Raw genomic sequence first — 57,671 nt, 5'->3', positions numbered from 1 at the left:
TTGACTTTCCGGTGGAAGTTAGTCCTTTAGCAAAAGGACATCGCAGCAAACCTGGTTTTGTGGAAAGGTTTGAGTTGTTTATTGGTGGTACAGAATACTCGAATGGGTTTTCTGAGTTGAACGATCCGAAAGAACAAAGAAAGCGGTTTGAGGAACAGTTAGCACAGAAGAATGCTGGCGATGATGAAGCGCATCCGATGGATGAAGATTTCATTGAAGCTTTGTGTTTGGGAATGCCAAATTGTGCGGGAATGGGTATTGGTGTCGATCGCTTAGTTATGCTTTTAACTAACACCCAAAGCATTCGTGATGTGGTAATGTTCCCCACAATGCGTCCGATTAAAGATCAGCAAGTAAATAATACTGAAGAAAAGTAAATTCAGTAGTTGCACAACAATAAATCAATTGTAAAAACTTCTTCTCTTCTTTCTTCGTGTCCTTCGTGTCTTCGTGGTTCAAAAATTTAGTCTTTTTTTGAACCGCGAAGACGCGAAGGACGCAAAGATAAGAAAAGGAAGAGTTTACAAATCGAATATGATTGCTTGAGTTATAAAGACAATTTAATGATATGGTTGAGCGATCGCAACTCGATTTCTCCCGGAATTTTTAGCATCATATAATGCTCGATCAGCTGCTATAATTAGTTCTTGTTTAGTCTGACCATGTACACCATAAACAGCAACCCCCAAACTGATAGTATATGTAATAATAGTATGATGTACAATTACCTTTTCATTTTGGATAGCACTTCTTAATCGTTCTGCTAAAACAACAGCATTTTCAACATTATCTACTCTGGAAACAATGAGAAACTCTTCTCCTCCCCAGCGACCTAAAAGATCTTCTTGCCTTGTTATCGGAGTCAGGGTTTGGGTAAAATGCTTAAGAACCAGATCTCCGCTATCATGTCCGTAGTTGTCATTGATTGATTTAAAGCGATCGATATCCATCAAAATTAAAGTTATTTTCCGGTTTTCTCTTTGACAATAAGCAATTTCTCGATCGATTTGGTGTTCTATAGCACGGCGGTTTAAAGTATTAGTCAGAAAATCACATTCTGCTAAAATATTTAAGTCTTGATAAAGTTTTTGACAAACCATCCCGATGAATCCCACTGACATCAAAAAACTGTTGATAAAAGTGGCTATAAAATAAAAAACTTGAAATCCGTCAAGATTAAGATCGAATAAAGAATTTGAAAGTCGATCGCTCAGTGTAGCTATAATTCGAGCTAATGTAAGGCTACTCTGGAATAAAAAGATAATTGCGGTAAACCGACTGGAAATTATCAGTCTTTTATCTCTATTATTTATTAGTTGATAAGCTGAAAAGCCACTAATTATAAAACCAATCCAAGAAACATTAATTATTCGTAAAGAAAGAGAGTCTACGATATAAGTAAAATGAAAATGAATAACCCAAAAGACAATGTTTAACGCCAAAATTATGTAGCGGGGAAATTTTTGTTCGGTAAACACTGAGATGCCTTGCAAACCCAAAGAATACCCGCCAATTATTAATATATTAGCAAGAATAATCGAAATAAAATCCGAAAAGAATCCTCGAAAAACTATCAGAAAATACCCAAGAGAAGCTATTATATTTCCAAGTAACCAATGCTTAATTCCTTTATATCGATTAGCCAGTGCAAACAGCAAAATTAAAGGTATAATTTGCAAAATTAATAGAACTGCACCCAGAAGAAGAATAGTACGAATATCAAGATTCATTAGACTTTTTTCCTATATAAAGGAATTTAGAGCAATTTATTAGGGTTGGTCGATCGGATAATGTCGTCTTATCTAAAATTCTCTCACGGAATTTGTTTGTTGAAGTAGCCCGTAATTTTATGGTCAATAATCTGAATCAAAAAGTAAGTCTAATCACTCTGTTTCCAGTAAACTAAAAAACGGACGATTCGAGGTTGATGGAGAGTGAAAAGTGCCTACGCTCGGTGTTAATATCGACCATGTGGCGACGATTCGCCAAGCACGTCGGACTGTGGAACCAGATCCGGTAGCAGCGGCGGTTTTGGCGGAGTTAGCTGGTGCTGATGGGATTACTGTGCATTTGCGGGAAGACAGGCGACATATTCAAGATCGCGATGTGCGGTTGTTGCGCCAAACGGTTCGCACCCATTTAAATTTGGAAATGGCGGCGACTGATGAGATGGTGACGATCGCTCTCGATATCAAACCAGATTACGTTACCCTAGTCCCAGAACGCCGGGAAGAAGTGACTACCGAAGGCGGACTAGATATTGCGGGACAGGTCGATCGCCTGACTCTGGTAGTAGATAAATTGCAAAGCGCAGGGATTCCGGTAAGTTTGTTTATTGATGCGGATGAAGCCCAAATTGCGGCATCTGCTAAGGTAAAAGCTAAGTTTATTGAGTTGCATACGGGGAAATACGCCGAGGCGCATGATGAAGCGAGTCGGGAAAAGGAACTTCAGGTTTTAGTTAAAGGTTGCGAAATGGCTCTAGCTTCTAATTTAAGGGTAAACGCCGGACATGGACTTACTTACTGGAATGTTTACCCCGTTGCGGCAATTAAAGGTATGGAAGAACTCAATATTGGTCATACAATAATAAGTCGGGCGGTTTTAGTTGGTTTAGAACGAGCCGTCAGAGAAATGAAAGAAGCTATTCTCGGTCATTGGTCATAAAAACTCACAAATGACAAATGACAAATAACAAATGATGAAGGAAGATTGACAAATGGCAACTTATTACTACGTTTTGGCGAGTCAAAGATTTTTGTTGGAAGAAGAACCTTTAGACGAAGTGTTGCGGGAAAGAGTGAGAGACTACCACGAAAAAGAAAAAGAAATTGACTTTTGGTTAGTTAAACAACCCGCATTTTTAGAAGCTCCAGAAATGGCAGCGATTAAAGCTAAAATTCCGCAACCAGCTTGCGCGATCGTTTCCACCAATCAGCAATTTATTGTTTGGTTAAAATTGCGTTTGGAATATGTAGCTACGGGAGAATTCACAGCGCCATCTGATTCTATTCCCGATCCTTTAGCTTCTTTAGCAACTGTTGCTTAATTTCCTGTTAAATGACAATTTTAGGTTTTAAGTTTTGATTGGGAAAAGTTTCCTTTCCTTCAAAACTTATTACTGGATTACCAATTACTGAGCCATGAGTCAAACTGCGATTAAGGGAGCTTGCGCGACTTTAAGTTCCGCTTTAATAACAATTATCGGGTTAGGTGTGGGAGTGAACGGTGCTTTGGCTCAGCCGCGTGAGTTAGCTTGTGAGCCACCAGCGGCTGGTGAATATTTGTTATTTGTGATTACAGATACGCGCCAGAGTCAAAGCTTATTGCGGCAAAGTCTTCCTAGTAAAACTAAAACTACGGTTTGCTATTACTTAGATAATATAGTGACTCGTGTTAGTGGTTTTAATAGTTTGTCAGATGCCCAAGATTGGGTGCGATATATTAATGATATTACTGGGTTATCTGCTTTTGTAGTTGAACCAACAGCAGCGGCAGAATTTGTAATTGATAAGCCTCAAACTGCCTCTCGTCCTCCTGCGCCATCTCAGCAAAGGAACAGACAAGAAGAAAGAAAACCTCAACCGCGAAGGGAGAGTTTACCTGCTTTTAATCCGCGATTATTAGGCAGAGGTTATGCAGTATTAGTAGATTATGGAAATGACCCGAAAATTGCGACTCAATTAGAGCAACTTTTAGGTAAACAAGTTGGGTTAGTTTCTTTTGGACAAAGACCTTATCTTTTGGTTTTGTACAGTAGTAATGAGAGAAATGCTATTAATACTTTTCGGCTGTTGAGCGATCGCGGTTTTCTAGTAATGTTAGTAGATGGAAATCGAGTCACATTGCTCAGACGACAAGTGGAAAATCCACGGTGATGGAGCAGGGGTGCAAGGGAGAAAACTTTACCACAAAGTCTCTCTAAAAAGGCGAGGGTTTAAAGTATTTTGTACTTTTCTCATACTTACTAAATTATCTATACGATCATCTCTTCTGCCCCCCTGTCCCCTGCCCCCCTGCTCCTGTGGTTAATAAGCTGGTGCCGCTAACCAGGCAATAGTTATACCGAGAGCCGAACCCACAATTACTTGAAAGGGGGTATGTCCAAGTAATTCTTTGAGGCGGTCTTCGTTAAAGGTGGGATGTTCGCGAAATAGTTCATCAATGATTTGATTGAGGATACGGGCTTGTTTGCCAGCAGCTTGACGGACTCCAGCGGCATCGTACATAACGATGATGGCAAAAATGGCGGCGATCGCAAAATCAGGACTGCTCCATCCCATTTTCTGCCCGACACCTGTTGCCAAGGCTGTCACCAAGGCTGAGTGGGCGCTGGGCATACCGCCTGTTTCCACCAGAACCCGAATGTTAATTTTCCGGTTTTTCCCTAACTCGATGGCGAGTTTTGTAATTTGAGCAACTACACTAGCGATCAGAGCAACCAACAATACGCGGTTCTCTAGAATACTGTGGCAAAATTCCTGCATATCAATTTTGGCTTTTAGGTTAGATTTGGGATTATGTAGGATTCTGCTGTAGATTGTGTGGGCAGGTTTAAAGGTTAAGTCTTGTAGGAGACAAAATTGACTAAATGTTACCTGTTCTACAGACTTTTAGTGAGTGCGGGTGGTAATAAATTCTGCGATCGCTAACAGCGGTCGCGCACTTTCCCCAAAAGGTTCTAGTTCCGCCTTAGCAGCTGCTACTAATTGCTGAGCCTTGCTTTTAGATTCTTCCAAACCCCAGAGGCTAGGATAAGTTGCCTTTTGAGCTTGTAAATCTTTGCCTGCGGTTTTGCCTAATTCTTCTTGAGTAGCTGTAATATCCAGAACATCATCCACAATTTGAAACGCTAACCCAATATTTTCGGCATAACGAGACAACCTTTGCAAATCCGTTACCGATATCCCAGCAATAATCGCCCCGCAGACCACACAAGCTTCTAGCAGAGCGCCCGTTTTATGGGTGTGAATAAAATTCAGAGTTTCAATAGTAACATCTGACTTCCCTTCACATTCTAAGTCAACTACTTGACCGCCAACTAAGCCAGCGGCACTTACGGCACGACCTAAACGAGCAATCACCTGCACCAAACGTTCGGCGGGGACATTTTCTGTTTGAGCGACTATTTCAAAAGCATAAGCTAATAAGCCATCTCCTGCCAAAATCGCGATATCTTCCCCATAAACCTTGTGATTTGTCAATTTACCACGGCGATAATCGTCGTTATCCATTGCTGGTAAATCATCATGAATCAACGACATCGTGTGAATCATCTCCAAAGCACAAGCTGTTGGCATTGCCATTTCCATCGTCCCGCTAGCGAGTTCGCAGGTAGCCAAACAGAGAATAGGACGCAAGCGTTTACCTCCAGCGAGTAAGGAGTAACGCATCGCCTCATAAATTTTCTCAGGATAAGTGACAGGAAGAAAATGCTCTAACGCCGCTTCTACCAAAGCTTGTCGTTCCGCTAGGTATTTGCATAAGTCAAAGGGAGGAGATTGCCCCTGCGTCGAAAACTTGTCATCTGTAGCTACCATCCTTCGATTCCTTGATTGAGTCTACATCCGTAACAATTCTACAGGGGATGGGTGATTGGTTATTTGGGAATTTTTTTATTTGTTAGGGGGACTGGGTACTGGGTACTGGGTACTGGGTACTGGGAGGGTAGAAGAAAGTTTTAAGTTTTGAGTTAAAGAGTTCCCTTGTCCCCTAGTCCCCAATCACTTTTTCTGGCTGTAACTCCAGACGGTATTGGCTAATAATAAAGCGACGGTCATCGGACCAATGCCACCGGGGACGGGGGTGATGTATCCGGCGACGGTTTTGACGGCATCAAAGTTGACATCTCCGACTAGGCGGGAGTTTCCGGCTTCGTCGGTGACGCGGTTGATGCCGACATCTATTACAATGGCTCCAGGCTTGACCATATCGGCGGTGATTAAATCTCTGCGTCCGGCGGCGGCGACTAGGATATCGGCATCGCGGGTGATTTCGCTTAAGTTTTGGCTGCGAGAATGGGCGATCGTTACTGTGGCATCGGCAGCTAGTAACATTAATGCTAGTGGTTTACCGACTAAAATGCTGCGTCCGACGACTACGGCTTTTTTACCTCGGAGTGGAATCTGATATTCTTCCATCAGGCGCATGACTCCGGCGGGAGTGCAACTGCGTAATCCTGATTCACCTCTTACTAAACGTCCTAAGTTGACTGCGTGGAGTCCGTCTGCGTCTTTATCTGGGTCAATGTGGTGCAGTAAGGAGACGGAATCTAAGTGGTCGGGGAGGGGTAGTTGGACTAAAATGCCATCTACGCGATCGTCTTTGTTGAGTTCTTCAATTACTTTTGTTAGTTCTTCTTGGCTAGTTTCTGTGGGGAAATGTTTGCCAAAAGAAGTTATTCCGACTTTTTCACAAGAGCGTTCTTTGTTTCGGACATAAGCGGCGCTAGCTGGATTATCACCTACCATAAGTACTGCTAACCCTGGAGGGCGACCGATTTTCGGTGTTAATTCCTCTACTTGCTGTTTTAGCTCGGTTTGAATTTTTTGGGCTAAAGCTTTACCATCTAATATTTTCGCTTCCATAGTTAATTAATATCTGGAACGGTTGGATCTACTAGTTTCGCAAATACTGGTTAGTTTGATGGGGAATTTTAGAGTTATTTTTGATTTTACTGGGCTATCATCTGGCGCAAGTACAATTTTTGCTGTGGGAATTGACAGGTTGCTACTATGCTAAGGGGATAATCGAGTTGGTCGCTTTAGGGAACTGCGATGAAACAAGAGTTAATTCAAATGTTACAAGTTGGGACAATTACTCTTTTGGTGGGTGGTTTGTTCAGTTGTACTAAAGTTAACGAATCAGGAATGGGGATTTTATCTCCTAATGTTCCAGTAAGCAAAGTTAGTGAAATACAACAGCAAAGTAAAGTGAATTCTACTGTTTACTTAAAAGGTAATGTGGTTAAGTTAATTCCTTTTTTGGAAAAACGAGCTTATGAATTAAAAGATGGTACTGGCACTATTACTGTAGTGACTAAAGAGCAATTTCCCAAACAGGAAGCAGAAATTGCCATTCAAGGCAAGGTTTTGTATAAAAGTGTGCCTGCGGGTGGGCAAGATTTTGGTGAATTTTATATTGAGGAGCAAAAGAGACTTTGAATACTAAACTTGTTCATGTTGCTGTGGCAATTCTTTACCGGGATGGCAAATTTTTGATGCAATTACGAGACAATATTCCGACTATTGTTTATCCCGGTCATTGGGCTTTTTTTGGCGGACATTTGGAACCAAATGAACCTCCAGAAATAGCAGTGAAGCGAGAATTACAAGAGGAAATTGGTTATGTTCCTCCGGTTTTAAATCCGTTTCGTAATTATGAGGACGATCGGGCGGTGCGTCATGTTTTTCATGGCGAGTTAACTGTTGAATTAAAGGATTTGGTGTTAGGTGAAGGTTGGGATATGGGGTTGTTAAGTGTTGAGGATATTCGCCGGGGTAATTGTTATTCGGAAGTTGCGGGGTCGGTGCGTCCGTTGGGCGATCGACATCAGCGAATTTTGTTAGATTTTGTCGAGTCACAGACTAAAATGTAACTAGCTCTGGGGGTGGATAATGCTGAAACAATTAACTCTAGAAAATTGGAAAAGTTTTCGTCATGCAGTGTTACCGATCGATCCATTAACAATCTTAATTGGAACTAATGCCAGCGGAAAATCAAATGCTTTAGAAGCTTTGGAATTTCTGAAAAGAACCGTTTCTGGTAAAGGATTTGAAGCTGCTTTAGCTGGAGATATAACCCTTCCTCCAATTCGCGGAGGTATAGAATGGGCAACACTAAAACCCGAACCATACTTTAGATTACAAGTTCTCGTTCAAGGAGAAAATGAAACTACCGATTATCTTTACAATCTCATGTTAAAAACAGTTAATATTGTTGAGCTTTGGTCTGAATCTATTGTCAGAATAAGGCGAAAAAATAATCATGAATCTCAAGAAGAATTAGTTTTATTTGTAACTGAAGAGATTCCGGGTAATAGTCCTGGCATTTTTGTTGAAATTTACCATCCTGAACCAGAGAAAAAGGGCAAAATATATCAACAATTTAGACGTTCTAAATCTATATTAAGCCAAGTGAAAGCGGTTGATCTAGCAGAAGAAATTGTTCGGGGGATTAAACTTGTTTCCGAAGCACTAGAAAATGTTTTTATCCTCGATCCAATACCTACAAAAATGCGTGGTTACTCACCACTTTCTAATAGCCTGGAAATTGATGCTTCAAATATTGCTGGAGTGTTAGCAGCATTGCCAGAAGAACAAAGGCTAAAGATTGAGAATATTCTCTCTACCTACGTCAAGGATTTACCAGAAAAAGATATTCATAAAGTCTGGGTAGAAACAGTTGGCAGATTTAACAGTGATGCCATGTTATACTGTGAAGAATTATGGGCAAAAAATCAACCTCCAATGCTAATAGATGCTAGGGGAATGTCAGATGGAACGCTGAGATTTTTAGCAATTCTCACCGCACTTTTGGTACTTCCTGAAGGAAGTCAATTAGTAATCGAAGATGTCGATAACGGGTTACATCCTTCGCGTTCAGAATTACTAGTGAAAATGCTTAGAGAACTAGGCGAACAAAGACGAATTGATATACTAGCTACTACCCATAATCCAGCGTTACTCGATGCTTTAGGTGCAGAAATTGTTCCTTTTATAGTTGTGACACACCGAGATTCTGAGACAGGAGAAAGCGAACTTACGCTTTTGGAAAATGTGGAAAATTTCTCTAAATTATTTGCTTCTGCTTCCTTGGGTAAGTTAACAGTAAATGGTGCTATTGAAAGAAATCTTTCTCGGAAAAACTAAGTGAATATATGAGAAAGGTTTTGATTATCGATACATCTCTTTTTTGTGTTTGGTTGCAAATACCGGGAATGGAAGATTGTGGAACAGATAATGATAAATGGGATTTTCAAAGAGTTGATAATCGCATACAAGCAGAAATTCGTAAAGGGACAACTTTGGTACTTCCTTTAGCGACTTTAATCGAAACTGGTAATCACATCGCCCAAGCAAAAACAAAACGCCGTGAAATAGCACAAGCTTTAGCTACAATTATGAATTATGCAGCTGATGAAACAAGTCCTTGGGCGGCTTTCGGGCAACAGTTTGAGGTTTGGGGATCAGAAAAACTAAAAGAGTTAGCCGCAGAATGGCCTGATAAAGCAGCTGAAAAAACTTCTATTGGTGATGCTACTATCAAAAAAGTGGGCGATTTCTATGCTAGCAAAGGTTATCAGGTAGAGTTTTTGACTGCTGATGAACAGTTGAAAGCACAGGAACCACCACCCAGAACCCAAAAGAAAAGGAGGAGTGGAAATTAATGATTTAAAGGGCAAAAACAAGCTTTATAGCCAATTTATCAACTCCTGCTTCTCTTTCTCTGTGCTCTCTGCGTCTGTGCGCTTTTAAAATCATATATTCACTATGCCATACACCACATCTACCAACAAAAATAAAAAAGTTCAAGAAGAACAGATTCCTAATGCTGATTATCGAATTTTAGATCGCAACAAACTCAGCAAAATGTATCAGCATTATGTAGAAGTAAAGGATCAACATCCTCACTCATTATTATTGTATCGAGTCGGAGATTTCTTTGAAACTTTTTTTCAAGATGCGATTACTGTTGCTAGGGAATTAGAGTTAGTTTTAACTAGCAAACATGGGGGGGAAGTTGGTAGAGTACCGATGACAGGTGTACCTCACCATGCTTGGGAACGTTACACTACTCAATTAGTAGAAAAAGGTTATGCGGTTGTTATTTGCGATCAAGTCGAAGATTCTGCTGATGCTGTCGGTTTAGTTAAGCGAGAAGTGACGCGAGTTTTAACACCAGGAACCTTGTTAGAAGAGGGAATGTTAAATGCGCGACGCAATAATTATTTAGCAGCAGTTGTGATTGCTAATACGCATTGGGGTTTAGCTTATGCTGATATTTCTACTGGTGAATTCTTAACAGTTCAATCGAGTAATTTAGAGCATTTATCGCAGGAATTAATGCGTTTACAACCTGCGGAAGTGTTGATTCCAACTAATGCACCCGATCTAGGTAGTTTACTGCGTCCGGGGGAGAAATCGCAACATTTACCTGATGTTTTACCGCCAGCTTTTTGTTATGCTTTACGTCCGCAAATTCCCTTTACTTTGGGTGAGGCGAAACCACGACTTTTGCGGAAATTTAAATTGCGATCGCTAGAAGGTTTAGGTTGCGAACATCTCCCTTTAGCGGTGCGTGCTGCTGGTGGTTTATTGCAATATTTAGAAGATACCCAAAAGAATAATCAAGTTCCTTTGCAACCTTTACGTACTTATACTTTAGCAGATTTTCTAATTATCGATCATCAAACTCGCCGCAATTTGGAAATTACTCAAACGGTAAGAGATGGGACTTTTCATGGTTCTTTGTTGTGGGCGATCGATAAAACTTGCACTGCAATGGGTGGGCGTTCTTTGCGTCGTTGGTTATTGCAACCATTGTTAGATATTAAAGGAATTAGAGCCAGACAAGATACAATTCAAGAATTAGTTGAAAACGTTTCTTTACGCCATGAATTACGCCAATTATTACGACAAATCTACGATCTAGAAAGATTAATCGGACGTGCTGGATCGGGAACAGCTAGCGCCAGAGATTTAGTTGCTTTAGCTGACTCTTTGCAACGTTTACCAGAGTTAGCAAAATTAGTAGAAAATGCCCGTTCTCCTTATTTAAGGGCTTTACAAAAAGTATCACCAATTTTAGAACAATTAGCCCAAAGATTGCACAGTCATTTAGTTGAATCTCCGCCAATTCATATTACTGAAGGTGGGTTAATTCGCCCTGGAATAAATCCTCAATTAGATGGGATGCGTCAAGAGGCGGAAGACGATCAGAAATGGTTAGCGAATTTAGAAGCAACGGAAAGAACTAAAACAGGAATTTCTAATTTAAAGGTAGGTTATACCAAGTCTTTTGGTTATTATATTAGCATTTCTCGTGCGAAAGCTGACCAAGTTCCTGATAATTATATTCGCAAGCAAACTCTCACTAATGAAGAGAGATATATTACTCCTGAATTGAAGGAAAGAGAGAATCGAATTCTAACGGCGCGAGAAGATTTGAATCGGTTGGAATATGAGATTTTTGTTAGTTTGCGATCGGAAGTTGCCCAAGAAGCTGAGTTAATTCGGAATATTTCTCGTGCGGTTGCTGCTGCTGATGTTTTAAGCGGTTTAGCAGAGATAGCTGTGTCGCAAGATTATTGTCGTCCGAATATGATTGAAGGGCGGGAAGTTAATATTATTGATGGGCGACATCCGGTGGTAGAACAATCTTTGCCTTCGGGGTTTTTTGTACCCAATTCTACTAATTTAGGATGCGTGAATGACGAAGGAAAAATTACGGATAAGCAACCAGATTTAATTATTTTAACTGGGCCTAATGCGAGTGGGAAGAGTTGTTATTTGAGGCAGGTTGGTTTAATTCAGTTAATGGCGCAAGTGGGGAGTTTTGTGCCAGCTAAGGGGGCGAGTTTGGGAATTTGCGATCGCATTTTCACCCGTGTCGGTGCAGTAGACGATTTAGCAACAGGTCAGTCTACTTTTATGGTAGAAATGAACGAAACTGCGAATATTTTAAATCATGCTACGGCGAAATCTTTGGTTTTATTAGATGAAATTGGTAGAGGTACGGCAACTTTTGATGGACTTTCTATTGCTTGGGCGGTAGCAGAATATTTGGCAACGGAGATTAAGGCAAGAACAATTTTTGCAACTCATTATCATGAGTTAAATGAGTTAGCTTCCTTGTTAAATAATGTGGCAAATTATCAAGTAACGGTGAAAGAATTGCCGGATAAAATTGTTTTTTTACATCAAGTTCAACCAGGTGGCGCTGATAAATCTTATGGCATAGAAGCGGGACGTTTGGCGGGTTTACCTCCGGTGGTGATTCAACGGGCAAAACAGGTGATGGGACAAATTGAAAAGCATAGTAAAATTGCTGTGGGTTTAAGGGAAGGTGTACAGAATGAATGTAATTCTGCTAAGAAGAAGGCGAAGAAAAAATCTCTAGAAATTCCTTTTGCAGATGAGGAAACAGTTAATTTTGCAGAAGATTTTGAGCTTTGAGAGGGGACGGGTGCAAGATATGAAACCCAAAGGCGCGAAGAAACGCCCACAATAAATGAAAGAAATTCAGCCTGAAATGATTCAATTACTTTAAGAATTTGGATTTTGGCAACATTTTTTGAGTAATAAATGTCATGTTAGAGAGAAATTACTGTAAAGTATCATTCCATGATTGATTTATGAAACTTATCTCTATCTTACCCGCAACTTTACTTCTCTCTGGCACAGTGGGAACAGTTGTTTTCTCTTTGCCAACATCTCCACAAATTTTGACCCAAAGAACTAGAACAGATTCTCCAACAATGCAAAATCAACAACAGAAACCTACTGGCGGTTTGTTTGTTCAATCTCAAGATGGAAAGCCACAAGTTTTTCCTCTCAAACATACGGAGGTGAAGGCAAAAGTTAGTGGGAATCTGTCACGAGTTGAGGTAACTCAGACTTTTGAAAATCCTTTTTCCGATCCTTTGGAAGCGATTTATGTGTTTCCTTTGCCGGATGAAGCGGCGGTGGATGATATGGAAATTAAAATTGGCGATCGCATTATCAAAGGTAACATTAAAAAACGGGAAGAAGCTCAGGAAATTTACGATCGCGCCCGCCAAGAAGGAAGAACCGCTGGATTATTAGAACAAGAAAGAGATAATATCTTTACCCAATCTCTTGCTAACATCAAACCCGGTGAAAAAATTGATGTCACAATTCGTTATACCGACAGTTTAAAATTTGAAGGTGGAAACTACGAATTTGTGTTTCCAATGGTAGTTGGATCCAGATATATTCCCGGTAATTCGATCCCCCCAACCCCCCTTAATAAGGGGGGCGAAGAGAGGAACACCCCCCTTAATAAGGGGGGCGAAGAGAGGAACACCCCCCTTACTAAGGGGGGCGAAGAGAGGAACACCCCCCTTATTAAGGGGGGCGAAGAGAGGAACACCCCCCTTATTAAGGGGGGCGAAGAGAGGAACACCCCCCTTATTAAGGGGGGCGAAGGGGGGATCGATACTGATCGAGTTCCTGATGCTTCTCGCATTACTCCTCCTGTTTTGCCTCCGGGTACTCGTTCCGGTCATGATATTAATGTTACGGTGGAAATAGATGCGGGAGTGCCAATTTCTCAGGTTAATTCTACTTCCCATAAGATCGCTACTTCCCGGCAAAACAATATTGTCAAAGTGCAATTAAATAACGAGGATACTATTCCCAATAAAGACTTAATTTTGCGTTATCGGATTGCGGGAAATAACACTCAAGCAACTATTTTAACTCAATCTGATGAAAAAGGTGGGCATTTTGCGGTTTATTTAATTCCCGCTTTGCAATATCGCCGTGATGAAATTGTGCCTAAAGATGTGGTTTTTTTGATGGATACTTCTGGTTCTCAATCAGGGGAACCTTTGGCAAAATCAAAGGAGTTAATGCGCCGTTTTATTAATGGTTTAAATCCTAACGATACTTTCACGATTATCGATTTTGCTAATACCACTAAACAATTATCGCCTACACCTTTAGCGAATACAAAGGAAAATCGCGATCGCGCAATGGCATACATCGATGCTTTAGATGCCAGAGGCGGTACAGAATTACTAAATGGGATTCGTGCAGTACTCAATTTTCCCCCTGCGCCATCAGGAAGATTGCGAAGTGTGGTACTTTTAACTGATGGTTATATTGGGAATGAAAATGAAGTAATTGCGGAAGTTCAGCGAAGTTTAAAATCGGGAAATCGTCTTTATGGTTTTGGCGTTGGTAGTTCGGTAAATCGGTTTTTAATTAATCGTTTGGCAGAAGTAGGAAGGGGAACTTCTCAAGTGATTCGCCAAGATGAACCAACTCAAGAAGTGGCGGAAAAGTTCTTCCGGCAAATCAATAATCCAGTACTCACAAATATTCAGGTTAGTTGGGAAGGTGGCGGAGAAAAGGCGATTATTTACCCGTTAGCTGCACCGGATTTATTTGCTAATCAACCGTTAGTTTTGTTTGGGAAAAAGCCAGATAAAATTAATGGTAATTTGCAAATTATTGGGGTTGCTGCTGGTGGGAAACGTTATGGAAAAACGCTGCCAGTTAATTTTAATAGTACGGGAAATGTGGCGATCGCACAACTTTGGGCACGCGCCAGAATTAAGGATTTGATGAATCAAATGTTTGGTGGCGAAACTAAATCTGGTGTGGATGCGGTGACGGAAACTGCTTTAAATTATCGCTTGTTGTCGCAATACACCGCTTTTGTCGCCGTCAGCGAAGAAGTGCGTGTTAATCCTGATGGTACTCGTCAGCGGGTAGAAGTTCCGGTAGAATTGCCCCAAGGTGTCAGTTACGAGGGAATTTTTGGTCGAGAAGGAGGCGTTTCTTCTAGCAGTAACTTGCCTTTAGCTGCATCTCCTCGTCGTAGATTGGCGTTAACTGTATCTCCTCCTGGTCGGGCGAATAGATTCACTGGAAATGATTTCAGTGTTACCACTCGCTTACAAGGTGAGACAAGCCTCTCCGCACCACCACCTCCGCCACCACCTCCGCCAATTCGCGGACTTGATGAAAATGTTGCTCAAAATACTTCACGGATTGAGGTAATTAGTGCTGATGGATTGGATGCAAATGCGATCGCATCAATTACACAAAAATTGCAAAATGTCAATATTCCTAACAATATTAGTGGCGAAATAATCTTAGAATTATCGCTGCAAAATGGAAGGGTGAGGCGAATTATTTTGGACGATCTAGCTTCGACGGTGCAAGAGCAAAAGGCGATCGAGCAGATTAGGCGATCGCTCTTAACTTGGCAAGCTCCAGCATCTATTAATAATACCATTCGCCTACGTTTGCGAATTCGCAATTAAGAAATTTACCCAATTCATGCAAAGGTAGGCAATGCTTACCTTTGCATGAATTGGGAAATCCGACAAAAAGACAAAGAACTGAGAAGAATGGAAATTTAACTCACACTTCTTTTCTAATTGCGTAAATTCTTTCGGAAATGTCTATATAAGATTGTATTTAGATGAAGTGGAGTGAGTCAGAAATTAGATTTCAACTATCTACTTAAATACCTAACGCACTCTAAACATTAACTGCCAATTTATGTGTGATTTTTTACATAGGAATTATCAACATGGTTCAAGTGAATTTTAATGTTTGGGGTGAGAATTCGATCGATCTTTCCCGACAAATCGATCCTAACGCCCAAACTTATGTAATCGTACATGGCTGGAACAACACAGGTGGCAATGCTGCTAACAACTACCAGCCAACTGCTTGGATGACCGATCATGCTCAAACCCTTCGCCAGAGGGAGTCTAACGCTAATATAATTCTGGTGGATTGGGAAGATGGAGCGCGTAGCCGCTGGTATTTCCCCTCTGCTAACAACACCCAAAATGTTGGCAATCAACTAGCCGCTTATTTGAGAGATATTAGTGTAAATCCTGAGTATACAAGTGTGATTGGATACAGCCTGGGAGCGCACGTTACAGGATTTACTGGGTCTGCCTATCGTCAATTGACCGGACGCTCTATCTCGCAAATTATTGGATTAGATGCTGCTGGGCCTGCATTTGAGGGGAAGAGTGCAAGCGATCGCTTAGATCCAACTGACGCTAGTCGTGTGGTAAATTTGCATACCAGTGTGGTTTTTGGCTATGACGATCCTTTAGCTACTTTGGATCTCTACCCGAACAAAAATGACTGGTTTCAACCGGGACAGAGGAGTTTTATCGACAATCATAGTTATGCTCATATTCTGTTCAGCGAATTGCTTGAAGGTAACAGTTTTACCCAATCTAACGGTTTTTTACTTAACTTAAATACGGTAGTCAACGGGGAATTTGTTGGGGTTAATAATGTCAGCACGAAAAACAATAAAGCTGTTGTTGCTCTCAATTTGTCGGGTACTATAAACAACGATAATCTCGCAGGTGGTGCTGCTGATGACAACATTAGTGGTGACGCTGGAAATGACAAAATTACTGGTGGCGATGGCAATGATTCTCTATTTGGAGATAGCAATAACGATCTGATTAATGGCGGACGTGGTAATGATTTTGTCTTCGGTGGTACTGGTAGCGATCGCATTTTTGGCGATGATGGTGACGACATACTCACCGGAGTTAATGCAGTTTTAGACAAAGGTTTTGGCGAAATCGATCTTTTAACTGGTGGCGATGGGAGCGATCGTTTTGTACTCGGAGATACACAAGAATTCTTTTACAGTGATGGTGATGTAAACACTTCTGGTATCAACGATTATGCTTTAATTACTGACTTTAATCCTGAAGAAGATAGGATTCAATTGTCTGGTTCGATATCAAGTTATAGTTTAGGAGAATCACCTACGAATTTAGTAGCAGGTACAGCTATTTTTGGGAATGAAAGTAGTTTGGAACTGATTGCGATCGTCCAAAGTTCCATTAACCTTAATCTGAACGCTAGCTACTTCGTCACCGTCTAAAAAATCCTCAAATCTTATGAGGTATGTGTAAAAATTTTACATACCTCATTTATCTTTTATTTTCATTATTTGCCGACTATTTACTGGGAAAAATTGCACATAGTTCAGAGTCAGGAAATTCTGGTGGTAAAGATTGAGATACATTATTCACATTTATATGTTTAATTTTAAAATCCGGGGAACTTTCTTGAGCCATTGTCACCCAAAGCAAATATTCTAAATCATCTTTGCCTATAGATAAACCCACTGTTTGACATTGTTTTTGATTAGCTAAACGGGAAAACTCTTGATAGCGTTCCCGTTTTTCTTCATTACCTCTAAAGTAAAAATAATTCCGTTCTCCCCGAAGTATAGATTGGGAAATATCAACACTTGTCCAACTACTTGGTAAAGGAATTAAAGGATGATAAACAGTAGTTAAGCTGTAAATAATACTGCTGACTATTAGTAAATATATGATGATTTTTTGCATTGCTTTAGACAAAAAATCGCTAATGAAATAACCACTTATTGGAGCAGCAAGAATCAAAGCAGGTAACAGTAGTCTATTTCCCCAAATTTGCCATTTTAAGATTCCACTAAACATTAAAAACTGTAAAATGATTGCTCCCGCTAAAGATAGAATCTTCCAATGGTTTTTTTGGTGTTTAATAGCATCGATTATTAAAACAAAAATAGCTATAATTACCAAAATTAAGTGAATTGGATTACTAGCGAAATCTTCATTGGGAGTTCTCAATACTGTGCCAAATAAATGAATATCAAATATTGTTGCACCGTAAGTAATAGCTGGATTATTGACATCTATGCTTAAAATGTATTGGTGAAAACTTTCTATCAACTGCCAAAATTCTGTTATCGGCATATTTAAACCAATATTTCGGAGCATATTAGATACCAACGGTACTAATCCAATAATTTCATTTCTCGTGCCAAAATCATCACCTAATATGCTACCAAAGGTTAGATAATTGCGCCAATAAGTTGGTAGTGATAAACTCAAGCTGAGGATTAATATTGTTGCAGTAATGGTAGTCGATCGCCAAATAGCTTTCCAAGAAAATCTTCGACAAATGCGAATTCCCAAAACTATTAATAAAGCTGTACCAAAAATAATTGCTGTTGGTTTTGTCACCATAGCTAAGCCAAAAGCTGCGGCTAACCAAAATATATCTATTTTAGAATAATTATCGGTTCTAAAAATGAAGAATGTAAAGCAAACTAACCAAAAGGAAACTATTAAATCTGTTTGGGTGGTGGTAGATTGCAAAATCGCCATTGGGATACTAGCGCAAACTAAAGCAGTGATAATTTGACTTTTTATGGCGAAAGTTTTGGCAATTAAAGAAGTTCCTAAAATGCAGCCTAAAAAAGCTAACCATTGTACAAGGTTGGCAAAGCGATCGCTTCCCGCCAAAATTTGCAGCTGCATCACAATGTAATTTGCACCTGGAGGAAAAGAAATTTGCCGTAAATTATTAGTAGGATAATGAACAACGCTGCGATTTTGTATCCAGTGCATAACTCTTGGTAAATGATATGTCAGCGAGTCATAATTATTAGGTGGTGAAATTAAAGCAGTTAATAAAGAAATGCCAAGAATTAAAACGATCGCAATCAGAAGAATTCTATTTTTTAAACTTTGCTCAAAAAACTTTTGACAAAGCTGTTGCTTAATTTCTTTAATGTTAATAACACGGCGATTTTTCCGAATTAACAAAATTGCAATTAAGCAGTTAATTACGGCAAATAAACTCCAAGCAAGACTGACAAACTCAAATGTTATTGCTCTACTTAAACTTAAGTATTCTGTGAGAACAGTAATAAAAATTGCTTGGATAATTGTCGCTTTTAAGAAAGCAGTTCTAAAACAATCATTAGGAGCAACACCCATCTGCCAAAAAGCAGCGAGTGTTGCGACAAAAGAAATTGCCATTAGTAAGATTGGCATCATCTAATCAAACTGGTAATTGTCGAGAGTAACTGCATATTTTAGAATCGTTCGATCGACTCAAATTTTTTCTCAGCTTGAGCGCGTGCTGCTTCGCCACAAGTGCGAGGTGTGGGGAATATTTTCCCTGGATTTGCTAAACCTTTGGGATTAAAAACTTGCCGTACCCATTGCATAGTTTCTAAATCTGTTTCCGTAAACATTTCTGGCATATAGCATTTTTTATCTGCACCAATGCCATGTTCGCCGGAAAGACTACCGCCAACTTTTACGCAAAGTTTGAGAATATCTCCTCCCAATTCTTCGACTTTTTCTAATGCTCCAGGCACTGAATTATCATAAAGAACTAAGGGATGTAAATTGCCATCTCCGGCATGAAATACATTAGCGATTCGATAACCATATTTCTCGCTTAATGCTTCAATTTCGCGCAAAATGTAAGACAATTGAGTGCGAGGAATTACGCCATCTTGCACATAATAATCAGGACTGATATGACCTGCTGCGGCGAATGCTGCTTTGCGTCCTTTCCAAAATTTTAATCTTGTTTCAGGGTCATTTGCTGTAGTAGTGCTACGTGCGCCATTCTTTTGACAAATTTCAGCGATGCGTTTTTTATTAGTAGCAACTTCTACTTCTAATCCATCTATTTCTACTAATAAAATAGCTGTAGCATCGCGAGGATAACATCCAGTAGCGACGACATCTTCGACAGCATTAATGCTTAAGTTATCCATGATTTCCATGCCAGCAGGAATAATTCCGGCGCTGATAATATCAGATACAGTTGCACCACAAGCTTCTATGCTGGTAAAATCTGCCAAAAGCACACAAATTGATTCGGCTGTTTTGAGTATTCTTAAAGTAATTTCTGTGGCGATTCCAAGAGTACCTTCGGAACCAACAAATAAGCCTGTTAAATCATAACCTGGCATCTCTGGAACTAAACTTCCAGTGTCAATAATTGAACCGTCGGGAAGGACAAGTTTTAATCCTAAAACATGGTTAGTTGTAACTCCGTATTTCAGGCAATGAACACCTCCAGAATTTTCCGCAACATTACCACCAATGGAACAAATAATTTGGCTGGAAGGGTCGGGTGCGTAATAAAATCCTGCGCCACTAACTGCTTGTGTTACCCAATTATTAATTACTCCTGGTTGGACTACAACTCGTTGATTTTCTAAGTCTATTTCTAAGATTTTATTCATTAAGGCGGTAACAATGAGGACGCAATTTTCGATCGGTAATGCACCGCCTGAAAGTCCGGTTCCTGCACCTCTTGCTACCCAAGTAATTTGATTGCGATCGCAAATTTTTACTAATTCAGCTACTTGTTCGGTGGTGCGTGGTAACACTACTACAGCTGGTCTTTGGCGATAGCTGGTGAGTCCGTCACATTCATAAGTTAGTAGTTCTTCTCGACGCTGTACGACGTTTTTTTCACCGACAATAGCGGTAAATTGTTTAACAATTGGTTGCCAATTTATGGGAGATTTTTCTTGGGTAATCATGGGTATTAAAGTAGTGGTGAATGGATTAAGGTCTAAATAGTCTTAAGAATATTGTGCAAAATTTAGAGTCAAAAGGAAAGTATGATGTAAATTTAAGGTTTTAATCTACGTTGCAGGCGCTTGCGTTTGGCAATTGCTTCTTGATTAGCGGGCCAAATTTGGATAGCTTTATTATATGCTTCGATCGCTTCGGAGAATTTTTGCTGTTTTTCTAAAACTAGTCCGCGTTGATACCAAGCTTCGGCATAATCTGGTTTAATTTGAATAGCTTTATCTAAAGAAGCGATCGCCTCTTCTTGATTATTGATTTCTGACAAAATTACTCCTCGCTGATACCAAGCTTCAGCATAATCTTGCTTAATTTGGATGGCTTTATCTAAAGAGGCGATCGCTTCTTCATATCTCTTCAATTCTCCTAAAATATCGCCTCTTTTTTGCCAAGCCTCAGCTGATTCTGAATTAATTTCCAAAGCTTTACTTAAGGAAACTAATGCTTCTTCATTTTGCTTCAATTCTGCTAGTGCTGAACTATGTTCTAGCCAAGCTTCTACATAATTAATATCAATTTCTAAGGCTTTATTTAATGCTGCCAATGCTTTTTTAGGCTGTTTCATTTGATTAAAAACCACACCTAGTTTATACCAAGAATCGCTATAATCAGGTTTAATTTCTGTGGCTTTACTTAAAGAAATATAAGCTTCTTTATATTTTTTCTCTTGGATTTGGATTTCTCCCAGTTTGTACCAAGCTTCTGCATAATTAGGTTGAATTTCGATCGCTTTAGTTAAAGAGTCTTGTGCTAGTTCGTAGCGATTTAAATTTTCTAACGCTAAACCTCTTTCATACCAAGCTTGAGAATACTCTGATTGAATTTTCAAAGCTTCTTCATAAGATTTTTGTGCTTCCTCATACTTCTGTAATTCCTTCAATGCTTGACCCCGCTTTAGCCAAACTTCGGGATATCTAGGGTCGATTTCTAATGCTCGATCTAAAATACTAATTGCCTCTTCGTAACGCTGTAATTTTATTAAAGTTTTTCCTTGTTCTAGGAGTTTTACAGCTTGATTATTTGGCGAGATCAATGCAGTTGGAACGTTTGTTTCTGGTGGGAGTATTGATTTTTTATTGTGCAGAGAACTCCAAATTTTGGCAAAACCAAAGCTGAAACCTACTGTCAGCAAAATAATCAATAAATAAAAGTATTTTTTGAAATAAATCGGTCGATCTTCTGCCGACATTAATATTTGTGTGGCACAACCAGTGTAGTTCTTTAATTTCTCTAAATCGATAAGTATTTCTTGAACCGATTGATAGCGATCTCTAAAATGCGATCGCACCATTTTTTCTAAAATTGCTGCTAATTCTTTACTGATTGATGCGTGTTCGCGCCAAATGATTTCCCCAGTTTCCCCATCTTCTTCAAATTCTTCTGGCGAGATTCCAGTTAATAATTGAATAGCTGTTATTCCCACTGCATAAATATCACTATTAAACCTGGGTTTCCCTTTTAATTGTTCAGTTGGCATATATCCAGAGGAACCAATTAAAATTGTTCCGGTCATTTGTTCTTCAGAATGCAATACCAAACTTCTAAGTTCCTTAACTGCTCCAAAGTCAATTAAAATTATTTTGCCATCTTTGGGTCGTCTAATTAAATTTGAAGGTTTAATATCTCGATGAATTACATCTTGTTGATGTACAAAAGCTAAAGTTTGCAAAACATCTTGCAAAAAAACAATTAATTGAGATTCATTCAATGTTTTACCTGTAAGTAATTCTTGAGCAAAATCTTCTCCCTCAATATATTCTTGTACCAAATAAAATTCTTGGTTTTCTTCAAAATGTGCATAAAGTTGGGGAATTTGCTCGTGTTTTCCTAAGCGATAAAGAACTTGCGCTTCTGTGTTGAACAAACGCCTGACAGTTTGTAAAATAGAGGGATCTGAATCTTTGGATTTTAATTGCTTAACCACACAAAGAGGTTGACCTGGGAGATCGAGATCCTTGGCCACAAATGTTGTCGAAAATCCGCCGCTTCCCAACTGGCGAATAATTTGGTATCGTCCACGCAGCGTTTTTCCAAGCATTATATCACTGTCATCTAGTAGCATTGGGACTGCATTCTTACACTGATTTTGACACATAGCGATACCATCTTCAGCGCAACCATCTGGGTAAAGATTGTTTTTGTTTATAGTCAGGTCAGGCTCGTCTATGAAAACACCACTCGATAAAGATTCGTGCTTAACTATGATTTCTTTAACGTTTAGGAAAGAATTGATTAGCAAAAAAAATTTCTCCTAGAGTACAGTCGAGCAACTTTTCAGCTTAACTATATGAAACAAGATTAATACTACTACTTGTTGGTCTCATTTTATTAGATGATACTAACTCCCGGAGTACCAAGTTCAGTCTCTTCTCCAGAATTTTCTGGAAATGAAAGTTCTATATCATCATGTTTTGCTTGAATATTACATCTTTCCATGCTATAAACAAAAACTCCACCAGTTTCAATTTTATATACCCAGCCGTAAATGTTCAGTTCGCCTCTATGAAGTTTGGAATGAATCACTGGATAGGTGCGTAAATTTTCTATTTGAGTGAATACATTCTCCTCAATTGTAGCATCCAAGAGTTCCTTACCCTGGTAGTTCTGATAATTTTCTTTAATCAATCTCCGAGTAGCTTCAGCGTGTTTCAACCAATCATAAACTAATGGCATTTCTTCAGCTAGCTTACCTATTTGCAGTAAGCCTTTCATGGCTCCACAATTAGAATGACCGCAGACGATAATTTGTTTAATTCCTAAAGCTACTACAGCATATTCTATTGCTGCTCCTTCTCCACCATTAGCTGCACGATACGGAGGAATGATGTTACCTGCGTTTCTAATAATAAATAGTTCGCCTGGTTCGGTTTGAGTCAACAAATTTGGATCGATACGGGAGTCAGAACAGGTAATAAACAAAGCTCTTGGATGCTGTTCGTCAGAGAGTTTCTCGAATAATTCTCGGTGGCTGGTAAAGTAGTTTGATTGAAATTCTCGCAAACCTCTGATTAGTTTTCGCATAAGTTACAACTCATTTTTTGTTGTTATTAGCAGTTTTTAATATAGCTAATATTTGTTTGAGTAAAAAGTATTCTGCTGTACAACTTGAGTATAAAATTCTTCTAATGCTTGAACACAAACTTGGTCATCAAAAAGCAGATTTTGATTTGCTTTAATTCGTGCAACTACTTGCTGTCGCCACTGAGAATTTAAACCGAGTTTAACAGCAATTTCGATGTATTCTGCTTCAGTTTGAGCGATCGTCTCTGTGACTCCAATCATTTTTAAAAAGCTATCCGCATGACGACCCCGCATAAATTCACCTGGCTGGGTGACAATGGGTAAATTACACGCGATCGCTTCTAAAGAAGTATTTCCTCCCGACCAACCGATCGTGTCTAAAAAAACATCCGAAAGTAAATTTATCATTAAATAATCTGGTCGAGTCGGAATCTTCAGAAATAGACAATAATCTTCATAATTTAAACTTACTTGAGCAAAAGCACGTTCCAACCGTTTTTTCAATAACTCCCCTCGCAAAAAAATAAACTTAGCTTGGGGAACAAGACGCGCAATTTCAGGGAAAATATAGTCATGTTGCGGCAAATATTTAAAAGGTGCTTGGCAACATAAATATAATACATCATTATCAGATAATCCGAAATCTGCTCTAGTTTTTGTCAGTGCGGGAATATCTTGGGGTTTTGGATATGATACACCAATATTCGGCAACAAAATTAGATTTTCTGAATAATGAAGTTGAGCATTTTCTGGTTCCATCAATTGACTAGATAAAAAATAGTCAATTGTGGGTATTCCCGAAGTAACTGGATGTCCCCAAGCTGTACATTGCACAGGTGCTAACCGCAAGCCAGCCATAATAACTGTTTGCGAGTCCATGCCAATTTCAGGAAACACCAAAATGTGTAATTTATCAGAGATTACTTGTTCGCAAACTGCTGTTAAGTTACCGGGAATTTGGTAAAACTTATCACTGAAATCATAAAATTGCTTAGTGACATAATCAGGATCGTTTCCTGTGTAATAACAATAAATTTCAAAGTTTTCTTTGTCACAATTTTTCAACCAACCAGTTAACCACAAAGTCCCACTATAAGAATGTAAATAATTGGAAACATAACCAACTCTAATTTTTCCGTTTTCTGTCAATTGTGGCATGGCTAAAGGTTCCACCCACTGAGGATAATTCGCTGCGACAATTTGATGGATTAAATTACCCCATTGTCGCTGTAAGTCTAAAACATTTAATCCTTGATGACCTAAATAAAAGGTGGTGATACAAATAAAACCTTTCAAAGCATTCTGTCGATCTTCTGTAGTTTCTAAGCTTGTTTCTTGAATTAAAGTTTCCATTCCTTCAGTAAAGTTTTGCCGATAATACTTAATTTCCTCGGCGGTATCGTAGACTAAAGGTAACATTAATTTGCTGAGAATTTGGAAAGTATAATTCTTAGGGAAAAGCTGAGTTGCCGCTTCGGTACAAGCAATTGCTTCTTGAGTTTTTCCTTTGGTTTGCAAATATGTAATTAGGGCAAAATGTAGTCGATCTGCTGTAGGATAAAGGCGAATTCCTTCTTCTAATGTATGAATAACTTCTGTGGTGCGATCGAGATTTTTATAACATTCACTAATAGCCAAATAAACGGTTGCGTCTCTAGTGCGAGTAGCTAAAAATTCTTGGTATTTAGCGATCGCCTCTTCATACCTTCCCTCTTGATAAAGCTGATTAGCAATTTCTCGAATATAAGCCGGACTATTTCGCAGATTTACAGCGATTTCTAAATTGTATAAAATATCAGAATTTTCGGGATTAAACTTTAATGCAGCTTGATATACCTCAATAGCTAAATCAACTTGATTTTGTTGCAGTAATAAATTTCCTAAATTAATATAACTGCCAAAATGTTGAGGATTAGCCGCTATTGCTTGGCGGAAAATCGCTTCAGCTTCGGGAATTTTTCCGGTTTCTAAGAGGAGATTTCCTAAGTTATTGTAAGCATCTGTTAAAGTGGGATCTATGGCGATCGCATCTTCATAAGCTGAGATGGCTTCAGTGATATTTTGCGTTTGTTCCAAACAATAACCAAGGGCATAATAGCTTTGGGAATTTACCGGATCTAGTTCTAGAGATTTGGCGATCGCTGCTTGCGCTTCTAGATAATTTTCAGTTTGATAGTAAAGTATCCCTAAGTTTAACCAAGCCTCAGCACGATCGCTATTTCCTGCTAAATACTCTCTATACTTTGACTCAGCTGCGGTAAATTGCTGTTGCTGATGTAAGGTTAAGGCTTCTTGATAAATGCTATCCATGATGTTTACTCTTTAGTTTAGCTATTCAATAATAATTTTACCAATTATTATTGAATAGCTAAACTAAAAGGGGGAACAAGAATTCAAACTCCCCCTTAGTAAGGGGGATTTAGGGAGATCTACAATATTGAAGCTCACAGTTATTTAACGTAACTCAAAGTCCCCCTTGGTAAGGGGGATTTAGGGGGATCTTCATATTTATTGAACTTTAACAAACTCCTGTATTCGCCACCAAACCTTTTCTAATAAATCAGAATCGTTAGCATTAAACCATTCAATCTCAGGATAACCTCTAAACCAAGTGCGTTGACGTTTAGCAAATTGTCGCGTATGCAAAACCGTTAATTCTTTCGCTTGTTCTAAACTAATTTCTCCGGCTAAATACTGCTTAATTTCCGCATATCCCAAAGTATTCAACAAAGGTAAATCAGCACCATATTTTTCACACAAACTTTCTACTTCAGCTACCAAACCATCAGCGATCATTTTTTCAGTACGTCGCGCAATGCGTTTTTGCAAATCTTCTGAATTACAATCTAAACCAATCTGCAAAATGGGATAACTTGGAGGATTTTCGCCTTGTTGTTGGGAAATTGGTTTGCCAGTGACGTAAAATACTTCTAATGCTCGTAAAGTTCGCACTAAATCATTCGGGTGAATTTTTTCAGCAGCCGCACGATCGACCTGTTGCAAAAAAGCGTAAAGTTGAATTTGTCCGAGGTTTTCTAATTGCGATCGCAAATCCAATTGTGGCGCAACTCGCGGAATTTTCAAACCCTGCACCACAGAACGAATGTATAAACCCGTACCACCAACTAACAATGGCACACTTCCTGCTTCCTGCTGTTCACTAATCAATGCTTGAGCTTGTTCCTGATAATCTGCCACAGTTAATGTCTCCCATGGGAGACAAAAATCGATTAAATAATGTCGCACCAACTGTTGCTCAAACAAAGAAGGCTTAGCCGTACCAATGTCGAATTCGCGGTACACTTGACGAGAGTCCGCACTAATAATTGCTGAATTTAGCCGTTGCGCCAAAGTCAAAGCTAGCCCGGATTTCCCCGTCGCCGTTGCGCCACAAATAGTAATTAAAGCTGGTTGGTAATCAGTCATTACGATTTTAGATTTTCGATTGGATTTACTTTCACCTGCCAAGCAGTTCCTTAGAGAGGAGTCAATCCCCTAAATAAATTTTTCACCTATTTGGTCTACAGTCGCCATTAACCCTTTTGTGCTAAAATTTTGGAGTGTTTTTTCCCTTTTGGGTCATTAGACGGCTCAAGGCCATTATTGGAGAAATCCTTATTATGACAAGCAGTTACAGCGCCGAGCAGATTCAAGTTCTGGAAGGACTGGAACCGGTACGCAAAAGACCGGGAATGTACATTGGGTCAACGGGGCCAAGGGGACTCCATCATTTAGTTTACGAGGTAGTAGACAACTCCATAGATGAGGCGCTGGCTGGCTATTGCACTCATATTGAAATTGACCTGAACGCCGACGGTTCAGTGACAGTGACAGACGACGGGCGGGGTATTCCCACAGATATCCATCCTCGCACAGGCAAGTCAGCCCTAGAAACGGTTTTAACAGTTCTCCACGCCGGAGGCAAATTTGGTGGTGGCGGTTACAAAGTTTCTGGAGGACTACACGGCGTTGGTGTTTCAGTAGTTAACGCTTTGTCCGAGTACTTAGAAGTTACCGTATGGCGGGACCAAAAAGTACATAAACAACGCTTTGAACGTGGTGCTCCTGTTACCGAATTACAGGTTGAACCAATTACAGATAATCGCACTGGAACTTCCGTTACTTTCAGTCCCGATACGCAAATTTTCACCTCTGGAACAGAGTTTGATTATACAACTTTAGCTGGTCGGTTGCGCGAATTAGCATACCTAAATGCTGGGGTAAAAATTACCTTTACTGACAACCGTTTAGAATTACTAAAAAGCGGTGTTCCCAAAGTAGAAAGCTACGAATACAAAGGTGGAATTCGCGAATATGTTGCCTACATGAACCGCGAAAAACAAGCCTTGCATGAAGAGATTATTTTCGTGCAAGGAGAGCGAAATAATGTGCAATTAGAAGTAGCATTGCAATGGTGTACCGATGCTTACTCAGACAATCTTTTAGGCTTTGCGAATAACATCCGCACCATTGATGGTGGGACACATTTGGAAGGTTTGAAAGCGGTGTTGACGCGGACGTTAAATGCGATCGCCAGAAAACGCAATAAACTAAAAGAAGCTGATGCCAACCTCGCCGGAGAAAACATTCGCGAAGGTTTAACCGCAGTCATTTCCGTAAAAGTACCAGATCCCGAATTTGAAGGACAAACCAAAACCAAATTAGGCAACCCAGAAGTCCGGGGAATTGTTGAAGGTTTAGTCGGCGAAGCATTAACCGAGTATTTAGAATTTCGTCCCCCCGTAGCTGATGCAATTTTAGAAAAAGCAATTCAAGCCTTTAAAGCCGCCGAAGCTGCTAGACGTGCCCGCGATTTAGTCCGCCGCAAATCAGTTTTAGAATCCTCACCTTTACCCGGTAAATTAGCAGATTGTAGCTCCAGAGATCCCGCCGAATCTGAAATTTATATTGTAGAAGGCGACTCTGCGGGCGGAAGTGCAAAACAAGGAAGAGATAGACGTAATCAAGCCATCCTACCTTTGCGCGGAAAAATCCTCAACATTGAGAAAACCGACGATGCCAAAATCTACAAAAATACCGAAATTCAATCATTAATTACCGCTTTAGGTTTGGGTGTCAAAGGTGAAGAATTCGACTCTTCCCAATTGCGCTATCACCGCATAGTGATAATGACTGACGCTGACGTAGATGGGGCGCACATTCGCACGCTATTACTAACATTCTTCTACCGCTATCAACGGGCATTAATCGAACAAGGTTTCATCTATATTGCTTGTCCTCCATTGTATAAAGTTGAGCGCGGAAAGAATCATGATTATTGTTATAGCGATCGCGAATTACAAGAATTAATTCGTCAATTCCCCAGCAACGCTAAATACACAATTCAGCGTTTCAAAGGTTTAGGTGAAATGATGCCAACACAACTTTGGAATACCACCATGAACCCAGAAACTCGGACTTTGAAACAGGTGGAAATTGAAGATGCAGCGGAAGCCGATCGCATTTTTACCATTTTAATGGGCGATCGAGTTGCACCCAGACGGGAATTCATTGAAACCTATGGACCCAAATTGAACCTCACTGATTTGGATATTTAGTGGATATTTAGATCTCCCCTAACCCCCATTAACAAAGGGGGAACCGAATTCAAAGTCCCCCTTAACAAGGGGGATTTAGGGGGAGCAAAATTCCGAATTTTTTATTGAGATCTTAAATGATTAAATAAGTGCTAAGATTACTCTAATTGTTGGCTGGACAACACTTTATCAGGCTGGTAATTAATAAAATGCCTTCTGGTTCCTGAAAAAACCTGGATTTGCGATCGGGAATCGGGACTAACCACTAAAAAAGATCAGAAGATAGTTATTAAATAAAGCCAAATGAGCCAAAATTTATATATCGCAGCAATTGAAGCAGGCAGTGGTAAATCACTTGTCCTCCTGGGACTGATGGAATTGTTATCAAAGCGTATCCGTAAACTCGGTTTTTTTCGTCCCGTTATTCATGCTGGGCAAAAGCAAGATAACGATATTAACTTAATCCGTCAGCGTTACCATCTCGAAATTGATTACGAGTCGCAGTACGGAATCACACATGAACAAGCCCAAGATTTAGTTGCTGATGGACATTACGACGAACTGATCAAACAGGTAATTGAAAAATACAAAGGTTTAGAGAAAACTTGTGATTTTATCCTCTGTGAAGGGATTGATTCTACTGAAATCGATCCGGCATTTGTGGATAATTTCGATACCAGAATAGCCAATCATTTAGCCGCCCCAATTTTAATTGTGGCAAATGGGCAAGGTAAAACTCCCGAAGAAGTAGTGAATGCAGTTCGCACAGAACGGGAAGCTTTCATAGAAGAAGGATGTACAATTGCCGCTACAATGGTCAATTTAGTCGCTCCCGATCAGTTAGAAACTGTTACCCAAAAGTTAGAAAATCTCTGGACTTATGAAGACCCAGTGTTTGTTTTACCAGAGAAAGAAAGTCTAGGAAAACCAACAGTTAGAGAAGTTGCCCAAGCAATTAATGGCAAATTGGTACATGGGGCAGAAAATCAACTAAATCGGGAAGTTTTAAGTTATAAAGTAGCAGCAATGCAATTACCCAATTTTCTCGATCATCTGCGTGAAGGTGGGTTGATTATTACTGCTGGCGATCGGGCTGATATAATATTAGGATGTTTAGCTGCTACCTTCTCAGTAAATTATCCCAAAATTGCCGGAATGATCTTAACTGGTGGGCTAGATATGGCTCCCCAAGTAAAGAGTTTATTACAAGGTTTCCGCAAATTTAACGCCCCAATTTTTTGCGTAGAAACTGATACTTACGAAACCGCAAGACTAGTTAGTTTAGTTCATGCGGAAATCACTCCAGATAACCAAAGAAAAATCGCTTCTGCTTTGGGATTATTTGAATCCCATGTGGATGTAATCAAACTAGAAAAACGGATTTCTGTAACTCGTTCTAGTCGAACAACACCGTTAATGTTTGAATATGAATTAATTGAAAGAGCAAAAGCGAAAAAGCAACATATTGTATTTCCCGAAGGTGCAGACGAACGAATTTTACGCGCCGTAGAAATCCTCTTACGTCGTCGCGTTGTCGATGTTACTCTATTAGGACATGAACAGGAAATTAGAGAGAAAATCTCCTTTTTAGGGTTAAATTTAAATTCCGTAAATATCCTCGATCCCTTACAGTCTGAATGGCAAGATGATTACGCTCACACTTATTTGGAGTTGCGAAAACACAAAGGAATAACAGAAGAATTCGCCAGAGATGCCATGCACGATTTTAGTTATTTTGGCACAATGATGGTGTACAAAGGAGCCGCCGATGGCATGGTATCTGGCGCTGTTCACACAACTGCCCATACGATTCGTCCTGCATTAGAATTTATTCGGACTGTTCCGGGTTGCTCGATCGTTTCTAGCGTATTTTTAATGTGTTTAGCCGACCAAGTTTTAGTATACGGAGATTGTGCTGTAAATCCCAATCCTTCGCCCGAACAATTAGCAGATATTGCCATTAGTTCCGCCACTACAGCCACAACTTTTGGCATTGAACCTTTTGTCGCCATGTTATCTTATTCTACAGGTGATTCTGGTTACGGAGCCGATGTAGATAAAGTCAAACAAGCTACTTGTATTGCTAGGGAAAAACGCCCCGATTTAAAAATAGAAGGACCGATTCAATATGATGCAGCAATTGACAGTTCAGTAGCGAAAACTAAACTTCCAGGTAGTGAAGTTGCCGGACACGCAACTGTCTTTATTTTCCCCGATTTAAACACCGGAAATAACACTTATAAAGCGGTACAACGATCGGCAAATGCAGTAGCGATCGGTCCAGTTTTACAAGGTCTAAAAAAACCCGTAAATGACTTAAGTCGCGGTTGTACAGTCACCGATATAGTCAACACAGTAGCAATCACCGCCATCCAAGCACAAACAACAATTTAGTCCGTTGTTCCTACTTCAGTGGGAAATCGCGCTAAAGCGCCTACTACGAACCCTGTCCGTTGTTCCCACTGAAGTGGGAATCGCGCTAAAGCGCCTACTACGAACCAAATTTCCCTAAAGTCGGTAGGATATTAATATGTACAAAATCGAGTAATTTATGCTACTGCGTTTATCATCGCCAGAAGAAGTAATTTGTATTACCCAACCGCATCATGCTTGGATTTCGGGACAATTAGCAAGAGTTTGGGGAAATGAAGAATTTGGGGAAGTTTCACCCAATCAAGAAGTTTGTTTAGCTGCGGAACAACATGATATTGGTTGGCTAATGTGGGAACAATTACCAACGTTAAATCCGCAAACAGGTTATCCTCATTCTTTCTCAGAATTAGCCACAAAAAATCATGTAAAAAATTGGTCAAATGCGCGAAATTTAGCACTACCTTTGGGTAGATATGTAGCATTACTTGTGTCGCTACATGGTACTCGTTTATATGAACGTTTTCGCAGTTGGGAAAATTCACCGGAAACAAAGGAATTAGTCTTAAATTTCCTTAAACATGAGTATGCTTTTCAGGAAGAGGTAATTAGTAAATTGCAAAACGACAATTATCATGCACCATACACTACACCAGAAGTAATTAAACGTAATCAAAAATTAGTAGCAGTTTGGGATGCACTTTCTTTAATTATTTGTCACGGGTTCACTGGTGAGAAAATAGTTGAAAATGTACCTACTGCTAATGGGGAAATTACGTTAACTTTAAAGAATAAAGAAAATCATCCTTTAGAAATATTTGTGTCTCCTTGGCCGTTTTGCGAAAGTCAGGTAAACTTAGTTTTTGAGGGGAGGTTGCTTCAGCAAACATTCACTGATGAAAGGGTAATGCAAGAAGCTTTAAGTCAGGCTCCGGGAGTAACAATTAATACTACTTTATTTCCGAAAAATTAAGAAGATTTTAACCACAGATATCCACAGATAAACACAGATAAACACAGATGTAATTGTTGGATTAGGAATGGGTGGTTATAATCTGATTTAGGGCAGATTTTTTCGATCGCACTAAAAAAACCATGACTAATTCCAAACGTTTTTCTAAGTACAAAAGACGGCAAATTTTACGTTTTGCAGGGTTAGCAGCAGGCGCGTCAATGTTACCTGTCGCTTGTCGTGCAACTACTTCCCCAAATGCCGAAAATAGCGCCCCGAAACAACTTGCTACTCCCACAACTGAGTATAGTCCGATCGCCCAATCCACTCAACAAAATGTCAGTAAAGTTGTGTTAGTTCGCAGCGAAGATCGAGTTGCTGGGACTTTAAAAGCTTTAGATTTACTGCAACCTCAAGGAATTTCTGGGCAAACAATTTTCGTTAAACCTAATTATAATACAGCCGATCCTGCTCCGGCTGCTACTGATACGAAAATGTTAGAAGCTTTGGTGAAAGAGTTACAAAGTGCAGGGGGGAAACAGATTACGATTGGCGATCGATCCGGGATGGCAGAAACGCGCCCAGCAATGCAGCAAAAAGGCGTATTTCAATTAGCAGAACGCTATGGATTAAAAACCATAGTTTTTGATGAAATGTCTGCCGCAGATTGGCAGAATTTCCCCGCCAAAGGTACCCATTGGAAACAGGGATTTGCTTTTGCCCGTCCGATTTTAAATTCCGGGGCAATTATTAATACTTGTTGTTTAAAAACCCATCGTTTTGGCGGTCATTTTACCTTATCATTAAAGAACACTGTCGGCATGGTTGCCAAATATGTTCCGGGCAATTCTTACAATTACATGAGCGAATTGCATAGTTCTCCTCATCAAAGATTAATGATAGCAGAAATTAACAAAGCTTACCAACCAAAACTAGTTTTACTCGATGGTGTAGAAGCCCTTGTCAATGGGGGGCCGGATAAAGGAAAATTAGTTAAATCGGGGGTGATTTTGGCAGGGACCGATCGAGTAGCCGTTGATGTAGTTGCAGTGGGGATTTTGCGAAATCTAGGCACAACCGAAGCAGTTTCTCGCGGTTCCGTTTGGCAATTAGAACAAATTAAAAGAGCAGTAGAATTAGGTTTAGGTGCGGGAAATTCCGAGCAAATCGAAATTATTACAGCTGATAATTCCAGTCAGAAAATGGCTGATGAAATTCGGAAATTGATAGTAGCTTAGAACTATTCTTGACTCTCGCCATTATTTGAAATCGGTAAGCCAAGGATAGTAGATAAAGCTTTCACTACTTCCTCCATATAATTATCATCCAAATGTCCAATAACTCTGATTATTCTGGATTTATCAATAACTCGAATTTGTTCGCAAAGCAGAACAGAGTCTTGAGTTAGACTCCCTGTTCCAACTGGAACAAATACATGAGAGGGTAAGATAGCACGTCGAATTTGAGAGGTAAATGGTGCAATAATTGTATGAGGACTGACAGCATTAGCGCGATCGATTTGTAGAACTAAAGCAGGTCTAATTCCCGCTTGCTCTGTTCCTACAACGGGATTTAAGTCGCAAAGAACTACATCTCCTCTTGTAATTGTTACCACTGAATTTCTCCACGAGCCAAGCGATTTTCATAATCTTCCAAATTAGCAAGATAATCAGAAAAATCTGATTCAGAAATTTTTTTAGATTCAATGTACTCAAGCCATAATTGCCATTGATCTTCGCTGCGCTTTAGCAACAGGAAGTCTATAAAATTACTGACTTCTTGAACTAGAGATTCAGGCATTTGATGAATTTTCGCGATCGCTTGTTCTTTAATACTCATAAACCTAAAACCAGTAGTGATAATTCCATAATTTCATCTGCCAAACCTAGCAAGCAAGTCCTCACGGGATAATTGCAGTAATAAAATAGTAAATTCTTCCGGTGGTAACTCCAACAAAGGTTCAATGATTCCTGAAAGTTGCTCATCGATTAAACCAAATCGAAATCGCAACAAATTTGCTATATTGGCGCGACGTTCGATGATAATTCCTTGCTGAATTCCGCTTTCCTGTCCTCTTCGTAAAGCTTCTTCTTCCCATTGTAAAACTAGTGGTGATAATTCCATTGCTAACTCCCGATCGCTCTCCTCTATATTTTGACTTACTTGTAATGTTGCTTGCAAATTCGCCAGCAATAAAAACACATTAGAACGCAAAGGGTGATTTACTGGAAGTCTGGCTATTTCGCTAATAGCTTGTTTTTGTGTTGTTCCTTTACCTAACATTCTCAACCAAAGGGTTTCTTCTGTAGTGGGTAATTGATGAATTACTACAATCCCACTTTTCAACCCTTCTCCTAAAAAATATACACCACTGGGCCAGTTATCCAAATCGGTTTCCGCTTTGAAACTATTTAACAGAGAAGTTGAGGCTGTCGGAGAAAGTATCCATAACCAAGGTAAGTTAGTTTCATCAATGCGATCGTTTTCCCGGTTAGCTTGACGTTGCAAATTGGCGTGGATATCAAATAGTTTACTCAGACATCCCCGAATTTGGCTGGCTGTAACAGCGTTGCGGAAAGGTTCAAAAATCGCCGCTTGGCTGGCAAATCTGCCTAAAAGTCCTAATACTTCGGCGTTTCCCCTTCTTTCTGCTGGGTGAGGCGTGAACCAAACATCAATTTCTCGCACTTCTCCCGCTACGTTGCGGCTGGTTTCTACTTCGCCAAGCGGGGTTAATAACTCTTTTAAAAAGTCTTTGGCAAATTGATCGTAAAGAAATCGAGTCATTTAGGGGGATTTTGTGCTAAACCCTGATTATATAGATTCATAACATCTTCTGAAGCATCCTACAAGCATTTAAGTAACTCAAAGTGTATCCAGCTATGAGAAACCCAACATCAGAAGAATACCAAAAAAAAGTTCTAGCTCGGATTTCTAAAAATTGTGTAAAATTCAAAGGAACTCGCTCTTTCTATCAATTCGGTCAAAAAACTTTTGTCCTACCTCGTTATTCTAAACTGTTAAAAAACAAAGATTACTTTTTTAGTATTCCTAAAAATGACTTTAAAAAGTTTGACCCTAAAGTGCTATTTATTTTATTTATATGCGGTTCAGAGGAAAGAGTTTTTGTATTACCTGCTAAACATTTAGAGTCATTACTTGACTGTAGTACAGCAACCGATGGAAGTTGGAAGCTGAACATAAAAGAGAAATCAAATTATTTTTACTTATGTAAATCGGGAGAAAATAAAACAAAAATATCAATATCAGAATATCTTAACAACTTTGGATTATTAAACGCAAGTAAGGATAATATATATTATGGTAATGATACAAAAAATCTGTATATTTGGGCAGAAGAAGTCACAGAAAATAACAAATATTATGAAGGAGCTACTACTCAAATTTGGGTTAATAGCTATGAACGTAATGATAAAGCACGTAAGAAATGCCTAGATCATCATGGTTTAAATTGTTGCATTTGCGGATTTAACTTTGAAAAAATTTATGGTGCAGTTGGCAAAGGTTTTATGCAGGTACATCATTTAAAACCTTTATCAGAGATCAAAGAAAAATATGAAGTAGATCCAATCAATGATTTACGTCCTGTATGCCCTAACTGCCATGCAATGATTCACAGACGTAATCCTCCTTACAGTATAGAAGAAATGCTAACCTTTTATAAAGGTTATAACAGTTAGAGCCTTCACCCATTACCTAAGATATTCCGCAATGAAAGCCGATCGCAAACCCCCCACCCAACCCACCACACCCAACATTAAAATCCCCGAACTACTCTCTCCCGCAGGTAATTGGGAATGCGCCAAAGCAGCGGTTGAAAATGGCGCAGATGCCATTTATTTTGGCTTAGAACAATTTAACGCCAGAATGCGGGCGCAAAACATCACCACAGCGGAATTGCCAAAATTAATGGCATATTTGCACCTACGAGGAGTCAAAGGTTACGTCACCCTCAACACCCTAATCTTTCCCCAAGAATTAACCCAAGCCGAACAATATCTTCGCACAATAATTGCGGCTGGAGTCGATGCAGTCATCGTTCAAGACATCGGAATTTGCCGTTTAATTCGCCACCTTTCCCCAGACTTTCCCATCCATGCTTCCACCCAAATGACTATTACCAGTACAGCGGGAATAGAGTTTGCCAAAAACTTGGGTTGCGAATTAGTTGTCCTCGCCCGTGAATGTTCGATTCAAGAAATTGAAAAAATCCAAAAACAACTTCAAGAAAAACAAACTTCCCTCCCCTTAGAAGTTTTCGTACATGGCGCTTTATGTGTAGCTTATTCCGGTCAATGTTTGACTAGCGAAGCATTAGGAGGACGTTCCGCAAATCGGGGAGAATGCGCCCAAGCTTGTCGAATGCCTTACGAATTAATTGCTGATGGTAAATTGGTAGATTTAGGCGATAAAAAATACCTATTAAGTCCCCAAGATTTAGCCGGATTAGATGTACTTCCCGAATTAGTAAAAGCGGGAGTAACTAGTTTAAAAATCGAAGGGAGATTGAAAGCCCCCGAATATGTCGCCAACGTCACTCGCGTTTATCGCCAAGCATTAGATCGCATCATCACCGAATTAGATCCCCCTAAATCCCCCTTAGTAAGGGGGACTTTGAATAGTGAATTAGATCCCCCTAAATCCCCCTTAGTAAGGGGGACTTTGAAGAGCGAAAATTTAAATCTTGTCCCCCCCTTATTAAGGGGGGTTAGGGGGGATCAAAATGTTATGAAGCAAGACCAAAAAACTAATATAAATAAGGTAGGAGATTCTAGCGATCGCTACAACCTAGAAATGGCATTTTCTCGCGGACTTTACACAGGTTGGTTCGAGGGAATTAACAACCAAGAATTAGTCCACGCCCGTTTCGGCAAAAAGCGAGGAGTTTACTTAGGCGAAGTAACCCGAATTTCTCAAGATAAAATATCCATCAAATTGCAAGCACCAATTAAACCCGGAGATGGTGTAGTTTTTGATAACGGACATCCCGAAAAACAGGAAGAAGGCGGGAGAATTTATGCCGTTGAAACTAAGGGAAAAGAGACAATTTTAACCTTTGGCAAACGTGACATTAACTTTCGCCGCATTCAAGTTGGTGACAAACTTTGGAAAACCTCCGATCCCGAATTAGATAAACAAATCCGCCAAACCTTTAGCGGCGAAAACCCACAATTTCAGCGCCCATTGAACTTAGAAATTCATGGCGAACTCAATCAATCTTTAATTGTCATTGCCACAGATGAATTAGGCAACATTGTCCAAGTAGAATCTGCCATTAACTTAGTAGAAGCACATACCAAACCTTTAACAACTGAACGGTTAAAGGAACAATTAGGCAGATTAGGCAATACACCTTTTTCCTTGGGAAATTTGACTAATCATCTGACTGGTGAATTGATGTTACCCGTAAGTGAGTTAAACCGTTTACGCCGAGAAATTGTCACTCAATTAGAAGAATTACGCCAACAACCAAAACGCTGGCAATTAAACTCAAATGCTAAACTTTCCGAGTTATTACCAACCAAAAAACCTTCATCTTTAACCAATTCCAACCTAATCGTTTTAGTCCGCAATATCGAACAATTACAAGCAGCATTAGAATCGGGCATTACTACAATATACTGCGAATTTGAAAACCCCAAAAACTATCAAACAGCAGTAAAAATTGTCAGAAAATTTCCCAATCTCCAATCCCCAATCCCCAGTCCCCAATCCCCCAAGATTTTTGTTGCACCGCCAAGAATCACTAAACCGGGAGAAAATTGGATTTTGCAGCAAGTTCGCGCCAGTGAAGCTGATGGTTATTTGGTGCGAAATTACGACCAATTAGAGTTTTTTGCTGAACAGGTTTGTATTGGTGATTTCTCTTTAAATGTTGCCAATGGTTTAACTGCTGATTACTTGAAAAATCGGTATAATTTAGCCAGGTTAACTGCTTCTTATGATTTAAACATTTCCCAATTGGAAGATTTAATCACTAGTTGTCCAACTGATTGGTTTGAGGTGACAATTCATCAATATATGCCAATGTTTCACATGGAACATTGTGTTTTTTGTGCTTTTCTTTCCGAGGGAACTGATTATACTAATTGCGATCGTCCTTGTGAAAAGTATGAAGTGAAATTGCGGGACAGAGTAGGAACGGAACACATTTTACAAGCTGATGCAGGTTGCCGCAATACTGTATTTAATGGCAAGGCGCAAACTGGGGCGGAATATGTGCAACGTTTAATTGAGTTAGGATTAAGAAATTTCCGCATGGAATTTGTCAATGAAACTCCTGAACAAGTAAGTCATATCATTTCCCTTTACCGTCAATTATTGCAAGGAGAAATTAAAGGTTCTCAACTTTGGCGAGAGTTACAATTACAAAATCAATTAGGAGTAACTAGAGGAACAATTAGATAATTAGGTACGTTGTTGCGCTTCAGCGGCAACTATCGCGCTGAAGCGCAACAACGTACTTTTAACTTCATTTTTTAATGTTTTACCTGTTGATGTATTTCTAATATTACTTTACTCACTCTGTCTAAATCTTCCCTGGTTAAATTAGAACCAGAAGGTAAACAAAGTCCATGATTAAATAATTCTTCGGCTACGGTACCGCCAAAATATTCACAACCAGAAAATACAGGTTGTAAATGCAAAGGTTTCCAAACTGGACGGGCTTCTATTTGCTCTTTGGAAAGTGTTAATCGAACTTGTTCTCTATCTGCACCGAAAGCTTCAGGATTGATAGTTAAACAAGTTAGCCAACGAGTAGAACGTCCAAATTCTGCTTCTGGCATAAATTCAATTCCAGGTAAGTTGCCTAAAGCTTGTTGGTAAACTGCAAAGTTATTTCTTCTCGCGTTTACTCTATCTTCTAAAACGCGCAATTGTCCGCGACCAATTCCTGCTAAAACATTACTTAAGCGATAATTATAACCTATTTCTGTATGTTGATAATGGGGAGCTTGATCGCGAGCTTGAGTAGCTAAAAACCGAGCTTTTTCTACTATTTTTGGATCTTCAGAAACGAGCATTCCGCCACCAGAAGTGGTGATAATTTTATTACCATTAAATGAGAAAATACCAATTCTACCAAAAGTACCAGGGGATTTGCCTTTATAAGTAGCACCAAGGGATTCGGCTGCGTCTTCAATTAAAGGAATTTCATAATGATTACAAGCTTCTAGAATAGGATTGATATCGGCACTTTGTCCATATAAATGTACGAGAATAACGGCTTTTGGTAGTTTGCCAATTTTCGCTTTTTTATCTAAGGTTTCCCGCAATAATTCGGGATTCATGTTCCAGGTGGTCCGATCGCTATCAATAAAAACAGGTTTTGCACCCAAATAAGTAATCGGACTAGCACTAGCAATAAAAGTGAGAGTCGAGCAAAAAACTTCATCTCCCCTTTGAATACCTGTTAATTGTAAAGCTAAATGCAAAGCAGCAGTACCAGAACTCAACGCCGCCGCATGAGAAGCACCCACTACCTCACAGAACTCTTGCTCGAAAGCATCAACATGAGGGCCAACAGGAGCGATCCAATTGGTATCAAATGCCTCTTGGACAAATTCTAATTCGCGATCGCCTATATGCGGCGTTGACAAAAGAATTGGTTTAGCCACTTTGAGAAATTATCAACTCATTTTCTACAAACAAAGTATAGCATCCCACTAATAGGTTCGTTAGCTAATGATGCAGGAAATTCGTGAATTCTATCTTGGCTGAGTTGGTAACGAGAACCATAAGCAACTACATGGAAATTCACATCTCTTAAAAGCTGATAAGCTTCTTGAAACTTGTACCAATAAACATGAGCTCCTTCATCAAACAGTGCTGCCAAGTTTGGTCGTTTCTCAAACTTCAGCCAAGGAAGATATTGAATTGAAAGATTTGATCCTCGTAGCTTTCTCAATAAGCGAATATACTCCACATAAGGGCGGTATAAAGCATTACTGATTCTGGCATCAAAACTGAGAAATGAAAATAAAGCTGTTCCCCCGACTTTAAGAATGCGGAAAGCTTCCTTTAAAGCTTTTAACCTTCCCAGTTCATCATCTATGGAAGAAATCATTTGACCTAAATACAAGACTTGCTCAAAGCTACAATCTTCATAACTTAATTGGGTGGCATCTTGAACCTGAAAATTAATATTGCCATCTACATCTCTCTGTTTTGCCACCTCAATAAATTCGGGTAAGTAATCAAAACCATAAAGAGAAGTAAAACCTAAATTGCTCATTTCTAACAACATTCTTCCTCCTCCTGTACCAGCCTCCAATGTTTTTTTATTCCGATCTAGATAGTTGGCAATCAAGTATTTTTCTTCAGGCAATAAACCGTTCCCATAGGCCCAACGCGCAAATTCTTGAGTTAAATAAACTTCTTTATTGTTGGAAGTTTTTTTGATACCGATCATAGTAAAACCTCACAAATAATTTTGTCATCAAGTAGTTTCAAGCCTTTTCATCAAAAAAATTCAAGCAACAACAGAATTATCTGTTGTTGCTGACAGTTTTATCTATCCTTGTTTGCCCAGGCCACTTTGAGTTTCCTGAAGCTTTTTGTTAACCATTTTTTGCAGAATATCCGTATTATCTTTGATATCTGCAAGTTGTGACTTTGCCTCCTCTTTATCGAGAAAACCTGAGATTACTTCCCTGGAGAGTAAATTTAGCTCTGGGTGATAACCTAATCTTTGGTATATAGGATATTCTATTAACCCTGGAATGACACAGTTAGTACTATTTCCGTGGATTTTTACCGTCTTCCAACCGATATCATCCAGCATTTTATACACATCCTTTTCCGTTAACTGCAAAGCAAATGGTAGGGAAAAGAATTGTAAATTTAGTTCAGATGCTTCATCTTTTACCCACCGTACAGAACGAACTTCCGGCTCAATCCAACGCCACCAGTTCCGTCCTAAAATCACCCGATTAATCCTCTGTTTTCCACAGTATTCCTGAATTTCCTTGTGGAACATTTCCCCACATTTATAACATGGATAGCCATTGGTAAAATTTTTATCCATCATATCTTTTACAAAAGGTGCAAGCTCTATGTTTAAAACAACGAGTTCTACACCTAATTTGTCACACAACTCTCGACCATTGTTGATAACTTGTTCGGGAATAAACCCATTTTGTACTAAGACAGCAACTACTTCTAAATGCAATTTCTTTTTCGCCCAATAAAGAGCCGCCGCGCTGTCTTTACCTCCAGAAAATGCTACTACTGCATCTATATTTACTCCTCTCTCTCGTGGAGTATTAACAAATGTTTCCAGTTCGCTTTGGAGAGTTTCTAACTTGAAATTCTTTTTGTAAGTCATGCACATATTACAAAGACCATCAGAGCCAATGTATATGTTCGGTATCCGCGTATCGAATAGACAATTGTTGCATTCTACAGGCTTTAGAAAGGGATTTTTGCCTGTGTTAACCCAAGTCTTAATCATATTTTGCCAATGTATCCGTCGCGCCCGAAAATTATAATTTTCTCGGTTAGCAGAGACATTGCATTTGTACGGTGAGTAATCTTCCCGTAAAAATTTAGGCAACAAAAACCCAAAATTGTTAAATAAAGAATTATTGGCTTTCATGGTTTGTTTCTCCATTTATTATTGGTTGATTATCCTCATTGCAAAACTTTGAAGACCTAGCAAAATAAATTAGGATCGTCGCCTAATTATCCGCAGGAGATCGGAAGTTATTTACTTTTGAATCAGAGCGTTACCTTGAGAGTCGATAAAGCGGGAAAAAGTCTTTTTCACAATCATTGCGATCTCCATATTTTTCCTCCCAAGCTTGAATAAGGTTTGTATATTTTTCTGGAGCGAGAATCATTCTATATGTAGAAAAATCAGATCTTAAATCAGAAAAACCAGATTTAAATTTAAACAAAGAATCAGCACGGGCACCCACTCCTCCACCTAAATGAAAAAATCGATTTCCATTTTCTTTAGCCCAACGTCGCACCGCATCAATTTCTAATTTAGAGGGTGCTAGAGAAAGATATTTGTCAAATGTTCCTGAAAGGTAGGTTTGTACAATGCCATTAATTGCCGTAAACAATAAACTGGAAGCAACTTCTCCTTCTGAGGATAAGATAGTGCAAAGATGAAGGCGATCGCCAAGAATAGAACGCAACTCCACAAAATAACTTTCGTCAAAGAAGTAAAACTCGCTAGCTGATACCCGCTGCATATTTGCCCGATAGATGGCAATAAATTTGTCAAAAAAGCTCCAATCATCAATCAGGGCTTGAAAACCCAATTTGGTCAACTTGTTAATATCTTTCCTGTGATCTTTTCTAGTTTGCGACCACATTTCTTCAATCGATAAAGACAAATCGATATATACAGTTTGACCATGTTTAATAACAGTTCCAAATTTAGCTAACACATCGAAATTTGGTGACAGTAAAGGATGTAAACGGAAGAACGCACTAATCATTCCAGATGCCGCTCCCATCTCTTTAAAAGACTTGAGAAAAATCTCTAAACTCGATGTATTATCAGGAGGAATTAACAGCGGTGTGGGATAGCCATAAGGAGTAGTCGCATCGTACCAATTATCAGGCGCTTCCAGGTTTTCGGGAATTTTTCGAGTTAATAAAGGAACCAAAAATTTAGCTTCATCTGCCTCTCCATAAAAGGCAATAGGCTGACTTTGTTCATATTTTGCTGATAAAGAAACGTACTCTGGTAGATGGTAAAAATCGTGCCAAGCAAATTCTAAGAAACGTTTCCATTTTGGATCGAGAGGCGAAATAAATTCTGACAACATCATTTCCATCCTTTTAAATAATTTCTCGCACCAGAACAAACGCCTCCGCAGCAAAACGTCCTACTGTACTTCCTCGTAACGTTGCCAAAGCTCTTAAAGTTTCTGGCGATCGCTCGTGAGGAAAAGGTTTAATTTGAGAAGCATAGATTTCCATCGCTTGAATTTTCATTTCTAAATAACTGGAAATATCTACAAAAACATTCGGAACAAAATTAGGAGTTAAATAAGGAGCATTCCAATTAGTTTCTGAAAGAGTTTCGTAAGCATAAATTTTTCTTGGTGCATTTATCCCATTGGGTCGCGCCGCCACTAAAGCTGATAAGAAAATTCTTTGATGGTCTACATGAAGATCGCCATTGAAAGGAATATAAAGAATTTCTGGCTGAATGTTGCGAAAAACTTCCAGCAATTTATGATTGATCTCTCGGTAAGGAACGCTGTCTAAATTTGCCGCAGGTAGAGGCAAAAATTGGGTTTCTTTCACACCAAGTAATTGATGAGCAACTAAGGCTTGTTCGCGAACAATTTGAGAAAGTTCTTCTGGGAAATCAGGTGGATAACCTTTAGTGGCGACGACTACATAAACTTCCGCACCTTCGGCAGCAAAACGAGCCATTGTTCCCCCAACTCCAAGCACTTCATCATCAGGATGAGGCGCTATTATTAAAATTTTCTTGTTCATAACTTGACTCACTTAATTCACTTCTAAAAATTTCCTGGTTTCTGGGCCACAACAGAATAAAGTATCGAGAATGGATAGGTTAGGTAAAAACCCCAATTCTGGAAATAGTTGATTGTAGGATGGTGAGTTAAACTCTTGCCAAATTACATTGATTCCAGCACCTTCAAAAAGTGATAAATCCATATATCCTTTACCACCAGAACCAGATAAATAAGTATCTGCGCCTACTGCTTTACAAGCATCGATCAAAAGGTCGCTTTTAGTTCCTTCTACTCCTAATTCCGACAAATAAACAATCTGCTTTTTAATGCCTAAAACCTCCATAATCCATTGAATTAAAACCATATTAAGTTCACAGAGATAATGCCATTCTTTTTCCAGTAATTCTTGAATTTCCCAGGCGTAATTATCAAAATAAGGAGCCGGGGAGTAGTTGGTAAGCAATGTTTTCCAATGCTTTCTTGCCCACGGAAGTTCCGAGTCAATTTGCACTGATTTGATATACTCTTCTTCTCTAGAAGATTGATGGAATACGGGAACTGTTAACCATTGTTCACCTTTGTTGGTTTTAATTTTGTTCCGGTGTTGAATACCGCGCCGCATAAATTGCACGCTATCCATCACTACAAAAATATCACCTTGGTTTAGTTTATGGAAAAAACCCAAATAAGGTAAATATTGAGGTTGATGAATCACTGCGATCGCCATATAACAATCCTCAATTAAATTCAGAAAAATCGCATCAACGTAAATAAGAAGTAGATGATTAGATGATTAATAAAATTAATTTATTCTAGCTATTCCCTGGTAGCGGGCAAATCATCTTTAGCATAGGCTCCTTCTTTAGTAAGAACTACGGGAATTGTCCGTGAAATAATCACTAAATCCCACCAAAAATTCCAATGATTGACATACCAAACATCGAGATCTAACCGTTCTTCTAAAGTGTTGAGTAGACCTCCTTCTACTGCCTCCCAAGCTGTAATACCTGGGTGAACTAAGAAGCGTTGTTTGTGCAAATCGGTGTAAGTTGGTAAACACTGAACTAACAGCGGTCGCGGCCCAACTAAACTCATTTCACCCCGTAAAACATTGAAGAGTTGCGGTAATTCATCAAGGTGATATTCGCGCAAGAATCGACCGACGGGAGTGACACGAGGATCGCCTTTAAAAGTATGAATTCCTGCACCTTGATAGATCGCACCATCAATCATAGTCCGAAATTTATAAATTTCAAAAGGTTTTGTTAGCTTACCCAACCTTTGTTGCCGAAATAAAATTGGTCCTGGGGAACTTAGGCGGATTGCTAAGGCAATTAAAGCCAAAACTGGAAGTAAAATTATGATACCCAGGCTGGCGATCGCCAAATCTAATAAACGTTTAAACACCAGATTTACGCGAAGTCCTGGTCGTTTTTTCAGATAAGTTTTTTCCAACTCTTGCCACTTTTCTTCTGTCCAAATCTCCGTTATCATTTGCTTCTCCTTAAGGAATAAATTTAAAAATAGGGAACTAAATTGGATTTACTGCTGGGTAATAATCTAAAAAATTAATACCTAATTTATGGTAGTATTCTTCAAGTCTTTGGAAGACAAATCGCTCGTCATATTCAGTTTCTACTCTTTGTCTTCCCGCTAGTCCGTAAGCTTTTCTCAAGTCGGCATTTGAAAGTAATTTGGCTAAAGCTTCGGCTAATTTTTCGCTATTTTGAGAGGGAACAATCAGACCTGTCTTCCCATTAATAACGGCTTCTCGGCATCCGCGAACATCTGTAGCAACAACGGGTAAATTCATCGCCATCGCTTCGAGAATTGAGCGAGGAAGTCCTTCATTATGGAAAGTTGGCAATACAAAAATATCTAAAAGTCCCAACAATTCTGCTATATCTTGACGCTGACCTGTCAGGGTAACGCGATCTTCAAGACCTAAGTTATGAATGTTATCAACTAACTCGGTTTGAAAAGGCTCTGGATCGCTGCTTAGTTGGGGGCCAATAATCAAAATATGTAAATTAGGAAACTGCGGCAGTAAAGAGGCAGCTGCTTCAATTAAGTAGGCACTCCCTTTTTTCCGAGTTAAACGTCCAACGGTACCGACGATAACATTAGCAGTTGTCGGAATATTTAAGGAGTCCCGTAATTGTTTTTGATTAGTGGGAAAGAGGCGATCGCGCTTGAATCGATCGATATCTATCCCATTTCCCAAATAAGCAATTTTTTCTGGTGAACAAAGACCCTTTTGTTTAGCGGTGGCAACATCTTCGTAATTTTGTGTCAGGATTAGGTCAGTGAATAAAGCCGCAAATTTTTCAATATGAAAATAAATGGCATACTCTAGGGGGGGAGATTGTTCGTAAAACGGAAAACCATGAGCCGTATAAACAATCCGTTGTACCCCAGCTAATTTAGCAGCAACACGGCCTAATACCGCAGCAATTGGAGTATGAACGTGAACAAGATCGTACTGTTCCCGCCACATTAATTTTACTAGATTTAAAATACTTTTGAGATTGGGCAACAATGAAATTCGACGGTCAATTTGGATCGGATGAATCACATAACCTTGTTGTTGGAGGCGCTCCGCTTCCACCCCAGGAGAACAGGCTATTTCCACCGATATGTTCCGAGATAGGAAATAGTCTATTTGAGGTTTTAAAAGTCCTTCAGCAGTTACGCTAAGGGCACAAATATGTAAAATTTTCATAACTAAATAACCTATTTTTTGTGAAAAATCTAAACAAGACTTCCAGGATATTTTGGGTAAATGTCTAAATACTTTTGCTCAGATAACCAAGCTTGGAACATCAATACATTCCACAATGAATATTGCCAGTCACGAGAGCCTGAAAGATGCTCTGTCCACTTTTGACGAATCGCTTGCGGATGAAAAAATCCTTCCTGTCGCAACCGTTGTTCGTCTAACAATGCCTCTGCCCAGTCGCGTAACGGTTCTCGCAACCACCGATCGATCGGAATGCCAAACCCTGACTTAGGACGCTCAACCAGATTTTTTGGCACGTATTTATACAAAATTTGGCGCAACAACCACTTACTCTGAGTGCCTCGAATTTTCATCGATAAGGGTACGCGCCACGCGAATTCAATTACCCGATGATCTAACAACGGAATCCGACCTTCCAGACTCACCCCCATACTGGCGCGATCGAGTTTAACGAGAATGTCGTCCGGTAGATAGCTCACCAGATCGAGGTACATCATGCGCTGGGTGAAATCAGGAAGCTGCGCCCAAGACTGGCGATCGCTCAAAGTCGTTACCGGATCTGAAGTACCGATAACTGTAGTTTTGGCATCTTTCCAACGGGAAGCCAGATTCACATACATGGTTTCCGTATCGGGAGATGCTAAAGCTTCAGCCAACCTGTGTAAACGATAACCAGAATGAGAAAATCTGACTTTAGTAGGTAGTAGGGGATTAATACGCTCAAACAGCCAATTCCAAGTTTGAGGTGATACGCTCACTAAACCACTAGCAGCAATTTGACGCAACGCAGGAGGTATCCAGCCAACTGTTTGCCAAAGGCGGCGACACCAGAAATAAGCATCGTATCCAGCAAAAAGTTCATCACCACCATCGCCGGAAAGACTGACTGTGACATATTCTCTGGTGAGTTGCGACAATAGATAAGTGGGAATCTGGGAAGGGTCGGCAAAAGGTTCATCGTAAAGACTGGGCAACTTGGGAATCACAGCCAGTGTTTCTTTTGGGGTTACATAAAGTTCTGTATGGTTGGTTCCCAAGTGTTGAGCTACCTGTTGGGCATAATAGGCTTCGTTATATGCCTGTTCGTGAAAACCGATCGTAAATGTTTTCACAGGTTGGCTGCTTTGCGCTTGCATCAAAGCAACTACTGTAGAAGAATCAATACCACCAGAGAGAAAAGCGCCCAGAGGTACGTCTGCTAACATCCGTAACTTGACGGCATCTTTTAATAACGCCTCGAACTGTTCCTCAATTTCTGCTTCCGAACCGATTAAGGGATTAGCAACGCCTAGTTCCGCCGCAGTTCGGGCAGACCAATAAGGCACTGGTTGGGAAGGGAAATTTCTCCCACTACAGGTGAGAAAAGTTCCCGGAGGTAATTTGTAAATGTTTTGATAGATCGAATAGGGGGCTGGAATGTAACTAAACTGGAGCAGTAGGAGCAAAGCATCGCGGTTGATTTCCGTAGGAAAATTAGGGTAAGCTTTCAGGGCTTTTAATTCCGAACCGAATACCAAAGTTCGACCGAGAAAGCCGTAATAGAGGGGTTTTTCACCTAAGCGATCGCGTCCCAAATACAAAACCCGTTCCCAGCGATCCCACAAGGCAAAAGCAAACATCCCGTTAAAGCGTTTGAGCGATCGCTCTACACCCCATTCGCTAAAGCTAGCCAGCATAATCTCAGTATCGGAATAACCTCGAAAGTGGTGTCCTAACGGTTGAAGCTGATTTCTTAATTCCAAAAAGTTATAAATCTCGCCATTAAATGCAATAACATAGCGACCATCCGCAGATAACATCGGTTGATGTCCCTCTGGCGAAAGGTCGAGAATTGCTAATCGTCGATGACCCAAAGCAATCCCTTTTTCGGCATCTGTCCAAATACCGCGATCGTCAGGGCCTCGATGAGCCAGAGTATCGCTCATGTTCTGGACAACAGACACCATATTATGAATAGGCATTTGCTGAGCAGTATCAAAAAAACCAGTTAGTCCACACATTTTTAGTAAAACCCTCTTAAATTTTGAAATGGGTTGTTAATCAAATCGGACAAACAAACTAAAAACTAGCGGGAAAAAATTTTTTATTTCTGGGTTTTTAACCATAATTCAGTTTTTTCTCGGACATAACGGTAGAATGCAATCCGACGCTCTCGCAGTACTTCATCTTTGTACTCTCTCGCCTTCTCCAAGTTGCGTGCTGACATCCGATTCATCCGCTGCCGATCGGTAACTACTTCACGAATTTTTGCTGCCAAAGCAGCAGCATTTCCAGGGGGAATTAAATCTTCCCCAGGAAGCAGTTCTGGAATACCTCCTACAGTCGAGCCAATGCAAGGAAGCGCCCGCGCCATTGCTTCGATCATTGCCTTTGGTAAACCTTCTTGATAAGAGGGCAATACAAATAGATCTGCCATATCTAACTGGGCACGCACCGCATCCCCAGAAGTCAACTGACCCTGAAAATGAACCCGTTCTGTCAAACCTAATTTCTTAGCTCTAGACTCTAGTTCTAAACGATATTTACCATCTCCAACTAGAACCAACTTGAGGTCTAATCCCCCTTCTACACAAATAGCGATCGCATCGATCAGTACGTCAGGAGCTTTATAAAGTTGATCCATTGTACCTACAGTAATCAGTTTAAGTGCCTGTATTCCTTCCCCAAATGACCGAGGAATAGACACCAAAGCGCAATCATGCAACTCGATACTGGAATAGTGTGTAGAAAAGGCTAATGGATCTGGGGGATAGCGTTGTTGCAAAGCGCGTTCGGTGACGTAAGCAGCTGCACAAGCTTTCGTACACAGTCGCTGCAATTGACGCGGGAACCACCAACGGAAAAATGGTCTTAAGGGATGCTTTACAGATCCCGGTGTAAACACATCGTAAGGATCGGTAACTACTTCAACTCCATAAGGTCTTTGTCGTGCCAATAACCGATGAACTTCTTGAGCAATTATGCAGGGTACGCGCAACTGTATAGCCTCTGCATTAACTAAAGCTTTACTGATTGCATTTTTGATCTGCGGGTAATTTTGAATAAACTCCCTTGGCCCGATAAAATAAGGAACTGGTACTGCCTTAATACCTGAACCCGAAGCTTTGATCCATCCCGGAGGCGGTTCTGAATACAACTTAGTACGCGCAAGCAAGTAGACTTCATCGTATACATCTAGATATCGAGTCCAAAATTGATAATTAAGCGGAGCATTCGCAGTCCATAAAGTGTTGTCATTGGTGATAGCAAAACGCTCACTAGCAGTTACTAATACTTTCATGCTTATCTCCCTGATTTAATCAAGTTTTGATTACAGATCTGTAAATATTCACTAAATGATTGGCACTGACTGCGAGCGAGTAATTCTCTTTCACCCAAGCTCTTCCAGCCTGAGCAAGCTGCTGAGCGTATTGGCGATCGCTAAGAATTTTAATCACCGAATTAGCCATACCATCAAGATCTTCAACATCATGCAATAACGCTGTTTCACCATTAAGAACCGCTTCTGTAAGACCTGGTATATTAGAACCTACAACTGGAAGATTAGCCGCATTAGCTTCAAGAGCAACCACTGGCAATCCTTCGTGAAATGAAGGCAGTAAAAAAACATTGCACTGACTCATCAGCCAAGGAACATCGTCACGAAGACCAAGAAGCAAAACTGACTTCTCCAATTGGCGTTGAGCGATCGTTTGCTCAATTAATGAACGAAGGAGCCCCTCTCCAACTAAAAGGAGCTTCACGGTTGGTATCTGCTCTAGAACTTTCTGGAATACAGACAGCATCCCCAAATGATTTTTCTGTTCAATTAAACGTCCTACATGAATAATCACAGGTGTATCAGCAGACCAACCAAAGGAATTGCGAAAAACTGTACGTTCTTCAGGCGTTGATATATCAGGAAGATTAACACCGTAATAAAGTACCTCAGAACCATTTTTAATTTTGGTTCCTTGAGGATCTAAACTTTTAATTACGCCTTGAGAACAACCTGTTACCAGATCGGAATAATGCAAAGCATAATTAACGCTCACAGAACCGTAAATTGAACGCAGTTGTCGGACAATTGGCAGACGAGTAAAATTAGTTTCTGGCGGGAATTGAGTATTATGAAAAGAAGTTATAACTGGAATACTTTGCTGGTGAGCTAACCATACAGCAACTCCACTGTAGATTCCCAAATGGTTATGCAATATCTGATACTCTCCCTCAATTAAGATACCTTTTAAGCATTGAATAAAATCAAAATGGCCAGGAGTTAAGGGACAATGGTATACCTTAGCGCCTAGCTCTTGAACTATTGGAGCCAGATCGCCTATCTCTGCTCCCTTACAGCAAAAATCCATCTCACATTCACTTCTAGGAATCTGACGCAGCATAGTAATTAACCATTTCTCGATTCCCCCTCGATTTAAGCCATGTATTAGATGAAGAACTCTTAGCATATTCGCTCCTGTTTTTAGAAAAATAATTGAATTTACCTGAGATCATGTGATTTTTTGAGAGCTATCACTAAAATTAAGAGCTTTATTTTGCACTAACTTTTTGTGAGAACCCAACCAGATCACAACAAAAGGAAATCCACCTTGCTTCAGCAAAATAAAGAGATTGTTATCTAAATCGCTGACCAGAATTATGAAACATAAATTGACTAGTAATGGCAACAATAACACGCGGCTGTCTGACTCATTCCAATTTAGAAGCCAACGTTTAACTTGCCTGACAAAAAGACCAATTACAATGAAAGAAAAAGGAATTAAGAAAGGTCCGAAATTTAGCATTGTCTCGCCAGCTAGACCATATACTCTTGAAGAAACCCATAATCCCTCAGCATAAGAACCCATTCCATATTGGGCGTTTGTTCCTTCTTTAGATTTGTTAGCTGGCATTTCATCAAAAGGCCACAATCGACTAGGTATGAAAACAGATAATGCAGCCAAATAAGTTCTTCCCCACGCATATTCGTAATCGCTATCAAAACGCATTAATCGATAAAGTAAGAAAGCTTGAATATCAGTTCTTCCTAAATCTTGCAGCAGCATAGATTCCCAACTTCGACCTGCTTTTTGCTCTAACTCAACGCGATCTTCTTGTCCTTTGAAAGCTGTTTCAACTCCTTCCATACCAGCGTGCTTAAAAAAACCATATAGATACATGAAAAAACAGATAAAAACAAGTCCTATAGCAATTTGTTTTTTGGTAATGTGGCGAATCCAGAAATGAACAATACCTGCTGCCCAAAACAAAGCCCAGATTGTATTGCTGCGACTTCCACGAAGACCACCGAAAAGCATTTGTAAAACGAGAAATATAATGAAAACACCTATTAAGATAGACCAAGAAATTTCTCGTTTATTCTTTTGAACATGAACAGCAAATCCCATCATTCCTAATATCGGAAAACTCTCAGAAAACAAAAAGACTATGCCCATGCCTTGGAATTTCTCTTCTCGTGCTGCCATATCATTAATATTAGTAGCCGCTTGCATATAACTGCTGATTCCTCCAAACTTTATGTAAACCAACATTTGTAAACAAGCAGAAAGAATCATCGCGATCCAAAGAATTGGCCAAAATCGCTGTTGATTTATAGTCCAAACTGTCTGCACTGACGAAGATTTTTTAGGCTTTATTCCAGGGCTTATAGAAAGGCGATAAACCAAAAGACCCAAAAAATTGAGAATAGCCATCCCGCCAACCCAAGGTCGCCAATCAGGAGGTGGTATTGTATCTCTTCCTAACCACATATCCCAACTTACATGAAGTAGAGGCGCTAGGAAGAAAAAATGCAAACCTAATAAACCAAAAATACCAACAGGATCGAATATATTTAAGCGGCTACGAAACCAATTAACAGCATCAATCCCAATCAAAATTCCGCATAAAGTGACAGGAATTAAAAACCAGTGTAGAAACCGATCTGAGGTTTGTAGAAACCCTAAAACGATCAGAAGACAAATGAAACTAGAAATAATTACACTGTCTTGATATGCAGTTTTACGACGTAGTGAGCTAGAAGTTTTGTATTTCATTTACCTGTAACCTGCTGTATATATCTAGGTAGGACGGCGTGCATGATTTGTAAAGCTGGAATTATAGAGTTTAGTGAGAATTTCGATTTCCTTGTTTACATTGAAAGCACTCTGTTCAATAACAGCCAAGGCTTCAGAGGGTGTAATGACTGAGGCAGCTTCTCTTGTTGCTAAAACAACATCAGCCCAGACGGAAGCGGGTTGTGATAGAGATAACCGTTTAACAAGAGATGTGACTACATCTGCTTCTTCTGGAACAACATCTGAAAAGATGCAAGGCAAACCAGCTGCCTGTGCTTCGACCAACACTAAACCTAACCCTTCATAAAGAGAAGGAAAGAGGAAGACATCCATTGCGCCTCGCATCAAGCGAGAAACATCCGATCGAACACCAGTAAAGATGACACGATCGGACAAACCCAATCTTGCAACTTCTTGTTCCAGTTTGGGACGCAGTATACCCTCGCCTATCAGTAACAGCCGCATCTTGGGTTCTCGCTGGGCAACTGCGGCAGCAATTTCCAAAAGAAACTGATGGTTTTTTTGGGAAACCAATCTGCCGACATGACCAATGACAAAGGCATCCGTAGGGATACCCAACTCGGCACGAACTGCAACTGAATTGACTGGATTGTGAAAATTTGTTAGGTCAATGCCGTAGTAAAACACCTGCCAACGGGGATCTCTTTGCCAGTTTGCAGTAAACAAAGCTGCGACGGCTGGACGGCTGCACCCTAAGCCAAGGGTGGCATGACGGGTAATCCAGTATTTGCTTAAAGCGAAATACAAGCGCCAATACAATCCGGCTTTAGCCTGAAGTGGTGTGCTATCGAGATGGCTGTGAGCAATTCGGACGGGTACGTTGGCTTGGTGTGCTAAGCGCAAAACGTAGCCGCTGAAGTGATGGAGATGGCTGTGAACAATGTCGTAGGGGCCATACTTGCGTAAGATGTGCTGGAAGTTAGCGCCATAGTTCCAGGGATTCCAGCGATTCAGCGGACAGAAGATAATTTGACTGCCCAAAATACGAATTTCTTCATCGTAATCGCAGGGATTGTTCGTGTGAACGAGGAAGTCCATACGGAAGCGATCGCGATCGATGTTTCGTAATACGTGCATCAACCAGGTTTCTATTCCACCTCGCACCATACCGCCAACAATGTGCAGGATGCGAATGGGACGATCGGCTAATGTTGGTTGCCGATCGGATTTTGATATAACTATCGACGAGTTTATGAAATACATAGCAAGTCCCTTTCTTCAACTTCATTACTCATTAATATTCACTACAGCGTGGAAATCCGGGCCGAGCATATATTTAGTGCTGTTTGGCACGTTTTCCAAACATATAAATATTGTTTCCAGTCCCTCGGTCTGCTTATCAGGTATCGGTTGGATAACAATTGTTGCCGAATCTTCACCAGCAGGAATCGTGACAAAATTCGGAATTGTTCGGTAATCTACTCCGTTTTCTGCTGTTCCGCGAATGGTGTATTTTACAGTTATTGATTCAGCTAAGTTCCCTGTACGCACAATATTAAAATGTCCGGGATTGCCTGATTCGGAGGCATACAGTTTTGGCACTTTAATATTTACAATAGTGGGATCGCTAGTTGCAAAGGTGAAGCTAACATACTGATTTCCATCTTTGTAACTAGGGCGAATCTCGAAGGGAGCATCCTCAAGTGTTTTAATAAATTGTCCGGCAACTGAAAAGTTGTTAAACGCGATCCTAATATCCCTTTGGGAATCATAGCCATTAAATGTTGATTTTCGACCTCCCCGATCGTCTGTTGTTAGGTTATTAATATAAACATCTCTGATGTATCCCAAAGTTTCTGGCGGAGAATCAGCTTCTGATGGATAAATGTGCCACTGAAATAGTTGGGCAGATCCCCAATCTCTGGGTACATCTGCAATATCTTCAACTCGAATATTCTTAAAGTAAATCTTCTCAAAATTAGCTCCTGCTACAGGCCAAAAGCCTGAAAAAGTATTGGTGTAAACAACATCAATATTCTCATAAGTAATATTGCGAATCACTTTCTGTGCTGCTCCTGAACCCATTTTAAATCCTCCACCTGTGTAAAAAACTGCATTTCTAATATTAATATTTTCGTTATTTTGAATCTGCTCTTTTTTATCACCACCGTGAGAAGTAGCATCATCTGTTCCTTTGTATAAAACGTTATCAAGAATAATATTTCTAGAAGACCAAAAATCAAAGCCGTCTGTGTTTACGAATTTTGGTTTTGGATCGGCTAATATTTTGACGTTATAAATATTTATATTCTCTGAATAGGACATCCAGACATTAGCAACAGCAGGATCTTTGAGCAGAATATCTTGTAATAAAATATTGCGACTATTTTTAATTAAAATTAAAGTGTACCATCCTTTTTGCGGTCGCCAATAAGACCCATTCCCATTAATAACACCACGACCTATAATTTTTAAATTATGAACATTTTCGATTTGAAGTACCCCACGACCATAGGAAGGCTGTACATCTTTCGTTGCTTCAATAACTGCTCCTGAAGCTAAATAGAGAGTCAGATTACTCTTCAGATTGAGTTGTTGAGTTTTATAAATTCCCGGCGGGAAATAAAGGATTCCAGATTTTTGGGAAACCGTATCAATAGCAGTCTGAATAATAGATGTTACATCTTGACTGCCAGTGTTATCTATTCCTGGATAATCTAGGATATTTTCTACATTAAGACCGCCAATTTTAGGAGAATTTTCTTCAGGTGCTTCGGCAAAAATAAATAATTTAGCTTCTAAAGAATTAACTTGATGAAGAATAAGCTTGACGGGGTTGGTTAAGGAAAAATAAATTTTGTTCCCTGTTTGTTTTGAGGGAATGCTGTAGCTTTTTGGGCTAAGACTGTACTGCTTAACGGCTTCTCTAAGCGTGATTTCAACATTAGCTTGTCCTAAAAGGTCAAATTGGACATAACTTAAAGAATGATATTTCTGGACTTTTACAGGCTGACCATTCACTGTAACTGAATAGGGGCTAATTTCTGAGGAGGATGCTGACTTGGCAGCAAGTTTAACTGGTGAGTTACTACTAAACAATAGTAAGTTGCTTGCAGAGGCAAAATGAATAGTAATGGTCAGGATTAGTGCCAAGCAAGCCAATCCCCAGAGCCAGATCTTAAATTTCCATTTCCTTCGGTTTGGGAAGTTTATGTAAGGCATGAGCGATCGCTCCTAAACTAAAAATAACTTGAACAAAAGCCGCGAGAATCAGCCCGGTTGCAGCCCCATGTAGCCCCCAAATTGGAATCAACCACAGGCAAGCGATCGCTGAAGTTCCCGTCACCGCAGTAAACAAAGGTATTTGGATACGAAAGTACCTAGCTGCTGTCATTCCATAGCCTAAAAAAGAGGCTACATAACCAATTCCAGCAGCTACCATCAACCAGATAAATAAATCTGCCTGCTGAGCATACTCAGGTCGATAAATTAAGGTGAGGATCTGCTGACCCATAACAAAAGCTACTAGGACAGCTATTCCACCCAAGAAAGCACCAATTCCCACCAACTTCAGCATTAGTGTGCGGAAAGCAATACTATCTCCTGCCGCATAATATTTAGCTAACCGAGGATTTGCTGACTGTCCCAAGGCTCCCACTACCATATTCCCAGCTACCATCAGGTAAGCGATCGCAGCAAAAATTCCCAGTTGTCCCTCACCCAAATACCCTTCAATAAAGTATTGCGGAATATTGCTATTGAGCGAAATTAACATCATCACTAAACCTAAAGGCAAGGCAAGCCAGACCAGTTTGCTGAGAGTTTTCAGATGCCAACGCGGTTGCAAGAGATTCTGGATAGCTTGGGATGAACTTTTCCTTTGCGAACCTGTACCCCAAAGGTTAGTCTTTAATATTAAACAACCACTGCGAATGTCATAGCCTAGTAAGATAGTTGCCCACGCAATAGCTAATCCAATTGCTCCCCCCACAACGCTACCGGATAAGTAAATTCCCAAGGCTAACATCAGCAACGATAGAGGGCCTTTAATCATCATCGAGATCGCTATGCGATCCATCCTTTCGTACTGTTGGATTAACCCATAAAATATATCGCTGATAGACTCAAATCCCTTAGCTAATCCAATTACCAGGATGACCAAGGAAGTTTCCCCACGATATCCTGCTTTCAGCGTAATTCCGACAATACCGATCAGCGCCAGTGCCGTTCCCAGCAACCTCAAACCCAGGTAGTCACCAAACTGATATTGCTGCCTCGCATCAGTTGCCTGAATGGTTCGCAGTTGGAGATTCGTTAACATGATAACGGGTGCAGTTACCGCTAACCCTAGCGTGAACTGACCAACCATTTCCGCTCTGCCGATTTTAGCCAGCAGCACTAGCATTCCCCACTGGCAAGCTGCATAGACAAAATTGCCAGCGAAAGTCCAAATAAAGTTATCTTGTAGTGTTAAAGGTTTCAGATTTTGCATTGAAGGAAATTCTTGGATTTGATTGAACCAAAGAGTATTTAAATGGTGAACTTAGGAGGCAGATCAAAATTAGTTATGTCCTGTAGTTATGTAGTACGCCGATGGATAACGCCATCGAAGAAAGGGTTCTATAACTCGATTGATTGCTACTGTTGAAGGAATGTATTGAACCGGAAAACCCATTCCTTCTTTAAAGTATGTCAAGGCTGGATCTTTAGGCGTATCGTAACCATAGAAAACTTCACGAATGTTTCCAGAGCGACGGCAGGCTTGCACAAATTCAAACACCAGTCCAGTGCCAATACTAGTTGATAAAGCATCAGTTGCCACATAGATTGTGTCAATGTATGCGCTCCCATTGACAGCATATCCAGTTATATAGGCAGCCAATCGATCGTTAATAAGACCTGCAAGAAGGAATACTTTCTCAGAAATTAGATGATTTTTAAGATTAGCTAGATAAGTTTTTTTCGAGACAAGATGAATGATGTTACCACTCAACCTTGCAGTAGCTGAGGCATAAACTTCATACCCTTGCTCGTACAACAGTACTGGATTTTTCAGTTCAATAAAACTAACTAACTCAAAGGACTTACGAACCTGCCTTCGACGTTTTGAGGGTAAGGATTGCAAATCGTAGCCATCGACATCAGATAGTAAGTGAATTGGGATGATTCCGTTGGCTACTTTTGCGTCATCCTCGCATAGTGATGCGCGAAATCCTAAGTAAAGTCGTTTTGGACAAGTTGCTTCTTTAGCATTTAAACGAGCTAACAAATGAATCGGTTCATAAAAGCTAAACCTTGACTCTTTCCAGTAATGTCCCTCGTGGTAAAGAAGTTTTACTCCCTGATTGCGATACCAATCAGCTACCTCTTCTTCGCTCATAGGGAACACTACACCTTCCGAAGCTCTTTGTATCTGCAAGTTATTCATGGAT

General features: G+C 39.9%; 46 protein-coding genes (1 of these 46 only partly in view). 17 read left to right on the top strand and 29 right to left on the bottom strand.

Features of this window, described 5'->3' with window-relative positions; genetic code table 11:
- On the top strand, positions 1 to 377 hold the 3' end of the coding sequence (gene lysS, locus ACE1B6_RS01315; protein WP_413255429.1) for a lysine--tRNA ligase. It extends 1,204 nt beyond the left edge of the window; the window shows 377 of its 1,581 coding nt (coding positions 1,205-1,581); its start codon lies off the left edge, out of view; its stop codon occupies positions 375 to 377.
- Between the two features lie 183 nt (positions 378 to 560).
- Here the strand turns inward: lysS and ACE1B6_RS01310 are convergent, their stop codons facing one another.
- Entirely contained in the window at positions 561 to 1,730 is a 1,170-nt protein-coding gene (locus ACE1B6_RS01310; protein ID WP_413255428.1) for a GGDEF domain-containing protein, read from the bottom strand.
- A 211-nt stretch (positions 1,731 to 1,941) separates the two neighbouring features.
- Here ACE1B6_RS01310 and ACE1B6_RS01305 point away from each other — a divergent pair, with 211 nt between their 5' ends.
- The 3 genes from ACE1B6_RS01305 (at position 1,942) to ACE1B6_RS01295 (ending at position 3,878) form a co-directional block, all read left to right on the top strand.
- The gene (locus tag ACE1B6_RS01305) at positions 1,942 to 2,667 is read left to right on the top strand and encodes a pyridoxine 5'-phosphate synthase (protein WP_413255427.1); all 726 of its coding nucleotides are present in this window, start codon (positions 1,942 to 1,944) and stop codon (positions 2,665 to 2,667) included.
- Positions 2,668 to 2,719: 52 nt separating this feature from the next.
- Complete coding sequence (locus ACE1B6_RS01300) at positions 2,720 to 3,049, top strand: MgPME-cyclase complex family protein (RefSeq protein ID WP_413255426.1); 330 nt, start codon at positions 2,720 to 2,722, stop codon at positions 3,047 to 3,049.
- Positions 3,050 to 3,143: 94 nt separating this feature from the next.
- Complete coding sequence (locus ACE1B6_RS01295) at positions 3,144 to 3,878, top strand: hypothetical protein (RefSeq protein WP_413255425.1); 735 nt, start codon at positions 3,144 to 3,146, stop codon at positions 3,876 to 3,878.
- Between the two features lie 150 nt (positions 3,879 to 4,028).
- Here ACE1B6_RS01295 and ACE1B6_RS01290 read toward each other — a convergent pair whose 3' ends face one another.
- The 3 genes from ACE1B6_RS01290 to folD form a co-directional block, all read right to left on the bottom strand.
- On the bottom strand, positions 4,029 to 4,487 hold the full coding sequence (locus ACE1B6_RS01290) for a divergent PAP2 family protein (protein WP_413255424.1): 459 nt from the start codon (positions 4,485 to 4,487) through the stop codon (positions 4,029 to 4,031).
- 126 nt (positions 4,488 to 4,613) lie between these two features.
- A complete protein-coding gene (crtE, locus tag ACE1B6_RS01285) occupies positions 4,614 to 5,540 on the bottom strand; it encodes a geranylgeranyl diphosphate synthase CrtE (RefSeq protein ID WP_413255423.1) in 927 nt (308 codons plus the stop codon).
- 183 nt (positions 5,541 to 5,723) lie between these two features.
- Positions 5,724 to 6,587, bottom strand: a complete 864-nt coding sequence (folD, locus tag ACE1B6_RS01280; RefSeq protein ID WP_413255422.1) for a bifunctional methylenetetrahydrofolate dehydrogenase/methenyltetrahydrofolate cyclohydrolase FolD — start codon at positions 6,585 to 6,587, stop codon at positions 5,724 to 5,726.
- Positions 6,588 to 6,776: 189 nt separating this feature from the next.
- Between folD and ACE1B6_RS01275 the strand changes: the two genes are divergently transcribed.
- The 7 genes from ACE1B6_RS01275 (at position 6,777) to ACE1B6_RS01245 (ending at position 16,623) form a co-directional block, all read left to right on the top strand.
- Entirely contained in the window at positions 6,777 to 7,163 is a 387-nt protein-coding gene (locus ACE1B6_RS01275) for a hypothetical protein (protein ID WP_413255421.1), read from the top strand.
- Positions 7,160 to 7,597, top strand: coding sequence for an NUDIX hydrolase (locus tag ACE1B6_RS01270; RefSeq protein ID WP_413255420.1), 438 nt, complete (start codon positions 7,160 to 7,162; stop codon positions 7,595 to 7,597). Before ACE1B6_RS01275 ends, ACE1B6_RS01270 begins: the two co-directional genes overlap by 4 nt.
- A gap of 19 nt (positions 7,598 to 7,616) precedes the next feature.
- The gene (locus tag ACE1B6_RS01265; protein ID WP_413255419.1) at positions 7,617 to 8,870 is read left to right on the top strand and encodes an AAA family ATPase; all 1,254 of its coding nucleotides are present in this window, start codon (positions 7,617 to 7,619) and stop codon (positions 8,868 to 8,870) included.
- An 8-nt stretch (positions 8,871 to 8,878) separates the two neighbouring features.
- Positions 8,879 to 9,388 carry a hypothetical protein gene (locus ACE1B6_RS01260; protein ID WP_413255418.1) on the top strand — a complete coding sequence of 170 codons (510 nt, stop codon included), beginning with the start codon at positions 8,879 to 8,881 and terminating at the stop codon, positions 9,386 to 9,388.
- Positions 9,389 to 9,491: 103 nt separating this feature from the next.
- Positions 9,492 to 12,176: a DNA mismatch repair protein MutS gene (mutS, locus tag ACE1B6_RS01255; protein WP_413255417.1), complete on the top strand. Its 2,685-nt coding sequence runs from the start codon at positions 9,492 to 9,494 to the stop codon at positions 12,174 to 12,176.
- A gap of 179 nt (positions 12,177 to 12,355) precedes the next feature.
- Complete coding sequence (locus ACE1B6_RS01250) at positions 12,356 to 15,016, top strand: VIT domain-containing protein (protein WP_413255416.1); 2,661 nt, start codon at positions 12,356 to 12,358, stop codon at positions 15,014 to 15,016.
- 272 nt (positions 15,017 to 15,288) lie between these two features.
- Entirely contained in the window at positions 15,289 to 16,623 is a 1,335-nt protein-coding gene (locus ACE1B6_RS01245; RefSeq protein WP_413255415.1) for an alpha/beta hydrolase family protein, read from the top strand.
- Positions 16,624 to 16,699: 76 nt separating this feature from the next.
- Here the strand turns inward: ACE1B6_RS01245 and ACE1B6_RS01240 are convergent, their stop codons facing one another.
- The 6 genes from ACE1B6_RS01240 to miaA all read right to left on the bottom strand — a co-directional run bounded on the left by ACE1B6_RS01240 (position 16,700) and on the right by miaA (position 26,584).
- Positions 16,700 to 18,577 carry an ArnT family glycosyltransferase gene (locus ACE1B6_RS01240; protein WP_413255414.1) on the bottom strand — a complete coding sequence of 626 codons (1,878 nt, stop codon included), beginning with the start codon at positions 18,575 to 18,577 and terminating at the stop codon, positions 16,700 to 16,702.
- Positions 18,578 to 18,615: 38 nt separating this feature from the next.
- A complete protein-coding gene (gene glcD, locus ACE1B6_RS01235) occupies positions 18,616 to 20,088 on the bottom strand; it encodes a glycolate oxidase subunit GlcD (protein ID WP_413255413.1) in 1,473 nt (490 codons plus the stop codon).
- A 92-nt stretch (positions 20,089 to 20,180) separates the two neighbouring features.
- Positions 20,181 to 22,175, bottom strand: a complete 1,995-nt coding sequence (locus ACE1B6_RS01230; protein WP_413255412.1) for a tetratricopeptide repeat protein — start codon at positions 22,173 to 22,175, stop codon at positions 20,181 to 20,183.
- A gap of 290 nt (positions 22,176 to 22,465) precedes the next feature.
- Positions 22,466 to 23,158 carry a carbonic anhydrase gene (locus tag ACE1B6_RS01225; RefSeq protein WP_413255411.1) on the bottom strand — a complete coding sequence of 231 codons (693 nt, stop codon included), beginning with the start codon at positions 23,156 to 23,158 and terminating at the stop codon, positions 22,466 to 22,468.
- A 45-nt stretch (positions 23,159 to 23,203) separates the two neighbouring features.
- On the bottom strand, positions 23,204 to 25,468 hold the full coding sequence (locus ACE1B6_RS01220) for an O-linked N-acetylglucosamine transferase, SPINDLY family protein (RefSeq protein ID WP_413255410.1): 2,265 nt from the start codon (positions 25,466 to 25,468) through the stop codon (positions 23,204 to 23,206).
- A 198-nt stretch (positions 25,469 to 25,666) separates the two neighbouring features.
- Positions 25,667 to 26,584 (bottom strand): tRNA (adenosine(37)-N6)-dimethylallyltransferase MiaA, encoded by a 918-nt coding sequence (gene miaA / locus ACE1B6_RS01215; protein WP_413255409.1) that lies wholly within the window; start codon positions 26,582 to 26,584, stop codon positions 25,667 to 25,669.
- Positions 26,585 to 26,778: 194 nt separating this feature from the next.
- Between miaA and gyrB the strand changes: the two genes are divergently transcribed.
- The 4 genes from gyrB to ACE1B6_RS01195 all read left to right on the top strand — a co-directional run bounded on the left by gyrB (position 26,779) and on the right by ACE1B6_RS01195 (position 33,255).
- Positions 26,779 to 28,716: a DNA topoisomerase (ATP-hydrolyzing) subunit B gene (gene gyrB, locus ACE1B6_RS01210; RefSeq protein ID WP_413255408.1), complete on the top strand. Its 1,938-nt coding sequence runs from the start codon at positions 26,779 to 26,781 to the stop codon at positions 28,714 to 28,716.
- Positions 28,717 to 28,998: 282 nt separating this feature from the next.
- Positions 28,999 to 31,089 (top strand): phosphate acetyltransferase, encoded by a 2,091-nt coding sequence (pta, locus tag ACE1B6_RS01205; RefSeq protein WP_413255407.1) that lies wholly within the window; start codon positions 28,999 to 29,001, stop codon positions 31,087 to 31,089.
- Positions 31,090 to 31,246: 157 nt separating this feature from the next.
- Entirely contained in the window at positions 31,247 to 32,038 is a 792-nt protein-coding gene (locus ACE1B6_RS01200; RefSeq protein WP_413255406.1) for a DUF3891 family protein, read from the top strand.
- Positions 32,039 to 32,160: 122 nt separating this feature from the next.
- Positions 32,161 to 33,255 (top strand): DUF362 domain-containing protein, encoded by a 1,095-nt coding sequence (locus ACE1B6_RS01195; RefSeq protein WP_413255405.1) that lies wholly within the window; start codon positions 32,161 to 32,163, stop codon positions 33,253 to 33,255.
- A 2-nt stretch (positions 33,256 to 33,257) separates the two neighbouring features.
- On the opposite strand, the gene ACE1B6_RS01190 is transcribed toward ACE1B6_RS01195, so the two are convergent.
- The 3 genes from ACE1B6_RS01190 to ACE1B6_RS01180 are packed head-to-tail and all read right to left on the bottom strand — an operon-like array spanning position 33,258 to position 34,804.
- Positions 33,258 to 33,632, bottom strand: coding sequence for a type II toxin-antitoxin system PemK/MazF family toxin (locus ACE1B6_RS01190; RefSeq protein ID WP_413255404.1), 375 nt, complete (start codon positions 33,630 to 33,632; stop codon positions 33,258 to 33,260).
- Positions 33,626 to 33,856: a DUF2281 domain-containing protein gene (locus ACE1B6_RS01185; protein ID WP_413255403.1), complete on the bottom strand. Its 231-nt coding sequence runs from the start codon at positions 33,854 to 33,856 to the stop codon at positions 33,626 to 33,628. Before ACE1B6_RS01185 ends, ACE1B6_RS01190 begins: the two co-directional genes overlap by 7 nt.
- Positions 33,857 to 33,889: 33 nt before the next feature.
- The gene (locus tag ACE1B6_RS01180; protein ID WP_413255402.1) at positions 33,890 to 34,804 is read right to left on the bottom strand and encodes a hypothetical protein; all 915 of its coding nucleotides are present in this window, start codon (positions 34,802 to 34,804) and stop codon (positions 33,890 to 33,892) included.
- Between the two features lie 95 nt (positions 34,805 to 34,899).
- On the opposite strand from ACE1B6_RS01180, the gene ACE1B6_RS01175 reads away from it, so the two are divergent.
- Both ACE1B6_RS01175 and ACE1B6_RS01170 read left to right on the top strand, forming a co-directional pair.
- Positions 34,900 to 35,718: an HNH endonuclease gene (locus ACE1B6_RS01175; RefSeq protein ID WP_413255401.1), complete on the top strand. Its 819-nt coding sequence runs from the start codon at positions 34,900 to 34,902 to the stop codon at positions 35,716 to 35,718.
- 31 nt (positions 35,719 to 35,749) lie between these two features.
- The gene (locus tag ACE1B6_RS01170; RefSeq protein WP_413255400.1) at positions 35,750 to 38,446 is read left to right on the top strand and encodes a U32 family peptidase; all 2,697 of its coding nucleotides are present in this window, start codon (positions 35,750 to 35,752) and stop codon (positions 38,444 to 38,446) included.
- Between the two features lie 71 nt (positions 38,447 to 38,517).
- On the opposite strand, the gene ACE1B6_RS01165 is transcribed toward ACE1B6_RS01170, so the two are convergent.
- The 16 genes from ACE1B6_RS01165 to ACE1B6_RS01090 all read right to left on the bottom strand — a co-directional run bounded on the left by ACE1B6_RS01165 (position 38,518) and on the right by ACE1B6_RS01090 (position 57,667).
- On the bottom strand, positions 38,518 to 39,657 hold the full coding sequence (locus tag ACE1B6_RS01165) for a DegT/DnrJ/EryC1/StrS family aminotransferase (protein WP_413255399.1): 1,140 nt from the start codon (positions 39,655 to 39,657) through the stop codon (positions 38,518 to 38,520).
- A 17-nt stretch (positions 39,658 to 39,674) separates the two neighbouring features.
- Positions 39,675 to 40,451, bottom strand: a complete 777-nt coding sequence (locus tag ACE1B6_RS01160; protein WP_413255398.1) for a class I SAM-dependent methyltransferase — start codon at positions 40,449 to 40,451, stop codon at positions 39,675 to 39,677.
- 102 nt (positions 40,452 to 40,553) lie between these two features.
- A complete protein-coding gene (locus tag ACE1B6_RS01155; protein WP_413255397.1) occupies positions 40,554 to 41,636 on the bottom strand; it encodes a 7-cyano-7-deazaguanine synthase in 1,083 nt (360 codons plus the stop codon).
- A gap of 130 nt (positions 41,637 to 41,766) precedes the next feature.
- Entirely contained in the window at positions 41,767 to 42,831 is a 1,065-nt protein-coding gene (locus tag ACE1B6_RS01150) for a GNAT family N-acetyltransferase (protein WP_413255396.1), read from the bottom strand.
- 4 nt (positions 42,832 to 42,835) lie between these two features.
- Complete coding sequence (locus ACE1B6_RS01145) at positions 42,836 to 43,504, bottom strand: PIG-L deacetylase family protein (protein ID WP_413255395.1); 669 nt, start codon at positions 43,502 to 43,504, stop codon at positions 42,836 to 42,838.
- 12 nt (positions 43,505 to 43,516) lie between these two features.
- Complete coding sequence (locus ACE1B6_RS01140) at positions 43,517 to 44,212, bottom strand: WbqC family protein (RefSeq protein ID WP_413255394.1); 696 nt, start codon at positions 44,210 to 44,212, stop codon at positions 43,517 to 43,519.
- 89 nt (positions 44,213 to 44,301) lie between these two features.
- On the bottom strand, positions 44,302 to 44,979 hold the full coding sequence (locus ACE1B6_RS01135) for a sugar transferase (protein ID WP_413255393.1): 678 nt from the start codon (positions 44,977 to 44,979) through the stop codon (positions 44,302 to 44,304).
- A gap of 37 nt (positions 44,980 to 45,016) precedes the next feature.
- On the bottom strand, positions 45,017 to 46,207 hold the full coding sequence (locus tag ACE1B6_RS01130; protein ID WP_413255392.1) for a glycosyltransferase family 4 protein: 1,191 nt from the start codon (positions 46,205 to 46,207) through the stop codon (positions 45,017 to 45,019).
- A 29-nt stretch (positions 46,208 to 46,236) separates the two neighbouring features.
- Positions 46,237 to 48,225 carry an asparagine synthase (glutamine-hydrolyzing) gene (gene asnB, locus ACE1B6_RS01125; RefSeq protein WP_413255391.1) on the bottom strand — a complete coding sequence of 663 codons (1,989 nt, stop codon included), beginning with the start codon at positions 48,223 to 48,225 and terminating at the stop codon, positions 46,237 to 46,239.
- 83 nt (positions 48,226 to 48,308) lie between these two features.
- On the bottom strand, positions 48,309 to 49,505 hold the full coding sequence (locus ACE1B6_RS01120) for a glycosyltransferase family 4 protein (RefSeq protein ID WP_413255390.1): 1,197 nt from the start codon (positions 49,503 to 49,505) through the stop codon (positions 48,309 to 48,311).
- Between the two features lie 19 nt (positions 49,506 to 49,524).
- Entirely contained in the window at positions 49,525 to 50,670 is a 1,146-nt protein-coding gene (locus ACE1B6_RS01115; RefSeq protein WP_413255389.1) for a glycosyltransferase family 4 protein, read from the bottom strand.
- A 42-nt stretch (positions 50,671 to 50,712) separates the two neighbouring features.
- On the bottom strand, positions 50,713 to 52,257 hold the full coding sequence (locus tag ACE1B6_RS01110; protein ID WP_413255388.1) for a hypothetical protein: 1,545 nt from the start codon (positions 52,255 to 52,257) through the stop codon (positions 50,713 to 50,715).
- Positions 52,258 to 52,281: 24 nt separating this feature from the next.
- Complete coding sequence (locus tag ACE1B6_RS01105) at positions 52,282 to 53,502, bottom strand: glycosyltransferase family 1 protein (RefSeq protein WP_413255387.1); 1,221 nt, start codon at positions 53,500 to 53,502, stop codon at positions 52,282 to 52,284.
- Between the two features lie 24 nt (positions 53,503 to 53,526).
- Positions 53,527 to 55,392 carry a glycosyl hydrolase family 28 protein gene (locus tag ACE1B6_RS01100; RefSeq protein ID WP_413255386.1) on the bottom strand — a complete coding sequence of 622 codons (1,866 nt, stop codon included), beginning with the start codon at positions 55,390 to 55,392 and terminating at the stop codon, positions 53,527 to 53,529.
- A 25-nt stretch (positions 55,393 to 55,417) separates the two neighbouring features.
- Positions 55,418 to 56,731, bottom strand: a complete 1,314-nt coding sequence (locus tag ACE1B6_RS01095) for a lipopolysaccharide biosynthesis protein (RefSeq protein WP_413255385.1) — start codon at positions 56,729 to 56,731, stop codon at positions 55,418 to 55,420.
- A gap of 69 nt (positions 56,732 to 56,800) precedes the next feature.
- The gene (locus ACE1B6_RS01090) at positions 56,801 to 57,667 is read right to left on the bottom strand and encodes a GNAT family N-acetyltransferase (RefSeq protein ID WP_413255384.1); all 867 of its coding nucleotides are present in this window, start codon (positions 57,665 to 57,667) and stop codon (positions 56,801 to 56,803) included.
- Between the last annotated feature and the right edge of the window lie 4 nt (positions 57,668 to 57,671).

Origin of the sequence: Floridaenema fluviatile BLCC-F154, from assembly GCF_041929135.1 — a bacterium.
Lineage (GTDB): Bacteria > Cyanobacteriota > Cyanobacteriia > Cyanobacteriales > Aerosakkonemataceae > Floridanema > Floridanema fluviatile.
This window is presented reverse-complemented; position numbering and strand designations above follow the sequence as displayed.

Coding starts and splice junctions, on each gene's coding strand:
- ACE1B6_RS01225 (WP_413255411.1), bottom strand. CDS start 23,158: ATGCGAAAACTAATCAGAGGTTTGCGAGAATTTCAATCAAACTACTTT.
- ACE1B6_RS01295 (WP_413255425.1), top strand. CDS start 3,144: ATGAGTCAAACTGCGATTAAGGGAGCTTGCGCGACTTTAAGTTCCGCT.
- ACE1B6_RS01265 (WP_413255419.1), top strand. CDS start 7,617: ATGCTGAAACAATTAACTCTAGAAAATTGGAAAAGTTTTCGTCATGCA.
- ACE1B6_RS01130 (WP_413255392.1), bottom strand. CDS start 46,207: ATGAAAATTTTACATATTTGTGCCCTTAGCGTAACTGCTGAAGGACTT.
- ACE1B6_RS01220 (WP_413255410.1), bottom strand. CDS start 25,468: ATGGATAGCATTTATCAAGAAGCCTTAACCTTACATCAGCAACAGCAA.
- ACE1B6_RS01145 (WP_413255395.1), bottom strand. CDS start 43,504: ATGAACAAGAAAATTTTAATAATAGCGCCTCATCCTGATGATGAAGTG.
- ACE1B6_RS01245 (WP_413255415.1), top strand. CDS start 15,289: ATGGTTCAAGTGAATTTTAATGTTTGGGGTGAGAATTCGATCGATCTT.
- asnB (WP_413255391.1), bottom strand. CDS start 48,225: ATGTGTGGACTAACTGGTTTTTTTGATACTGCTCAGCAAATGCCTATT.
- ACE1B6_RS01180 (WP_413255402.1), bottom strand. CDS start 34,804: ATGACTCGATTTCTTTACGATCAATTTGCCAAAGACTTTTTAAAAGAG.
- ACE1B6_RS01240 (WP_413255414.1), bottom strand. CDS start 18,577: ATGATGCCAATCTTACTAATGGCAATTTCTTTTGTCGCAACACTCGCT.
- ACE1B6_RS01110 (WP_413255388.1), bottom strand. CDS start 52,257: ATGAAATACAAAACTTCTAGCTCACTACGTCGTAAAACTGCATATCAA.
- ACE1B6_RS01135 (WP_413255393.1), bottom strand. CDS start 44,979: ATGATAACGGAGATTTGGACAGAAGAAAAGTGGCAAGAGTTGGAAAAA.
- ACE1B6_RS01090 (WP_413255384.1), bottom strand. CDS start 57,667: ATGAATAACTTGCAGATACAAAGAGCTTCGGAAGGTGTAGTGTTCCCT.
- ACE1B6_RS01150 (WP_413255396.1), bottom strand. CDS start 42,831: ATGGAAATGATGTTGTCAGAATTTATTTCGCCTCTCGATCCAAAATGG.
- ACE1B6_RS01275 (WP_413255421.1), top strand. CDS start 6,777: ATGAAACAAGAGTTAATTCAAATGTTACAAGTTGGGACAATTACTCTT.
- gyrB (WP_413255408.1), top strand. CDS start 26,779: ATGACAAGCAGTTACAGCGCCGAGCAGATTCAAGTTCTGGAAGGACTG.
- ACE1B6_RS01260 (WP_413255418.1), top strand. CDS start 8,879: ATGAGAAAGGTTTTGATTATCGATACATCTCTTTTTTGTGTTTGGTTG.
- folD (WP_413255422.1), bottom strand. CDS start 6,587: ATGGAAGCGAAAATATTAGATGGTAAAGCTTTAGCCCAAAAAATTCAA.
- miaA (WP_413255409.1), bottom strand. CDS start 26,584: ATGACTGATTACCAACCAGCTTTAATTACTATTTGTGGCGCAACGGCG.
- ACE1B6_RS01115 (WP_413255389.1), bottom strand. CDS start 50,670: ATGCTAAGAGTTCTTCATCTAATACATGGCTTAAATCGAGGGGGAATC.
- ACE1B6_RS01170 (WP_413255400.1), top strand. CDS start 35,750: ATGAAAGCCGATCGCAAACCCCCCACCCAACCCACCACACCCAACATT.
- pta (WP_413255407.1), top strand. CDS start 28,999: ATGAGCCAAAATTTATATATCGCAGCAATTGAAGCAGGCAGTGGTAAA.
- ACE1B6_RS01300 (WP_413255426.1), top strand. CDS start 2,720: ATGGCAACTTATTACTACGTTTTGGCGAGTCAAAGATTTTTGTTGGAA.
- glcD (WP_413255413.1), bottom strand. CDS start 20,088: ATGATTACCCAAGAAAAATCTCCCATAAATTGGCAACCAATTGTTAAA.
- ACE1B6_RS01095 (WP_413255385.1), bottom strand. CDS start 56,731: ATGCAAAATCTGAAACCTTTAACACTACAAGATAACTTTATTTGGACT.
- crtE (WP_413255423.1), bottom strand. CDS start 5,540: ATGGTAGCTACAGATGACAAGTTTTCGACGCAGGGGCAATCTCCTCCC.
- ACE1B6_RS01230 (WP_413255412.1), bottom strand. CDS start 22,175: ATGCTTGGAAAAACGCTGCGTGGACGATACCAAATTATTCGCCAGTTG.
- ACE1B6_RS01185 (WP_413255403.1), bottom strand. CDS start 33,856: ATGAGTATTAAAGAACAAGCGATCGCGAAAATTCATCAAATGCCTGAA.
- mutS (WP_413255417.1), top strand. CDS start 9,492: ATGCCATACACCACATCTACCAACAAAAATAAAAAAGTTCAAGAAGAA.
- ACE1B6_RS01310 (WP_413255428.1), bottom strand. CDS start 1,730: ATGAATCTTGATATTCGTACTATTCTTCTTCTGGGTGCAGTTCTATTA.
- ACE1B6_RS01290 (WP_413255424.1), bottom strand. CDS start 4,487: ATGCAGGAATTTTGCCACAGTATTCTAGAGAACCGCGTATTGTTGGTT.
- ACE1B6_RS01195 (WP_413255405.1), top strand. CDS start 32,161: ATGACTAATTCCAAACGTTTTTCTAAGTACAAAAGACGGCAAATTTTA.
- ACE1B6_RS01140 (WP_413255394.1), bottom strand. CDS start 44,212: ATGGCGATCGCAGTGATTCATCAACCTCAATATTTACCTTATTTGGGT.
- ACE1B6_RS01105 (WP_413255387.1), bottom strand. CDS start 53,502: ATGTATTTCATAAACTCGTCGATAGTTATATCAAAATCCGATCGGCAA.
- ACE1B6_RS01200 (WP_413255406.1), top strand. CDS start 31,247: ATGCTACTGCGTTTATCATCGCCAGAAGAAGTAATTTGTATTACCCAA.
- ACE1B6_RS01120 (WP_413255390.1), bottom strand. CDS start 49,505: ATGAAAGTATTAGTAACTGCTAGTGAGCGTTTTGCTATCACCAATGAC.
- ACE1B6_RS01155 (WP_413255397.1), bottom strand. CDS start 41,636: ATGAAAGCCAATAATTCTTTATTTAACAATTTTGGGTTTTTGTTGCCT.
- ACE1B6_RS01250 (WP_413255416.1), top strand. CDS start 12,356: ATGAAACTTATCTCTATCTTACCCGCAACTTTACTTCTCTCTGGCACA.
- ACE1B6_RS01175 (WP_413255401.1), top strand. CDS start 34,900: ATGAGAAACCCAACATCAGAAGAATACCAAAAAAAAGTTCTAGCTCGG.
- ACE1B6_RS01160 (WP_413255398.1), bottom strand. CDS start 40,451: ATGATCGGTATCAAAAAAACTTCCAACAATAAAGAAGTTTATTTAACT.